Here is a 56,162-nt window from a genome sequence, read left to right on the forward strand (position 1 = left end):
ATCGGCCTGCGCGGGGATCGTTCCTCCGCGCAGACCGATCGTCGCCGGCCGTCCGTCAGCCGTTGTTCACCGTCGGCACGTGCGGCTCGGGCTGGTGGCGGAGCCAGAGCGTCGACAGCGCGGGCAGCGTGATCGACGCCGTGGGGGCGCCGGCGTCCGCGGGCTCGGCGATCACCATCCCGAGGTTGCCCGACCCCCGTCCGCCGTAGGCGACGGCATCGGAGTTCAGGATCTCCTGCCACACGCCCTCTCTGGGCAGCCCGAGACGGTAGCCGGTGCGCTCCACTCCGGCGAAGTTGCTGACGACGACGAGGCGCCCGCCGTGCGCGTCCCGTCGTTCGAAGGCGATGACCGACGGGTCCCAACTCGGTGCGCCGAGGCGGGTGAACCCGGAGCCGTCGTTGTCGCGCTCCCAGAGCGGGGCCTGCGACCGGTACACCCCGTTCATCGCGGCGACGAAGTCCTGCAGCTGGGCGTGGGAGGGCTGGTCACGGAGCCACCAGTCCAGCTCCCGACCCTCCGACCACTCCGCGAGCTGACCGAACTCCTGTCCCATGAACAGCAGCTTCTTCCCGGGATGCCCCCACATGTAGGCGAGGTAGGCACGGACGTTCGCCAGCTTGTGCCAGTGGTCGCCCGGCATCTTGGACAACAGGCTGCCCTTGCCGTGCACCACCTCATCGTGACTGATGGGCAGGACGTAGTTCTCGCCGAACGCGTACACGAACGAGAACGTCATCTCGCCCTCGTGGTGCGCGCGGTACATCGGATCGCGTCCGATGTACTGGAGCGAGTCGTTCATCCAGCCCATGTTCCACTTGAAACCGAACCCGAGGCCGGCGTGATCCGTCGGCGCCGTGACGCCGGGGAAGCTCGTGGACTCCTCGGCGATCATCAGGATGCCGGGGTGGAGCCGGTAGGCAGTGGCGTTGACCTCCTGGAGGAAGCGGATCGCCTCGAGATTCTCGCGTCCGCCGTGGATGTTCGGCTCCCACTCGCCCTCCCGGCGCGAGTAGTCGAGGTAGAGCATCGACGCCACGGCGTCGACCCGCAGGCCGTCGACGTGGAACTCGTCCAGCCAGTAGAGGGCGTTGGCGACGAGGAAGCCGCGTACCTCGGGCCGGCCGTAGTCGAAGATGAGCGTGCCCCAGTCCTGATGCTCGCCGCGTCGAGGATCGGGGTGCTCGTACAGGGGCTGGCCGTCGAAGCGAGCCAGCGCGAAGGCGTCCTTGGGGAAGTGCCCGGGGACCCAGTCCATGATGACGCCGATGCCGGCCTGGTGCAGGCGGTCGATGAGGTAGCGCAGGTCGTCGGGGGAGCCGTACCGGCTCGTCGGTGCGTAGTATCCACTGACCTGGTAGCCCCACGAGCCGCCGAACGGATGCTCGGCCAGCGGCATGAACTCGACGTGGGTGAACCCCGTTTCCTGCACGTGTGCGATCAGCGGATCGGCCATCTCGCGGTAGCCCAGCCCCTCGCGCCAGGAGCCGACGTGCACCTCGTACACCGACAGCGGCTGCGCGACGGCATGGGTGGCGGCGCGACGGGTCATCCACGCGCCGTCCTGCCAGGCGTAGGACGAGGCGGTGACGACCGACGCGGTCTCCGGCGGCACCTGCGCCGCCAGCGCCATCGGGTCGGCCTTGAGGATCCAGGCGCCGCTCCGGGTGCGGATCTGGTACTTGTAGCGGGTGCCGACGGGCAGGTCGGGGATGAAGATCTCCCAGACGCCGCTGGCGCCGAGCGAGCGCATGGCGTGGCTCTCGCCGTTCCAGCCGTTGTGATCGCCCACGACCCGGACGGCCGAGGCATCGGGGGCCCAGACCGCGAAGGACACGCCCTGTTCGTCGCCCTGCGTACGGGGATGCGCCCCCAGCGCCTCCCACAGACGCTCGTGCCGCCCCTCGGCGATGAGGTGCAGGTCGAGTTCGCCCAGTGTCGGTGCATGCCGGTACGGGTCGCCGGAGACGATCTCCTCCTCGCCGCGGTAGCGCGTCGCGATGCGGTAGGGGAGCGGCGGCCCGGGGTGCGTGCCCTCCCAGAGGCCGTGCGCGACGTGGGACAGGGCGAGTCGGCTTCCATCGCTGAACACGGCCTCGACGCTCTCGGCGAGCGGTCGGCGGACGCGGATGGCGGTGACGGTACGGTCGGCGGCATCCTTGGCGGGGTGCGCGCCGAGCAGGGAATGCGGGTCGTGATGCTGACCGGCCGCGACGGCCTCCCACTCGGCGTTCGGGGTGTCCTCGATGCGGCTCATGCGCGCTCCCTCACCTTCAGGATGTGAACGGGCTCGGCGAAGGCGTCGAGCCGGACGTAGTTGTGATCGCTCCAGGTCCAGACAGCGCCGGTCAGGAGATCCTCCACCTCGAAGGTCTCGCCCAGGGGGACTCCCCAGCGCGTGGTGTCGAGGTGGACGGTGGTCTCGCGCACCGAGTGCGGGTCGACGTTCGCGACGACGATGAGGGTGTCCGGTCTCCCGGTACCGGTGAAGGCGGCGTCGAGATGCTTGCTGAACACGAGGATGGCGTCGTCGTCGCTCCAGTGCAGCTCGAGGTTGCGGAGCTGGCGCAGCGCGGGATGCGCCGCACGGATCTCGTTGAGCCGCCGGAGCAGCGGGGCCAGCGACTCCCCGCGTTCCTCGGCTCCCGCCCAGTCGCGGAACTTGTACTCGTACTTCTCGTTGTCGATGTTCTCCTCGGAACCCGGGCGAGCCACGTTCTCGACGAGCTCGTACCCCGCGTAGACCCCGTACACGGGCCCTGCCGTCGCGGCGATGCAGGCGCGGATGCGATACGCCGCGCGTCCGCCGAACTGGAGGTACTCGGTGAGGATGTCGTGGGTGTTCACGAAGAGGTTCGGACGCATGTAGTCGGCCGTCTCGTGGGAGATGGAGGTGAGGAACTCCTCCAGCTCGGATTTGGTGTTGCGCCAGGTGAAGTAGCTGTAGCTCTGCTGGAAGCCCACGGCGGCGAGCGCGCGCATCACGGCGGGCCGGGTGAAGGCCTCGGCGAGGAAGATGACGTCGGGATCCGTCGCGTTGACCGTCGCGATCAGCCACTCCCAGAACTGGAGCGGCTTGGTGTGCGGGTTGTCCACGCGGAAGATCCGCACCCCCTCGGCCACCCAGTGCCGGACGATCCGGAGCATCTCGGCCGCGATGCCTTCCGGGTCATTGTCGAAGTTCAGCGGATAGATGTCCTGATACTTCTTGGGCGGGTTCTCCGCGTACGCGATGCTGCCGTCCGGGAGGGTGGTGAACCACTCGGGGTGTTCGCGGACCCACGGGTGGTCGGGGGATGCCTGCAGCGCGAGATCCAGGGCGACCTCCAGCCCCTCCTTCCGCGCGGCGCGCACGAACGCGCGGAAGTCCTGCGGGGTGCCGAGGTCGGGATGGATGGCGTCGTGCCCTCCTTCAGTGGCGCCGATCGCGTACGGCGAGCCCGGGTCTCCCGCCTCGGCGACGAGCGTGTTGTTGCGCCCCTTGCGATTGGTGCTGCCGATGGGGTGGATCGGGACGAGGTAGATCACATCGAAGCCCATCCCGGCGACCTCGGGCAGGCGCTTCGCCGCCGTGCGGAAGGTGCCGCTGCGCACCGTGCCGTCCTTGAGCCGTCTGGCACCTTCGGAGCGTGGGAAGAACTCGTACCAGGCGCCCACGCCCGCACGGGTGCGCTCGACGCGGAGGACCTGCTCCGCGGAGAGGGAGCGGAGGGTCGCGATCGGGCGGTCGCGGAAGATCGTTGCGAGTTCGGGGTCGACGGCCATCGCCGCAGTGGTGGTGGCGTCGCCGGCCTGGAGCTCATCGGCTCGGACGCGCAGGCGCGTGCGCTGTGCCGCGGGGCGATCCTTCTCCGCCGCGGCCCGCCGCAGCAACTCCGCGCCGAGCGCGGCCATCACGTCCACATCGACGCCTGCGGCGACCTTGACGTGCGCGGCGTGCGCCCAGGTGGCGAAGTCGTCGGAGAACGCCTCGAAGTGGAAGTGCCAGACGCCCTCCGCGTCGAGGGCGATCTCCGCCTCCCAGCGGTCGGTGCCGTCCGCGAGGGCGGTGAGCCGGTGCAGGCTCTCCTCGCCGGTCGGGGACGTCAGCCGCACGTGCACGCCGATGAGGTCGTGACCTTCCCGGAAGGCGACCACGCGGAACGGCACGACCTCGCCGGCGAAGGCCTTGGCCGGGAAGCCACCGGGGACCGCGGGGCTCCCGTCGAGCAGCGGGATCCGCGTCGTGCGCAGCGCTCCGGGGCGGTCCGCGTCGGCGGCGCGCGTCGGGATCTGAACGGGGCTCCGCAGAGCCGTGGGCCGGGTTCCAGCACGAGCAGTCACATGCCGAATCTACCGGTCGGGCGTGCGGGAACCTACCGCTCGACCAGGGCGGCGAACCGTGCTATCACTCGACGCGGAACAGGCGCATCGAGGTGCCGGGGATCGGCAGCACCTCGCCCGGTACGAAGGTCTCCTCGGCGTCCGACGGCCGCTCATCCGCGCTCGACCAGAGCGAGACGAACCGGGTGGCGCCGTCGATGTCCTCCGGGAGCCGGACGTCGATCGGAGCCTCCGTGCCGTGCACGATCAGCAGGATCCGGTTCGCGGCTTCCTTGTCCGGCGTGGACGCGGCGACGTACTGCAGGGTGCGGTTGCCGGGGTCCGTCCACTGGGCCGGCTCCATCGTCGCGCCGTCCTGGTCGTACCAGTCCATGACCGACGCGTTCGGGATGTGCTCGCCGAGGCGCGCGTACCGGCTCGGGCGCAGCGCGGGGTTCTCCTCACGGAGCCGGAGGAGGCGCGCGACGTGGGCGCGGAGGTCCTTCTGCCACGGCTCGAACTCCCAGGAGAGCCAGGACAACGGAGAGTCCTGCGCGTAGGCGTTGTTGTTGCCCCGCTGCGTCCGTCCCACTTCATCCCCGGCGGTGAGCATCGGGATGCCGGCCGAGAGCAGCAGGGTGCCGAGCAGGTTGCGCATCGCCTTCCGCCTGGCGGCGAGGATCATCGGATCGTCGGTGGGGCCCTCCACGCCGTGGTTGAAGGACCGGTTCAGATCCGCGCCGTCGCGGTTCTGCTCGCCGTTGGCCTCGTTGTGCTTCACGTCGTAAGACACGAGGTCGTGGAGTGTGAAGCCGTCGTGCGCGGTGACGAAATTGATGCTCGCGAGCGGTCCCCGATCCTCGCTGAAGGTGTTGGACGAGCCGGCCAGACGTGTCGCGAAACCGCCGATCCCCACCGGTGCCGAGGCCCGCCGGGCGTAGTCGATGTCGCTGAGCCAGAAGTTGCGCACCCGGTCGCGGTAACGGTCGTTCCACTCATGCCAGCCCGAGGGGAAGTTCCCGGTCTGCCAGCCGCCCAGACCGACGTCCCAGGGTTCCGCGATGAGCTTGGTCTCCGCGAGCACGGGGTCGGCGGCGATCGCCTGCAGAAGGGGATGGTCGGGGGTGTAGGTGTGCGCGCCGTCGCGGGCGATCGCCGTGGCCAGATCGAAACGGAATCCGTCGATCTGCATCTCCTCGGCCCAGTACCGGAGGGAGTCCACGACGAGGCGCGCCCCGGCCTCGGTGGCGGTGTTGAGCGTGTTGCCGCATCCGGTGGTGTCGATGTAGACGCCCGCGTCGTCCTGCCGGTAGTACCGGGCGTTGTCGAGGCCGCGGAGGCTGGACCGCGGGCCGCCGATCCCCTCCTCGGATGTGTGGTTGTACACGACGTCGAGGATCACCTCGAGACCCGCTTCGTGCAGCAGCCGCACCATGCCCTTGAACTCGGCGATGATCGCCTCGGGCCCGGCCTTGCGCGCGCCCTCGGTGGCGTACGCGGCGTGCGGTGTGAAGAAGTTCAGGGTGTTGTAGCCCCAGTAGTTCGTCAGACCACGCTCGAGGAGTCGGGGTTCCGGGACGAACGCGTGGACGGGGAGCAGCTCCACCGAGGTCACCCCGAGCGTGCGGAGGTGCGCGATCATGGCGGGATGCGCGAGGCCCGCATACGTCCCGTGCAGCGCCGGCGGGATGTCGGGGTGACGCTTGGTCAGCCCTTTCAGGTGGCCCTCGTAGATCACGGTCCGGTCGGCCGGGACCCGCGGCTTGGTGGAGTCGCCCCAGTCGAAGCCGTCCTCGATGACCACGCCGCGCCACTCCTGGTAGCCGTGGCCCTGGGCGAGACCACGCGCGTACGGGTCGAGGAGCAGCGTCTCGGGGTTGAACGTGTTGCCGGGGCCGTGCGGTCCCTCGACCCGGAGGGCATACCGCACGCCCGGCTGGAGCAACGGCGTCGTGACCTCCCAGACCCCTCCGGGCCGCCTTTCCAGCGCCGCCTGGTCGACCACCCAGTCGAGGTCCGTGGCGTCGAACACGACGAGCTCGACGGCCGAGGCGTTCTGCGACCAGACGCGAAGGGTGCCGACGCCGTCGTGCAGGCGGACGCCGAGATCGTCGAGGGTCGCCCCACCGGGCACGTCGGAGACGGGGGACGAAGGCATGGATACACCCTAAACGTGTTGCATTTCAGTCTCGTGACAGGACGCACCCGGTCTCACGCGCAGACGGACCGTTCGCCGCGCGGATCGGGGAGAATCGAACTATGCGGCACTATCTCGACCACGCGGCGACGACCCCGCTGCGCCCGGAGGCCAGGGAGGCGTGGCTGGAGGCGTCCGTCATCGTCGGCAACGCTTCGTCGACGCACGGGGCAGGGCAGGATGCGCGCCGGGTGCTGGAGGAATCCCGGGAGCGCGTGGCCGCGGTTCTCGGGGCCGACCCGATCGAGGTGGTGCTGACCTCCGGCGGGACCGAGTCCATCAACCTCGCTCTCCAGGGCCTGTGGCGCTCGCGTCGTCCGGGCTCTTCGGCGGTCGTCGTGCCGGACGGTGAGCATCACGCGACGATGGACACGGTCGCCGCCCTCGTCTCCGACGGAGCCGAGGTGCGCGCTGTTCCTCTCTCTGCCCAGGCGCGCATCGACGGGAGCCGCTTCGCGTCGGCCCTGCCCGGTGCGGCGTTCGCGACCGCGCTCGTCGCGAACAACGAGACCGGGACGGTCAACGACGCGGCGGCTCTGACCGCGGCCGCCGCCGATGCCGGAGTGCCGCTGCACCTCGACGCGGTCGCCGCGCTCGGGCACCTCCCGCTGTCGTTCCGGGAGCTGAGGGGCGGTGCGGACGAGGGGACGGGCCTGGTGGCGCTCAGCGTCGCCGGTCACAAGGTCGGCGCGCCCGTGGGTGTCGGTGCGCTGGTGGTCGCTCGGTCCGCCCGACTGACCCCGCTTCTGCGGGGCGGGGGCCAGCAGCGGGGTCTGCGTGCGGGTACGCAGGATGTGCCGGGAGCCGCGGCACTGGCGACCGCGCTCGAGCTCGCCGAACGGGAGCGGGCCGCCGAGACCGTCCGGGTGGGCCGCTTGCGCGACCGTCTCGTCGAGGGGGTCCGTGCGCGGGTGCCGGCGGCGGAGCTCCTGGGCGACCCCGATCACCGTCTTCCCGGGACCGCGCATCTGCTCTTCCCCGGTGCCGTGGGGGAGAGCCTGCTGTTCCTGCTGGACGTGGCCGGGGTCTCGGCCTCCACGGGATCCGCCTGTCAGGCGGGGGTCGCCGAGCCCTCGCACGTCGTGATGGCGATGGGGCGCAGCGAGTCGGACGCCAGGAGCGTGCTGCGATTCTCTCTCGGCCGGACCTCGACGGACGCCGACGTCGACGCGGTGCTCGGGGCGATCGGCGATGCCTATGCCCGGGCATCCGGGGCCCGTGCAGCCGAGCGCTCGTAGACTGGACCCATGCGAATCCTTGCGGCCATGAGCGGCGGTGTGGACTCCGCCGTCGCGGCCGCCAGGGCCGTCGAGGCGGGGCACGATGTGGTGGGCGTGCACCTGGCGCTCTCCCGCGCCGGGGGGACCCTGCGCACCGGCAGTCGAGGCTGCTGCACGATCGAGGACGCGCTGGACGCCCGCCGGGCCGCCGACCTCCTGGGCATCCCCTTCTACGTGTGGGACTTCTCCGAGCGCTTCCGGGATGACGTGATCGACGACTTCGTCGCGGAGTACCGCGCCGGTCGTACTCCGAACCCGTGCATGCGGTGCAACGAGAAGATCAAGTTCGCGGCCCTGCTGGAGCGCGCCCTGGAGCTCGGCTTCGACGCCGTCTGCACCGGACACTACGCGACCCTGGTGGATGGTCCTGAGGGTCTCGAGCTGCACCGGGCCTCGGACAACGCGAAGGACCAGTCCTACGTGCTCGGTGTCCTGACGGCCGACCAGCTCGCGCACACCTATTTCCCGCTCGGGACCACGCCGTCGAAGGCCCTCGTGCGGGCGGAGGCGGAGCAGCGCGGTCTCAGCGTGGCCCAGAAGCCGGACAGCCACGACATCTGCTTCATCCCCGACGGCGACACCCGGGGGTGGCTGGCCGAGAAGGTCGGCACGGCCGCCGGCGAGATCGTCGATCGCACGGGCGCGGTCGTCGGCGCGCACGAGGGCGCGCACGCATTCACCGTCGGCCAGCGGCGCGGGCTCAAGCTCGGTGTCCCGGCGGCGGACGGCAAGCCCCGCTTCGTCCTCGAGGTGCGCCCCGTGTCGAACACGGTGGTCGTCGGCCCCAAGGAGGCCCTGGCGATCGCCGAGGTCGCGGGGGAGCGTTTCAGCTGGGCCGGCACCGCACCTGCCGCGTCGACGTTCGCGTGCGATGTGCAGATCCGCGCGCACGCCGAGCCGGTGCCCGCCACGGCCACCGTGACCGCGGAGGGCGTCCGCGTGGTGCCGGAGACTCCGCTCGACGGCGTCGCTCCGGGGCAGACCGCCGTGCTCTACGTCGGCACACGTGTGCTCGGGCAGTTCACGATCGATACGACCGTCTCCGCCGTTCCGGTCGGCGTCTGATCCGGGTGGATGTCGGTCCCCGCTCCTAGACTGGCGGGGTGCCGGAGAACATCTCACTGGAAGACGCCCGCAGCGAGGCGGAGGAGCTGACCACCCGCATCCTCGAGGCGAAGGACGCGTACTACGGGCGCGACACGTCGCTCGTCGACGACGCGACGTACGACGGCTGGATGCGGCGCCTGGAAGAGCTCGAGCGCCTGCACCCCGAGCTGCAGGGCCAGGACTCGCCCACGCAGATGGTCGGTGCCGCCGAGGCTACCGGGCTCGCGACCATCGAGCATGCCGAGCGCATGCTCAGCCTCGACAACGTCTTCTCGATCGAGGAGCTCCGGGAATGGGCGCAGAAGACGCGGGCGGCAGCCGGGAGGGACGTCGATTGGCTGACCGAGCTCAAGATCGACGGTCTCGCGATCAACCTGCGATATGAGAACGGCGTGCTCACGTCGGCCGCGACCCGCGGCGACGGGCGGGTCGGCGAGCTCGTCACCGAGAACGCGCTCCGGCTCCCCGAGATCCCGGAGCGGCTCGCCGGGGAGGGGCACCCGCCGATCGTCGAGGTCCGCGGAGAGGTCTTCATCCCCGTCGCCGCGTTCGAGCGCCTGAACGCGGCGCAGGCGGCTTTCCGCGACCGCGCGTATGCCGACGCCCTCGCGCGGTGGGAGGCCAGGGGCGGCGCGAAGAGGCCGTTCGATGACGAGAAGGCGCGCACCGCGGCGGCGCGGCGCTTCCCGGCCTTCGCCAATCCCCGCAACGCCGCCAGCGGCGGCCTGCGTCAGCAGATCGACAAGAAGGACGGCCTGGAGCTCGAAGCGGGCCTGCTGCGCATCGAGTCGCTCGCGCTCTACGTGCACGGCATCGGCGCCTGGACGAACCCGCCGGTCGCGGCGCAGAGCCAGGTCTACGAGCTGCTAGCCGCCTGGGGGCTGCCGACGAGCCCGCACACCAAGGTGTGCCGCAGCATCGACGACGTCGTCGCCTTCGTCGAGCACTACGGGGAGCATCGGCACGACATCGAGCATGAACTGGACGGCATCGTGGTCAAGGTCGACGAGCTCGACCTGCACGACGAGCTCGGGGCCACGAGCCGGGCCCCCCGCTGGGCGATCGCCTACAAGTACCCGCCGGAGGAGGTGCAGACGAAGCTCCTCGACATCGTCGTCTCCGTCGGGCGCACCGGTCGCGCCACTCCCTTCGCGGTCATGGCACCGGCTCACGTCGCCGGATCCGTGGTCCGTCAGGCCACGCTCCACAACAAGGACGTGGTCAAGGCCAAGGGCGTGCTCATCGGCGACACCGTGGTGCTCCGGAAGGCGGGCGACGTGATCCCCGAGGTGCTCGGCCCGGTGGTCGAGAAGCGGGACGGGACGGAGCGGGAGTTCGTCATGCCGGCCGACTGCCCCGAGTGCGGCACCCCGTTGCGCGCCATGAAGGAGGGCGACATCGACCTCCGGTGCCCGAACGCGCGGTCGTGCCCTGCGCAGGTGCGCGGACGCGTCGAGCACATCGGTTCCCGCGGCGCCCTCGATGTCGAGGCCCTGGGCGAGGTCACCGCGGCGGCCCTGACCCAGCCCACGACTCCGGCCGAGCCCCCTCTGATCACGGAGGCGGGGCTGTTCGCCCTCACGCTGGAGCAGCTCGTGCCGATCGAGGTCGTCGTACGTGATGCGGAGACGGGTCTGCCGCGCGAGGACGAGGACGGCCTCGTGAAGACGCGCGCGCCGTTCCGACGGAACCCGACCGCCGCCGAGAAGAAGTCGGGTCTGGAAGGTCCGCAGCCGTCCTCGCAGGCGCTGACACTGCTCGCGGAGCTGGAGAAGGCGAAGACCAAAGACCTCTGGCGGCTGCTCGTCGCCCTCAACATCCGCCACGTCGGACCGGTCGCGGCGCGGGCGCTCGCGCAGTGGTTCGGGTCGCTCGACGCGATCCGGGAGGCATCGCGGGAAGAGCTCGCCGCGGTCGAGGGCGTGGGCGGCATCATCGCCGACTCCTTGCTCGCGTGGTTCGACGTCGACTGGCACCAGGACATCGTCCGGCAGTGGACGGATGCGGGCGTGCAGTGGGCGACGCCGGGCCACCCCGGGCCGGGAGCAGCTGTCGCCGCCGGGGGAGTGCTGGAAGGCCTCACGGTGGTCGCGACGGGATCTCTCGACGGCTACACCCGTGAGGGCGCGCAGGAGGCGATCATCAAGGCCGGCGGCAAGGCGGCCTCGAGCGTCTCCAAGAAGACCGACTTCGTGGCCGCGGGTCCCGGCGCCGGCTCCAAGCTCGCGAAGGCGGAGGAGCTCGGCGTCCGCATCCTCGACGCCGCGCAGTTCCACGTGCTGGTCACGGAGGGCCCTGCGGCGCTGGAGTGAGGCTCAGGCGCTCTCCGGGGCCGCCGTGGTGGGCGCGAGGAACTGTCGCAGCCGCGGTGAGTCCGCGAATCCCAGCTTCTGGTAGAGACCCACGGCGGCCTCGCTCGAATGCACGGTGATCCGCTCGGCACCGACCGACACGGCGTGCGCGCAGGCGGCGGCGACGAGGCCGCGGCCCGCTCCGCGCCCTCGATGCTCCGGGAGGACGAAGACGCTCTGGATGTCCGCGGAGATGCGATCGACCGCCCCGGGCCGCGGCACACGCGGCACGAGGGCGACCCAGGCGGCACCGACGATACGGTCATCCTCCTCGGCGCGCGCGACGAAGGCGACGTGGGTGCGGGCGTGCGCCTGCCACCAGTCGCCGAGTTCCGCGGTGTACGTGTCGAGCGATCGACCGGCCGTCAGGTCCCTCGGCACGTCCTGCCACTTGAGCTGGGCGAGCGCGGGGAGATCCTCCCTGCCGGCGCGGTCGATGCGCATCGTCGGTCCGCTCAGGCCTTGTGACGGGGCTTCCGGAAGGGCTTCTCCTCGCGGTCGCCGTGCGCCGGGCGCTCGTCGCGGTCGCGCTTGTCGTAGCGGGTCGGGCGACCACGGCCGTCGCCGTCGCGCGAGGACGACCCGCGTCGCGCCCCGGGGCCACGGTCGGGAGCGATCTCGATCAGTCGTCCCGAGATACGGGTGTCGCGGAGCTTGTCGAGGACGGCGGGGTCGAGGTTCGCCGGAAGCTCGACGATCGAGAAGTCGGGACGGATGTTGATCGCCCCGAAGTCGTCGCGGCCCAGACCGCCCTCGTTCGCGAGCGCGCCCACGATCTGTCGCGGCTCGACGCGGTGCCGGCGACCCACCTCGATGCGGTACGGCGTGTAGTCGCCGCGGCCGCGACGCTCCCGGGGTTCGCGCGGCTCCCGCGTCTGCCGCTCGCGCGGCGGGCGGTTGTCGGCGGCCACCGCCTGCGACAGGGCGTCCTGGGCGGGGTCGAGGAGCAGCGGCGTGGCGCCCTGGGCGACCACGGCGAGAGCGGCCGCGACGTCGCCTTCCGGCACATCGTGATGCCGCACGTAGTGGGCGATGATGTCGCGGAACGCGTCGATGCGCGTCGTCTCCGAGAGCGCGGTCGTGATGGCGTCGTCGAAGCGGGCGAGCCGCGTCGTGTTCACGTCCTCGGTGCTCGGGAGCTGCATCTGCGTGGGCTGCTGACGCGTGGCCTTCTCGATGTGCTTGAGCAGGTAGCGCTCGCGCGGGGTGATGAAGCTGATCGCGTCACCCGTCCGGCCGGCCCGCCCGGTCCGTCCGATGCGGTGGACGTACGACTCGGTGTCGGTGGGGATGTCGAAGTTGACCACGTGGCTGATGCGCTCGACGTCGAGGCCGCGGGCGGCGACGTCCGTGGCGACGAGGATGTCGAGCTTGCCGTCCTTGAGCTGGTTGACGCTGCGCTCGCGCTGCACCTGCGGCACGTCGCCGTTGATCGCGGCGGCGGAGTATCCGCGGGCGCGGAGCTTCTCGGCCAGGGTCTCGGTCTCGTTCTTCGTGCGGACGAAGACGATCATCCCGTCGAAGTTCTCCACCTCGAGGATGCGGGTCAGAGCGTCCACCTTCTGCGCGTAGGAGACGACGAGGTAGCGCTGGGTGATGTTCGTGTTGGTCGCGGTCTTGGACTTGACCGTGATCTCCTCCGGGTCGCGGAGGTACTGCTGCGCGAGGCGGCGGATCTGCGCGGGCATCGTCGCCGAGAACAGGGCGACCTGCTTCTCCTCCGGCGTCTGCGCGAGGATCTGCTCGACGTCTTCGGCGAAGCCCATCTTCAGCATCTCGTCGGCTTCGTCCAGCACGAGGTACTGCAGCTCGGAGAGGTCGAGCGTGCCCTTGGCGAGGTGGTCCATGATGCGGCCGGGGGTTCCCACGACGACGTGCACGCCACGGCGGAGCGCGGACAACTGCACCCCGTAGCCCTGACCGCCGTAGACGGGGAGCACGTGCACGCCCTTCATGCGCGACGCGTAGGACTCGAAGGCCTCGCAGACCTGCAGCGCGAGCTCGCGGGTCGGGGCGAGGACGAGGGCCTGCGGCGTCTTCTGCGTGACGTCGAGCCGCTCCAGCACGGGGAGGGCGAAGGCGGCGGTCTTGCCGGTGCCGGTCTGCGCCATGCCGACCACATCGCGGCCGGCGAGCAGCGTCGGGATGGTCGCGGCCTGGATGGGCGAGGGGGTCTCGTAACCGAGATCCTTGATGGCCTTGAGGACCGGCCCGGTGATGCCGAGGTCCTCGAATCCGGGGGTTGCGGGGGACTCGTCAGGGGCGTCGGTGGGGGTCACTTCTTCAGGGGTCACTTCCCAAGGGTAGCGCGCCCGGCGACCCGCTTCCTGTGCGACCGGGTCAGACGCCCGAGGTGAGGGCGAGCAGCTTCTCCTTCACCTGCCGGCGGAGCACCTTGCCGATCAGCGACGTCGGCAGCTCGTCGACGACGAAGACGCGGCGCGGCACCTTGTACGGCGTGAGGATGCTGCGGGCGTACTCGCGGATCGCCTCGACATCGACATCGGCCCCGGGGTCGACGACGATCGCCGCCACGACCTCCTCGCCCGAGTGGTCGCTGGGCAGTCCGACGACCGCAGCGTCGACGACCGACGGATGCTGGCGCAGCGCGTTCTCGACCTCGGTGGGGGCGACGTTGAAGCCGCCCGTGATGATGAGCTCCTTGATCCGGTCGACGATCCGCACGAATCCGGCGTCGTCGATCGTGACGATGTCGCCCGTCCGGTACCAGCCGTCGACGAACACGGCCTCCGTCTCCTCGGGCTTTCCGTAATACCCGGAGAAGACCTGAGGGCCGCGCACGACGAGCTCGCCGGCGGAACCGGCCGGGACGTCCTCGGTGGGGTTCTCCGGATCGACGACGCGGCACTCCGTCCCGGGGAGCGGGAGGCCCACGGTGCCGGGGACGCGGTTGTCGGCGACCGGGTTCGCCATGAGGACGGGGGAGCACTCGCTCAGGCCGTAGCCCTCGACGAGGTAGCCGTGCGTGGCGGCCTCGAACGGGACGACGAGCTCGTGCGGCAGCGCCATGGCACCCGAGATCGCCACCTCGATGCCGTCGAGCGACACGCCCTTGGCGTTCGCCGCGGCGAGCAGCCGGTCCGCGATGGGCGGCACGAGCGGGAGGAAGGTCGCCGGGTGCTTCTTGACCACGTCCAGCACGAGATCGGGATCGAACTTCGGGAACAGCACGAGGCGCGCGCCCATCGACATCGCGAAGGTGAGGCAGAGGGTCAGGCCGTAGGCGTGGAACATGGGCAGCACGGCGTACACGACGCAGCCCTTGCCGCGCTGGATGGACGGGACCCAGGCCTGGGACTGTGCCGCATTGGCGAGGAGGTTGCGGTGGGTGAGGGCGGCGCCCTTCGGCGTGCCCGTGGTCCCCGACGTGTACTGGATGATCGCCAGGTCGTCCGTGCCGGGCTGCGGATGCGAGGCGGGGATCGGGGCACCAGCGACCACCGACTCCCAGAGGACGGTGCCGCGGACGCGCTCGGTCAGCGCCGCCCGCGATTCCCTCGCCTTCGCTACCGGCAGCCGGAGCGCGAAGCGGGTGAGTGCGGGCATGGCGCGAGTGACGTCAACGGACACGAGCGTCGAGACGGCCAGGTCGCTCGGGAACTCCTGAACCGTCGCCACGACCTTGTTCCAGACGATCGCGTGCTTGGCGCCGTGGTCCTCGAACTGCTTGCGCAGCTCGCGGGGGGTGTAGAGCGGGTTGTGCTCGACCACGACCGCTCCGAGTCGCAGCACGGCGTAGAACGCCACGATGTGCTGGGGGCAGTTCGGCAGGACGATGGCGACCGGGTCGCCGGCGCGCACGCCGAGATCCCGGAGCCCCGCGGCGGCGCGATCGATCGCCTCCTGCAGCTGTGCGTAGGTGGTCTCCCTGCCGAAGAACTGCAGGGCCGGGGCATCGGGATAGTCCCGCGCCGACGCGGCGACGATGTCCACGAGGGAGCCGCTGACGGGGGCGAGGTCCTCCGGGACGCCGTCGGCGTAGCTGGCGATCCACGGGCGAGGGGGCTGGAACGTGCTCACGCGCCCAGCTTAGGCGGGCCGCGCCGCACCGAGCGGCGGGCGGCTCGCCAACTAGACTGGGGAGCGTGTCTGAAATCACCCCTGATCTTGTGCGCCATCTCGGCGTGCTCGCGCGCATCCAGCTGAACGACGACGAGGTGACGCGGCTCACCGGCCAGCTCGACGCCATCGTCGACAACATCGCCAAGGTGTCCGAGGTCGCGACCGCCGATGTCGCCGCGACCAGCCACCCGATCCCGCTGAGTAACGTGTTCCGTCCCGACGTGGTCGGCGAGACGCTGACGCACGAGCAGGTGCTGCAGAACGCCCCGGACCAGGCCGACGGCCGGTTCCGCGTCACCGCGATCCTGGGAGAAGAGCAGTGAGCGACATCATCCGACTGACGGCGGCGGAGCTCGCCGACAAGCTCACGACGCGCGAGGTCTCCAGCGTCGAGGCCACGCAGGCGCACCTCGACCGCATCGCCCAGGTCGACGGCGCCGTGCACGCGTTCCTGCACGTCAACGAGCACGCGCTCGAGGCCGCGGCCGACATCGACGCCCGCCGTGCCGCGGGGGAGGACCTCGGGCCGATCGCCGGTGTCCCGCTCGCGATCAAGGACGTCCTCGTCACGACCGATCAGCCGACCACGAGCGGCTCGCGGATCCTCGAGGGCTACCGCTCGCCGTATGACGCGACGGTCGTGGCCCGCTCCCGTGCCGCCGGACTCATCCCGCTCGGCAAGACGAACATGGACGAGTTCGCGATGGGCTCGTCGACGGAGCACTCCGCCTACGGCCCGACCCGCAACCCCTGGGATCTCGACCGGATCCCCGGGGGCTCGGGTGGGGGCTCTGCCGCCGCCGTCGCCGCCTTCGAGGCCCCGCTCGCCCTCGGCTCCGACACCGGCGGATCGATCCGTCAGCCTGCGCACGTGACCGGCACGGTCGGCGTGAAGCCGACGTACGGCGGTGTCAGCCGATACGGCGCCATCGCGTTGGCGTCGAGCCTCGACCAGGTCGGCCCGGTCACCCGCACGGTGCTCGATGCCGGTCTGCTGCACGACGCGATCGGCGGCCATGACCCGAAGGACTCCACGTCGCTCGACGAGCAGTGGCCGTCCTTCGCGGCGGCCGCACGCGAGGGTGCGCGCGGCGACGGCCTCAAGGGTCTGCGCGTCGGCGTCATCCGCGAGCTCCCCGACAGCGGTTTCCAGCCGGGCGTCGCGGCGTCGTTCCGCAGCGCGCTGGCGCTGCTCGAGGCGCAGGGCGCGGAGATCGTGGAGATCGGTGCGCCGCACTTCGAGTACGGCGTGGCCGCCTACTACCTGATCCTGCCGGCGGAGGCCTCGAGCAACCTGGCCAAGTTCGACTCGGTGCGCTTCGGTCTCCGCGTCACCCCGGCCGGGAACCCCACCGTCGAGGACGTGATGTCCGCCACGCGCGACGCCGGCTTCGGCGACGAGGTCAAGCGCCGCATCATCCTCGGCACCTACGCGCTGTCGGCGGGCTACTACGACGCGTACTACGGCAGCGCGCAGAAGGTCCGCACGCTGATCCAGCAGGACTTCGCCGCGGCCTTCGCCGATGTCGACGTCATCGCGACCCCGTCGGCCCCGACCACCGCGTTCAAGCTCGGTGAGAAGATCGACGACCCGCTGCAGATGTACCTCAACGACATCACGACGATCCCGGCGAACCTCGCCGGTGTCCCCGGCATCTCGATCCCGAGTGGTCTTGCGGACGACGACGGCCTGCCCGTCGGCATCCAGTTCCTCGCCCCGGCGCGGGAGGACGCTCGTCTGTACCGCGTGGGCGCCGCCCTCGAGACGCTGCTCGTGGACTCCTGGGGCGCGCCGCTGCTGTCCCGTGCCCCCCAGCTGGAAGGAGGCGCGCGCTGATGGCCGCTGCCAAGCTCATGGACTTCGACAAGGCGCTCGAGATGTTCGAGCCGGTCCTCGGATTCGAGGTGCACGTCGAGCTCAACACGAACACGAAGATGTTCTCCGACGCGCCCAACCCCGCGAACGAGGCGTACCACGCGGCGGAGCCGAACACCCTGATCGCGCCGGTCGACCTGGGTCTGCCCGGTTCGCTGCCGGTCGTCAACGAGACGGCCATCCGATCCTCGATCAGCCTCGGCCTCGCGCTCGGCTGCTCGATCGCCGAGTCCAGCCGTTTCGCCCGGAAGAACTACTTCTACCCGGACCTCGGCAAGAACTATCAGATCTCCCAGTACGACGAGCCGATCGCCTTCGAGGGCTCGGTGGAGGTGGAGCTCGAGGACGGCACGATGGTGACGATCCCGATCGAGCGCGCGCACATGGAGGAGGACGCCGGCAAGCTCACGCACATGGGCGGCTCGACCGGGCGTATCCAGGGTGCCGAGTACTCGCTCGTCGACTACAACCGTGCCGGTGTCCCGCTCGTCGAGATCGTGACGAAGACCATCTTCGGCACCGATCACCGGGCCCCCGAGGTCGCCAAGGCCTACGTCGCCGCGATCCGCGACATCGTCCGCGGGCTCGGGATCTCCGAGGCTCGCCTCGAGCGCGGCAACCTCCGTTGCGACGCCAATGTGTCTCTCCGTCCTCGTGGCGAGGAGAAGCTCGGCACGCGCACCGAGACGAAGAACGTCAACTCGATGCGCTCGGTGGAGCGTGCGGTGCGGTACGAGATCCAGCGCCAGGCGCAGATCCTCGCCGACGGCGGCACCATCACCCAGGAGACGCGGCACTGGCACGAGGACACCGGGACCACCTCTCCCGGCCGTCCGAAGTCGGACGCCGACGACTACCGGTACTTCCCCGAGCCCGACCTGCTTCCGGTGCAGCCTCCCCGCGAGCTGATCGAGGAGCTGCGTGCGGCGCTGCCCGAGCAGCCCGTCGCCCGCCGTCGCCGGCTCATGGACGAGTGGGGCTTCACCCCGCTGGAGTTCCAGGACGTGCGCAACGGCGGTCTGCTCGACGTCGTCGAGGCCACGATCGCCGCCGGGGCCACGCCCGCCGCGGCACGGAAGTGGTGGACGGGGGAGATCACCCGCCTCGCCAACGCGCAGGAGAAGGACGCGGTCGACCTGGTCAGCCCGGAGAGCGTCGCCGCACTGCAGCAGCTCGTCGATGCCGGCACGCTGACCGATAAGCTCGCGCGCCAGGTGCTGGAGGGCGTGATCGCCGGGGAAGGCACGCCGCAAGAGGTCGTCGACGCCCGTGGTCTCGCCGTGGTCTCGGACGACGGCGCCCTCATCGCGGCGATCGACGAGGCTCTCGCCGCGCAGCCCGACGTGATGGCCAAGATCCAGGACGGCAAGGTCCAGGCGGCCGGTGCCATCATCGGCGCGGTCATGAAGGCCATGAAGGGCCAGGCCGACGCCGCACGCGTCCGCGAACTCATCCTCGAGCGCGCCGCGCAGTGATTCTCGCCCCCGGGCCTCCGTGTCGGAGGCCCGGGGGACAATGGACTCATGGGACACGGTGATGGCAGAGGCCGCATGGTGTCCTCGGCCGACGCCGACGATTCCGGGACGCGGATCCTCCACGTCGACATGGATGCGTTCTACGCCGCCGTCGAGGTGCTGGATGATCCGGGTCTTCGCGGGCTGCCGCTGATCATCGGATCCCCGGACGGACGATCGGTGGTCTCCAGCGCTTCCTACGAAGCACGGCGCTACGGCGTGCGCTCCGCCATGCCCGTATCGCAGGCTCTGCGGTTGTGTCCCACCGCACGTATCGTCCCGCCGCACTTCTCTCGGTATCAAGAGGTCTCGCGGCAGGTGATGGCGATCTTCGAGTCGTTCACGCCGCTCGTGGAACCCTTGTCGGTGGACGAGGCCTTCCTCGACGTGCAGGGTGTGCGCCGGCTCTGGGGGAGTCCGGCCCGGATCGCCGCCCAGATCCGCGAGCGCGTCCTCGCGGAGGTCGGCATCACCTGCAGCGTCGGCGTGGCCGCGACCAAGCACGTCGCGAAGATGGCATCGACCATGGCAAAGCCCGACGGAATGCTCGTGGTCGCCGAGCACGACACTCTCGCGTTCCTCGCGCCGCGCCCGGTACGGGCGCTGTGGGGAGTGGGGCCGAAGGCGGCGGAAGCTCTGGAAGCCCGCGGCCTCCGCACGATCGACGACCTGCGCACGGCGCCGCCGGAGATGCTGGACCGGGCTGTCGGGCCGGCGCTCAGCACGCGGCTCGCGCAGCTCGCCCGGGGAGAGGACCCCCGCGCCGTCGACACCGAGCGCGTGGAGAAGAGCATCGGCCACGAGGAGACGTTCGACCAGGACATCACGGATCGAGCGTTCCTCCGCGCCGAACTGCTCCGGCTCGCCGATCGCGTGGGCGCCCGCCTGCGTCGGGCCGGGTGGGAGACCTCCACGGTCGCGATCAAGATCCGCTTCGACGACTTCCGGACCGTCAACCGATCGCAGACGCTGAGTGAACCCACCGCGGTCGGGCAGCGCATCGGCGAGGCGGCGCAGGGTCTGTTCGCGCTCATCGAGCGTCGCGACCCGATCCGCCTCGTGGGAGTCCGCGCCGAGAACCTCCGGCCTGCGGGAGGCAGCGCGCTGGCGCTCTGGGATGACGACGAGGGCTGGCGCAAGGTCGAGGGGGCGGTCGACGAGGCCATGGCACGGTTCGGTTCGGCGACGATCAGCAGAGCGCGCCACATCGGACGAGGTGAAGGACGAGGTGCCGCTCGCCATCCGAAGGATCACGGCGTCGATTGACCGCGCGCCGGAGGCCGCCGTCGGCTACCGTGGGAACATGCCGAACATTGCACTGGAACTCGGGAATCAGGTCGCGTCCTTCGGCGTGAAGAGCGCATACGGGGAGCCGCAGGAGATCGACGGTGTCACCGTGACTCCGGTGGCGTTCACCTACGCGGGCTTCGGCGGCGCCAGCGGCGACGGAGGAGAAGGCGGCGGGGGCGGCGGCGTGTCGGTCCCGGTCGGTGTCTATGTCCGTCGCGAAGAGGGACTGCGCTTCGAGCCGAACATCGTGACGCTCCTGGTCGTGGCCGTGCCCTTCGTCTGGGTCACAGGTCGGGCACTCACGCGCATCATCCGTGCCCTCAAGAAGTGACGACGCGGTCGCAGCTGCTCTCTCGCGCGCCGCGACACTGATCGTCGAGGACGTCCGCGCACTCGCGGCGTCCAATCCTGTCGTGATCATCGACGGGGGAAGCGGCGCCGGCAAGACCTCTCTGGCTGCGCGTGTGGCACATGCCTGGCCGGTTGCCGGCCGCGTGCAGGTCATCGCGCTGGATTCGCTGTACCCGGGCTGGGACGGACTCGACGGGGGCGCGGAGAAGGCGCTGGAGGGCATCCTCCGCCCGCACGGACGCGGCCTGCTCGGCGCCTGGCGTCGCTGGGATTGGGAGCGCGGCGAGGAGGCGGAGACCCACGCCGTGGATCCCGCACTCGGGGTCATCGTCGAGGGCAGCGGGATCCTGCGTCCGTCCACGGCACGGCTGGCGGATGTCCGCGTCTGGGTGGAGTCCGGGGAACAGTCACGCAAGTCACGGGCGCTCGCCCGGGACGGAGACACCTACCGCCCGCACTGGGACCGCTGGGCGGCGCAGGAGCGCCGTCACGTCGAGCGGGACCACCCCCGCGAACTCGCCACCCGAGTCGTCGAGGTTCCCTGAGCTCACTCAGCGGAGGGCGTCGGCGTCGCTCTCGTCCACGGCTTCGATGAGGAGTTCGAGGCGGTATCCCAGCCAGTCGTACACCGCTTGGCCATCGCCCCCGACGTCGGGCTCGTCGTCGGTGATGCCGAGGCGCGTCGCGATCACGAGGCGGATGGCGGTGAGGGTGCGCAGCCAGGCGTCCACGTGGTCACGGCGCACCACGACATCGCGAGGGATCCGGGCATCGGCATCGGTCACCTCGGCGTCGGGGTCGAACATCTGCAGCGATGCGCGAACCGTGCGGGCGTCGTGCAACCGCCGGTCGAGGAGGTCCGCGCGCGTGGCGGAGGCGAATGCGGCCGACGCATCGTCGTCGTCCGGGTAGGCGTTCGGGGTCAGCCGGGCCACCCCCGGGTCGTCCTGTTCGGAGTCCCGCAGCACCTCCATGAAGTCATCGACGAGTCGGGCCAGGTGCACCCCCTCGATCGTGGCGACGGAGACGGTGATCGGCGTGGTGTTCATGCGGCCTTCCTGACGGTCGCCCAGAGTCCGTAGTCGTGCATCGCCTGAGCGTGCACCTCCATGGTCTCTCGCGGGCCGGTGGCGACGATCGCGTGGCCGTCGTGATGAACGGCGAGCATGAGGCGGGTGGCGTGTTCGGTCGTGTAGCCGAAGTAGGTGCGGAAGACGCGCACGACGTAGCTCATCAGATTCACGGGGTCGTTCCATACGACGACCTCCCATGGCTCCAGCGGAGCAGCGAACAGGTCTGTGGTCTCCTCGACCTCGGGAAGAGCGGTCGACATGATCATGCCCACCCGAGCTCATGCAACTGCGCGTCGTCGATGCCGTGGAAGTGCGCGATCTCATGGACGAGCGTGGTGTGAATCTCGTCACGGAGTTGGTCGATGTCGTCGCACTGTGCGAGGTGCGGCTCCCGGTAGACGATGATGCGGTCGGGCAGCTCGCCCATCCCGTATTGCGTGCGCTCCGTCAGCGCCAGGCCGTCGTAGAGGCCGAGCAGGTCGAGACCGCCGTCCTCCGGACGGTCCTCCACGACGAAGACGACGTTCTCGAGCTGCTCGACCATCTCGTCAGGCAGCTGGTCGAGCTCGTCGATCACGAGGGCCTCGAAGGCCGCGGCGTCCATGTCCATCGCCTCCAGCCTACGGCGACGGCCGGGTGCTCAGTGCAGAAGGACGAGGAGGGCTGCCACGCCGATGAAGAGGGTTCCGAACACCGTATTGAGGATCCGCTGTCCCTGCGGGGAGCGCGTGAGACGCCGGAAGGGACGCGCCGCCGTGGCGAAGAACCCCCACATCACCAGGACGTCGACGACCACGACCGTCGCGACGAGTGCCAGGTACTGGGGGAGCGGTGGCTGGTCCAGTCGGATGAACTGCGGGATGAACGCGAGGAAGAACACGATCGCCTTCGGGTTCAGCAGGTTCACCCAGAACCCGCGGCGCATCATCGACCAGTGGCTCTCCCGGGCGTCCACAGGATCCGGCGCGTCGTCGAGTGCCGGCGCGGGCCGGGTCAGGATCAACCGGATCCCGAGGTAGACGAGGTAGGCGGCGCCGGCGTACCGGATGACGTTGAACAGGAGCTCCGAGCGTGAGACGAGGAGCCCGACTCCGGCGGCGACGATCACCACATGGACGATGAGCGCGATCTGTTGGCCGATGATGCCCCAGATCGAGCGCTTCCAGCCCTGGGTGAGGGAGTTGGACATCGTGTTGATCGCGCCGGCTCCCGGCGTGAAGCTGATCACCACGGATGCGGTGAGAAGGGAGAACCAGACCGCCAGTGACACCAGGACAGTCTAGGGCCGCGCGACCACGGGGCCGGACCGGCCGAAAGGCGAAGAGGCTCGGACCGAACGGTCCGAGCCTCTTCGAGCTGGGGTGAGTAACGGGGCTTGAACCCGCGACCTCCTGGACCACAACCAGGCGCTCTACCAGCTGAGCTATACCCACCATGCGCCCGCCGAAACAGGCAACCCCACGAGTCTATTACATGTTCGAGGTGAACTCCGACACCGTGCGGGCGGCGATCTCCTTCGCATCATCGCTGGAAGGTCCCGGTTCGTCGACGAAGACGGCTTCGCGGTAGTAACGCAGCTCGCGGATCGACTCGAGGATGTCCGCCAGCGCGCGGTGCCCGCCGTCCTTGGCAGGTGCCTGGAAGAACACCCGCGGGTACCAGCGGCGGGAAAGCTCCTTGATGCTGGAGACGTCGACGTTCCGGTAGTGCAGCCACTGGTCGACCTGTGGCATGTACTTCGCGAGGAACATCCGGTCGGTGCCGATCGTGTTGCCGGCGAGGGGCGCGCGGCGCTCCAGCGGGACGAAGCGGCGGATGTAGGCCAACGTCTGTTCCTCCGCCTCCTCGAGGCTGATCCCCTGCGGGATCTCCTCGATGAGCCCGGAGGTCTCGTGCATCGCGGTGACGAAGTCGTTCATGTGCGCGAGGGCGTCCGCGCTCGGACGGATGACGACCTGGAAGCCGGGGTCGAGCGGACGCAGCTCGAAGTCGGTGACCACCACCGCGATCTCGACCAGTTCATCGATGGCGAGATCGAGTCCCGTCATCTCGCAGTCGATCCAGACGAGGCGGTCGTTCTCGGAAGCAGTCACCATGTCGCCATCCTATCGACGGCCCCGACATCCGCCGGGGGAGCGCGGTACGGTAGAGATGTCCGCCTCCGTAGCTCAGGGGATAGAGCAGGAGCCTTCTAATCTCTTGGTCGCAGGTTCGAATCCTGCCGGGGGCGCCAGTGATCGCCGGTCACGTCGACCGGAGGTCAGCAGTGTCGCAGCGCGTCGACGGCGTCGTCCGCGCGCCAGAACTCGCCGATCAGCCGGAAGTCACCCGTCGCCAGATGGAGCCGCTCCGCCCGGTACCGGAGGCCGAGAGGATCGGCCACCACGCGCAGGTGGCCGAGGACGTGCTCGCGGCTGTCCTGTACGCGCCACAGGTGATCGGCGGCACGGACGAGGTGCTCTCGCCGGGACGCGAGCGGCGGGGCCACGAGGGGGTTTCCGGGAGCAGGGATCGAAGCGGTGGTGGTGGCGGTCATGGTCTCTCCTTCCATGGTTCGAACATACGACCGACCACCGACATTGGTCCGCGCATCGATATCCGGCGGTGACCTGGCTTCTTCTGCACGGATGACGGTTGCCTTAGCCCGTCCACAGATCGCGCGATCGTGCCCCTGCAACGTGCTCCGCGAGGTGCACGCTGGAGGGCATCCGGCCACTGAGCCGGCAGCGAGAGGACGAACGCATGATCGACACCGTGACCATCGTGGGGAGAGTCGCGACGGAGCCCACCCCGGGGCGGACGAGTGCGGGGGTGCCCGTCACGAACTTCCGGCTGGCGAGCACGCACCGGCGCTTCGATGCAGCGAGCGGCTCGTGGGTGGACGCGGGGACCAACTGGTTCTCGATCGCCGCCTTCCGCCAGCTCGCGGAGCATGCGCGCGCATCGCTCAGGGTCGGCGACAGCGTCATCGTCTCGGGACGACTGCGCGTACGACCGTGGGAGAGCAATGGCAAGCAGGGGACGAGCGTCGACATCGACGCCGACACGATCGGACACGATCTGCGGTGGGGGACCACCGCGTACCGACCGAGCACCCGTCCGTCTCCCACGGATGCGGAGGAGAGCGGGGACGTCCCGACGACCGATGAGGAAGGGCGCGACGCGTGGGAACAGCCGGCGGAGAGCGAGGCGGCCTAGACTCTGCTCGTGCTCCGATCGGTCCTGAACTCCCGCGCTGTGGCGCTCGTGCTCGTCGCCGGTCTCTCGGCAGCCGTCCTCGCCGGATGCGCCCCGGAGCCGGAGGTGACGCCGACCCCGACCGGGACGGCCAGTGCCACGCCGACACCGCCGGCCGCGCCTGCTCTGGTGCCGGGCGGGAGCGCCGCAGACAACCTTCCCGTGTTCACCGCAGTGGCCGAACAGGTGTGGGGCACGGAGCAGCGTGCGGAGGGGCGGGCATACGTCGACGGTCTCGTCGCGGCGGGATTCGATCGGGACGCCATGCAGCTCACGCCGGACCAGTCCACGGTCGGGAACCCGGCGGAGAGCATCCAGTTCTCGGTCCGCTGGGGCGAGGAGGAGTGCCTGATCGGACAGGTCGGGCCCTCCACCGGCGCCGTCGTGACCACCGTCATGCCACAGCTCGCCGGCGGGCGCTGTCTGGTGGGCGTGACGCGGCCGATCGACTGGTGACCCGCGTACACAGATAAGCCCGCTCACGGCCGGTAGGCTGGAGTGTCGATCTTCGACGCCAACAGAAGGAGCGGTTTTCGGTGGCTGAGTACATCTACTCCATGGTTCGTGCCCGCAAGGCGGTGGGTGAGAAGCTCATCCTGGACGACGTCACGATGGCGTTCCTGCCGGGCGCGAAGATCGGCATGGTCGGCCCCAACGGCGCCGGAAAGTCGACGATCCTCAAGATCATGGCGGGGCTCGACACGCCCTCCAACGGTGAGGCCAAGCTCTCGCCGGGCTACTCCGTAGGCATCCTCATGCAGGAGCCCGAGCTCGACGAGTCGAAGACGGTCCTGGAGAACATCCAGGACGGCATCGCCATCAAGGCCAAGGTCGACCGGTTCAACGAGATCTCCGCGCTGATGGCCGACCCGGACGCCGACTTCGACGCGCTGCTCGCGGAGATGGGCACGCTGCAGGAGGAGATCGACGCGGCGGACGGCTGGGACCTCGATTCCCAGCTCGAGCAGGCGATGGACGCCCTGCGCACCCCGCCCGGCGACGCGGCCATCGCTCCGCTCTCCGGTGGCGAGAAGCGCCGTGTGGCGCTGGCCAAGCTGCTGCTGCAGAAGCCCGACCTGCTGCTCCTCGACGAGCCCACCAACCACCTCGACGCGGAGAGCGTGCTCTGGCTCGAGCAGCACCTCCAGTCGTACAAGGGCGCCGTGATCGCGATCACCCACGACCGGTACTTCCTCGACCACGTGGCCGAGTGGATCGCTGAGGTCGACCGCGGCCGCCTCATCGGCTACGAGGGCAACTACTCGACGTACCTGGAGAAGAAGGCCGAGCGCCTCGACATCCAGGGCAAGAAGGACGCCAAGCTCGCGAAGCGCCTCAAGGACGAGCTCGACTGGGTCCGCTCCAGCGCGAAGGGCCGCCAGACCAAGTCGAAGGCCCGTTTGGCCCGGTACGAGGAGATGGCGGCCGAGGCGGAGCGGACGAGGAAGCTGGACTTCGAGGAGATCCAGATCCCTGCCGGTCCTCGACTCGGCAACGTCGTCATCGAGGCGAAGAACCTCAAGAAGGGCTTCGACGGGCGCTCGCTCATCGACGGCCTGAGCTTCAGCCTCCCGCCGAACGGCATCGTCGGCGTCATCGGTCCGAACGGCGTCGGAAAGACGACCCTGTTCAAGACCATCGTCGGTCTCGAACCGCTGGACGGCGGAGACCTGAAGATCGGCGAGACCGTTAAGATCAGCTACGTCGACCAGTCGCGTTCGTCGATCGACCCGAACAAGACCCTGTGGGAGGTCGTGTCCGACGGTCTGGACTTCATCACGGTCGGCAAGACCGAGATCCCGTCCCGTGCCTACGTGTCCAAGTTCGGGTTCAAGGGTCCGGACCAGCAGAAGAAGGCCGGCGTGCTCTCCGGTGGAGAGCGCAACCGTCTGAACCTCGCGCTCACCCTCAAGGAGGGCGGCAACCTGCTCCTCCTCGACGAGCCGACCAACGACCTCGATGTCGAGACCCTGAGCTCCCTGGAGAACGCGCTGCTCGAGTTCCCCGGCTGCGCCGTGGTCATCACCCACGACCGGTGGTTCCTCGACCGGATCGCGACGCACATCCTCGCCTACGAGGGCACAGACGAGAAGCCCGACCAGTGGTACTGGTTCGAGGGCAACTTCGAGGCTTACGAGCAGAACAAGATCGAGCGCCTCGGGCCGGACGCGGCCAAGCCCCACCGCTCGACCCACCGCAAGCTCACGCGCGACTGAGCCGGTCATGAGCACCGACTCGCCGGGTTCCCGCCTGCACATCCCGATCCAGCTCCGCTGGGGCGATCTGGATGCGTTCAACCACGTCAACAACACCTCGATGCTGAAGCTGCTCGAGGAGGCGCGCGTCCGCGCGTTCTGGCGGGCGGGACCCGGCGAGCAGGCGCCGTCCACGGCCGTCCTCGACTCCGGGATCGAGGAAGGCATCCTGACGCTCATCGCGCGGCAGGAGATCGAGTACCTCGCTCCGGTGCCGTATCAGCGCCGCCCGTTGGAGGTGCAGATGTGGTTCGGGAAGCTCGGTGGCTCGAGCGTCGAGGTCTGCTACGAGGTGCACAATGACCCGGCCGCCGAGCCGCGTGAACTCTACGCGCGGTCCACGGCCGTCATCGTGCTCGTCGACGCGGGGACCGGGCGGCCGACGCGGCTGACCGCGGAGATGCGCGAGGCATGGGAGCCGTACGTCGGCCCCTCCATCGAGTACGCCCACCGCTGAGCGCAGGTCAGTGATCCTCCGGGACGCGAATCATGATCTCCTGCGCGACGCTCGCGACCAGCGCGCCCTCACGGGTGTACACCCGCCCCGTGGCCAGACCGCGACCGCCCCGGGCGCTCGGCGACTCCTGCACGTAGAGGAGCCATTCGTCCACGCGGGCCGGACGATGCCACCACATCGCGTGGTCCAGGCTCGCGACCTTCAACCCGGGCAGCGACCATGACACTCCGTGAGCGCGCAGGATCGACTCCTGGATCGTCATGTCGCTGAGGTAGGCGAGCGCGGCCCGATGCAGCCGCTGGTCGTTAGGGAGCGGGGCACGCAGCCGCATCCACACCGCCTGCCGCGGAACCCTCTCATCATCGTTCGGCAGATAGAGCGGGGAGTCGACGTGGCGGATGTCCGCGGCGCGCTCGCTCAGCATGCGCCGTGCACCGCCGGCGAGGCCCGGCACCCGGTCCTCATCGGGGACGAGGTCCTCGGGGACAGGGATACCGGCGGGCATGGGCTCGGCGTGCTCCACTCCGGGGTCGGCGTCCTGGAACGAGGCGATCATCGAGAAGATCGGGACGCCGTTCTGGTATGCCTGAGTCCGACGGGTGGAGAACGAGCGGCCGTCGTGGATGCGGTCGACGGCGATGGTGATGCCCTGGCTCGCGTCGCCGGGGCGGAGGAAGTACCCGTGCATCGAGTGGACGGCCCGGTCCTCCGGCAGCGTGCGCTCCGCGGCCACGAGGGTCTGCGCGAGCACCTGACCGCCGTAGATGCGGCCGCTCGGCATCGGGTGCGACGAACCGGTGAAGATGTCCTCGGTGGTCCGCGCCTGGGTGGCGTCGAGGTCGAGGACGTCGAGAAGACGCTCCACGGTCTGGATGGCGTGTTCGTCGGCGCTCATGTGTTCCCCTCCGCGGCCCCGGGTCGCCGCTCGTTGGTAGTTTAGAACGCGTGACCCCTCAGCTCCTGCTCGCCGATCCGGACACGGCGAAGGATGTCCTCACGTTCACGGGCCGCGCGGCCCGGGTGTCCGACGAAGGGGTTCGCCTGCAGGCCCATCGCGGCGTCCTGGCGCTCACGACGGCGGTCCTCGCACCCCAGGGGCTCTTCGACCAGACGCCGACGATCCTCGCCATGCGCATCGTCCGTGCCGATCCGGAGCTCGAGTGCGACCTCGTGATCGACGCCCTGAGCCCGACGGACGACCCGCAGCGCCTCGGGCTGCCCGAGACCGCCCTCTCGCCCGCATGGGCCGGCGTCGCGCCCCCGCGGCAGGGCTGGCTCGCGGAGTCCGTCCTGCCCGCCTCCACCATCGCGCAGCGTGCACAGTGGGGCATCTCCGCGGTCGCCCACGGTGCGGGACCGGGGTCGGGTGAGGAGGCCGTGCGCGCGCTTCGTGCGGCCATCTGGGGCGAGCCGGACGACGACCTCGGCGGATTGCCGCGGGGCGTGGCGTTCGCCGCGGACGCGCTGGGCTTCATCTCCGGTGAAGAGGACGTGACCGTCACGCGGTCCGGCCGCTGGACGCGGCTCGCGTTCCGCCGCGGCCACGTCCTCGCACGGGGCCCCGTCGCCACCGGACTGACGGGGGTGCGGGCCACCGGCTCCACCGCCTGACGTGACCGCAGGCAGGACCAGGGGAACAGTGCCGGTTCAGCCGAGGCCAGCCGCCGCGCGTCCCGCCTGACGGCCGGAGAACAGGCACCCGCCGAGGAATGTCCCCTCCAGGGCGCGGTAGCCGTGCGCGCCCCCGCCGCCGAAGCCGCTGGCCTCACCGGCGGCGAAGAGGCCAGGAATCGGTGCGCCGCCTCCGTCCAGGGCACGACCGTCGAGATCCGTGTTGATCCCGCCGAGGGACTTCCTGGTCAGCACGTGCAGCTTGACCGCGATCAGCGGTCCTGCGGAGGGATCCTGCAGCCGGTGCGGCGCCGCGGTGCGGATGAGCTTGTCCCCGCGATAGGCCCGCATCGAGCGCAGCATGCCGATCTGCGCATCCTTGCTGAAGTCGTTCGCCATCTCGCGATCGCGAGCGACCACTTCCCGGCGCACGGCCTCGATGTCCAGGAGCCCGCCCCCGGGGTGGGCCGCCATCTGCTCCAGCAAGGACTCCAGGTCGTTCTCGACGATGAAGTCCTCGCCCTCGTCGAGGAATGACTGCACTGGTCCCGTCGGCCCCTTCGCGAGGCGGGACTTGAGCAGCAGCGCCACATCCTTGCCGGTGAGGTCGGGGTTCTGCTCGCTGCCGGACAGCGCGAACTCCTTCTCCACGATCTGCCGCGAGGTCACGAACCAGGAGTGGTCGTGGCCCGTCCGCCGCAGGTGCTCGAGCGTGCCGAGGGTGTCGAAGCCGGGGAAGAGCGGAACGGGGAGCCGGTGTCCGGTCGCGTCGAGCCACAGCGACGACGGCCCTGGCAGGATGCGGATGCCGTGCTGCGGCCACACCGGGTTCCAGTTCGTGATGCCCTCCACGTAGTGCCACATCCGGTCGCCGTTGATGAGGCGGGCGCCGGCGGTGGCGCTCACGGCCTGCATCGAGCCGTCGACATAGGCGGGCACGCCGGAGAGCATGTGCGCCGGGGGAGTGCCGAGGCGCGGGGGCCAGGCCGCGCGGACGAGGTCATGGTTTCCGCCGATGCCCCCCGAGGCCACGATCGTCGCCGTCGCGTCGATCTCGAAGGCGCCGATGACCTCGCGCGAGGAGGGGATGCCGCGTGCGGCACCATCCGACGCCAGCACGCTCCCGCGCGCGCCGGTCACGCGTCCGTCGGTGAGGATGAGCTCCTCGACGCGGTGTCGGGCGAGGACGGTGAGCCGTCCCTCGCGCTCTCCCTGCTCGACGGCGGCCGCGAACGGGGCGACGATCCCCGGCCCGGTGCCCCAGGTGATGTGGAAGCGAGGGACCGAGTTCCCCGGTCCGAGGGCACCATAGCCGCCGCGCTCGGCCCAGCCGACCACCGGGAAGAAGCCGACGCCGCGGGAGCGGAGCCACGACCGCTTCTCGCCGGCTGCGAACTGCAGGTAGGCCTCGGCCCAGCGCCGAGGCCACTCGTCCTCGGGTCGGTCGAATCCGGCGGTACCGAACCAGTCCTGGGTCGCGAGCTCGAGCGAGTCGCTGATGCCGAGGCGGCGCTGCTCGGGGGAGTCCACGAGGAACAGGCCGCCGAACGACCACCACGCCTGCCCGCCGAGGTTCGTGCGGGGCTCCTGGTCGACGATGACGACGCGACGTCCGGCCTCGAGGGCTTCCGCGGCGGCCACGAGCCCCGCCAACCCCCAACCGATCACCAGGACGTCTGCGGTCGGGGGTGTCGTCGTCATGGGTTCTCCGTTGATTCCTGACGGGATCGGGTCTCCAGGGTCGTGCGGCCCTGGGGTGCCGTACCGATACCGGACGGCTCGAATGTGTTCACCATGGCATAGGCGGCGCGCTCCAGGTAGTCCCAGAGAGTGGTTTCGTGCAACGGGGACAACTGCGCCTCGTCCACGGCGGTGCGCATATGACGAAGCCAACGATCCCGGGCGTCGGGATCGACCCGGAACGGCATATGGCGCATCCGCAGGCGGGGGTGACCGCGGGTCTCGCCGTAGGTGGTCGGGCCGCCCCAGTACTGCTCGAGGAACAGCAGCAGCCGCTCCTCCGCGGGACCGAGGTCTTCCTCCGGGTACATCGGCTTGAGCACGGGATCGAGGGCGACCTCGCGATAGAACACCGAGACGATCTTCGCGAACGTCTCGCGGCCGCCGACCTCGTCGTAGAACGTCACTTGTCTGCACTCCCGTCGCCGCCGGTGTTCTTCTTGCGTCGCCAGATGCCGCGGTCGGGGATGACGGGCACCCCGGTGACGGCGTTGGGGCGCGTCTTCGGCGGGTTGGCGCCCCGGACGCGGCGCGCGCCCTCCAGTCCGGTGGGCACGACGTCCGCGAGACGCGGCACGTCGATCTCCTTCTCCAGCAGAGCGGCCCGGAGGCGGCGTCGGAGCTCCTGTGCCACGTCGTCCCGCGCGTTCGCCCTGGTCTTGATGACGGCCCGGACGACGAGCGCATCCCCGTCGATGGACTCGAGGCCCCACAGCTCCGGCTTTTCCACGATGCGCGTGCGCCACTTCGGGTCCTTCGCCAGTCCCTGCGCGGTCTCCAGAAGGATCTGCTCGACCTGCTCGAGGTCGGAATCCGGGGCGACACCGATGTCGACGATCGCCCGCGCCCAGCCCTGCGACATGTTCCCGATGCGGGTGACCTCGCCGTTGCGGACGTACCAGAGCGTCCCGTTCACGTCCCGCACCTGGGTCACGCGCACGCTGACGTATTCGACGACGCCGCTCGCCAGCCCGAGGTCGACGACGTCTCCGATGCCGATCTGGTCCTCGGCGACGAGGAAGATCCCGTTCAGCACGTCCTTGACGATGTTCTGGGCGCCGAAACCCAGGCCGGCGCCGACCGCTGCCGTGAGGAGGGTGAGCGATCCGAGGAGAGCGTTGTCGATCGCGTTGACGATGAGGATGATCGCGATGATGACGAGCATCACGTTCACGATGTTCTGCAGGATGGTGCCGAGCGTTCGGGTGCGCTGCACGAGGCGCATGTCCGCGAGCGGGGAGCGTTCCAGCGCCTGCGTGTCGTCGACGGCGGCCTTGTTCTTGGCGGTGTCCACGATGCGGTGCACGACGCGGGTGATCACCCGGCGCAGCACGAGCGCGATGAGGACGCAGGCGCCGATGATCATCGCGATCTGGAGGAGCTTGCCGCCGACCGTGGTCAGCACGGCGAGCATGTCCTGCACCCACGGCGGGAGTTCGGCGGGCGTCGGCGCGGGGGTCGTCTCGGCGGAAATCAGCATCGTCTCGATGGTACCGAGCGGGCCTCTGCGCCGGCTGGAAGAGCGGCGGCAGAGGCCCGTGTCGTGTCGGTGGCGGAGGGTCAGTCCTCGGCGTCGCGGGACTGCGCTGCGAGAGCGCGCTCCACGTCCGCGAGGTTCTCCAGAACGAGACGGCGCAGCGCGGGCGGCGCGTCCTGGTGCTCGGAGAGCCATCCGCGCGTCGCGTCGCGCAGGGCGACGTCCGCGAGCGCGGTGGGGAACAGCCCGACGACCAGGTACTGGGCGATCTGGTAGGTCCGCGACTCCCACACTGGCAGGAGCATGTCGAAGTACTGCGACACGAAGGCACCGAGCACCTCGGCACCCGCCGGGTGGACGAAACCGAGGGCTGCGGAGCGGACGATCGTGTTCGGGGCGTCGTCGCGCGCGATCAGCGCGTCCCAGGCCTGCTGCTTCGCTGCGGCGTCCGGAAGAGCCGCGCGCGCCTGCGCAGCGAACTCCGCGCCCTTGGCCGTGTTGTCGGCGGCCAGCGCGGCGTCGATGGCACCGGCGTCGGTCGCACCGATCGTCGCAAGGCCGACGAGGAGCTGCCAGCTCAGGTCGGCGTCCACGTCGAGTCCGGGGAGCGTCTCCTCGCCCGAGCGCAGACGGCCGACGATGCCGGCGTGCTCCGGCGTCACCAGGTTGTTCGCGAAGGCGGTGACGAACTGGAGCTGGCTGTCGCTGCCGGCCTCCGCCGACTCGGCGAGCGCCCAGAGACCGTCGGCCACCTTCAGCCGTGCGGTTTCGCGCTCCGCCGGAGCGACGTAGAGCGTCGCGGCCGTCCGCAGCTGCGCGAGCGTGGTCCGGACCGTGGTGGACTCGGTCTCCCGACCGATGTTGCCGAGGACGAGGTCGATGTAGTCGGATGCGGGCGTCTCCGCGTCGCGGGTCTGGTCCCAGGCCGCACCCCACACGAGCGAGCGGGCGAGGGGGTCGTGGATGTCGGCGAGGTGGGCGATCGCGGTCGCGAGCGACTTCTCGTCGAGACGGATCTTCGCGTACGCGAGGTCGTCGTCGTTGAGGAGGATGAGATCGGGGCGAGCCAGGCCCTGGAGCTCGGGCACCTCGGTGCGGTCACCGTCCACGTCCACCTCGATGTGGTGGGTGCGCGTGAGCGCGCCGTCCTGCAGCGAGTAGAAGCCGATGCCGAGACGGTGCGGACGGATGGTCGGGTAGTCGGCCGGAGCCGTCTGAGTGATGGCGAAGCGCGAGATCTTCCTGTTGTCGTCCTCGGCCACGACCGGCTCGAGAGTGTTGACGCCGGCCGTCTCCAGCCACTTCTTGGACCAGGTGCCGAGGTCGCGACCGCTCGTGGCCTCCAGCTCGGACAGCAGGTCGCTGAGCTCGGTGTTACCCCAGGAGTGCTTCTGGAAGTACTGCGAGACACCGGCGAAGAACGCCTCGATGCCGACCCACGCGGCGAGCTGCTTCAGGACGGAGCCGCCCTTGGCGTAGGTGATCCCATCGAAGTTCACCTGCACGTCCTCGAGGTCGTTGATCTCGGCGACGATCGGGTGGGTCGAGGGGAGCTGGTCCTGGCGGTAGGCCCAGGTCTTCTCCATGGCGTTGAACGTGGTCCAGGCTTCGGTCCACTCGGTCGCCTCGGCGGTCGCGATGGTCGAGGCCCACTCGGCGAACGACTCGTTCAGCCAGAGGTCGTTCCACCACTTCATGGTGACGAGGTCGCCGAACCACATGTGCGCGAGCTCGTGCAGGATCGTGACGACGCGACGCTCCTTGACGGCGTCCGTGACCTTGCTGCGGAAGACGTACGTCTCGGTGAACGTCACGGCGCCCGCGTTCTCCATGGCGCCGGCGTTGAACTCCGGCACGAAGAGCTGGTCGTACTTGGCGAACGGGTACGGCACGCCGAACTTCGACTCGAAGTAGGCGAAGCCCTCTCGGGTCTTGTCGAAGATGTAGTCGGCGTCGAGGTGCTGCCAGAGGCTCTTGCGGCCGTAGACGCCGAGCGGGATCACCCGGCCGGACGCGCTGGTGAGCTCCGAGAAGGTGGCCTCGTACGGTCCTGCGACGAGAGCCGTGATGTAGGAAGAGATCCGGGGCGTGGGCTCGAAGCCCCAGGTGGCCGAGACGCCGTCGTCGTGGACGATCGGCTCGGGCGTGGGGGAGTTGGAGACGACCTTCCACTCCGCGGGAGCGGTCACCGTGAACTGGAAGGTGGCCTTGAGGTCGGGCTGCTCGAAGACGGCGAACACGCGACGGGAGTCGGGCACCTCGAACTGCGAGTAGAGGTACACCTCGCCGTCCACCGGGTCGACGAAGCGGTGCAGGCCCTCGCCGGTGTTCGTGTAGAGGCAGTCGGCGTCGACGACGAGGACGTTCTCCTCCTGCAGACCGGCGAGCGCGATCCGGGAGTCTGCGAAGACCTCGCGCGGGTCGAGCTGCTCTCCGTTGAGCGAGATCTCGCGCACGTCACGGGCGATGAGGTCGATGAAGGTGAAGCTGTCGGGGGACGCGGAGAAGCGCACGACGCTCCGGGAGCCGAAGACCTCGGCGCCCTTGGTCAGATCGAGGGCGACCTCATAGGAGTGCGTGTCGACGACGTCGCGGCGCTCCTGCGCTTCGGTTCGGGTGAGGTTCTCTCCAGGCAAAGCTGTACTCCCAGGGGTGAGGGGATGTAACCGGGGTCGGCGCAGTTGGCGCCGACGGCAACCATGACAGCCTACGCCAGAGCGACGCGCGCGCCGTCGATCCGCACGGACCGGGGATAGTCACGGTCGTGCGGACGCTCGTCGTCCGCGGAGGTGGGAAGATGGAGGGGTGACCGCGATCGAGCCGAATGTCGTTCCCTTTGCCTCGCCCGCCGCTGCCGGCGGCGACCCCTATGTGACCACGCCCGTCGCCTACGACGCCATCCTCTTGGCGAGCTTCGGCGGCCCGGAGGGTCAGGAGGACGTGATCCCCTTCCTCCGGAACGTGACGCGCGGTCGGGGCATCCCGGATGAGCGTCTGGAGGAGGTCGCGCACCACTACCGTCACTTCGGCGGGGTGAGCCCGATCAACGGCCAGAACCGTGTGCTCAAGGACGCGCTGGAGAAGGCGCTCGTGGCCCGGGGGATCGACCTCCCCGTGTACTGGGGCAACCGCAACTGGGGTCCGTACCTGGAGGACGTGCTGCCCGAGGCGTCCGCGAACGGTCACACCACCCTCCTCGCCTTCGCCACGAGCGCGTACAGCTCGTTCTCCAGCTGCCGCCAGTACCGCGAGGACTTCGCTCGCGTACTGACGGACACCGGCCTCGGCGAGACGGTCACCATCGACAAGATCCGTCCCTTCTACGACCACCCCGGCTTCGTCGAGGCCTTCGAGGCGGGCGTGCGGGAGTCGGTGCAGGGCTATCTCGACCAGGGCTTCGCGCCGACCGAGATCCAGGTCCTCTTCTCCACGCACAGCATCCCGACGGCCGACGCCGAGCGCTCCGGCGCCCGCGATATCGACTGGGGCGAGGGTGGGGCTTATGCCGCGCAGCACCTCGCCGTGTCGGAGTGGGCGATGGAGCAGGTGCGGGCGGCCATCCCGGGAGCCGCCGATGTGCCCTGGGAGCTCGTCTACCAGTCCCGTTCGGGCCCCGCGTCGCAGCCCTGGCTGGAGCCCGATGTCTGCGACGTGATCGCGGAGCTCCCGGTGCGCGGTCGTAAGGCGGTCATCGTGGTCCCCGTCGGCTTCATGAGCGACCACATGGAGGTCCTCTGGGATCTCGACACCGAGGCCGCCGAGGCCGCGGAGGAGGCGGGCCTCGCCTTCGTCCGCACGCCGACGCCCGGCGTCCGCGAGGCGTTCGTGGAGGGCATCGTCGATCTCATCGAGGAGCGCCTGCAGGGTCGCCCGAACGCGGAGCGTCCGCACGTCACCGATCTGCCCGGCGCGTTCGACGTCTGCCGTCCCGGGTGCTGCGAGAACGTGCGCGCGGGGTTCAAGCCCGCGGCGGCCGGCATCGCCCCCTGAGTCCCGGACACCGGATCCTAGGATGGAGACCATGCGCATCCACATCGCCACCGATCACGCCGGACTCGAGTTCTCGACGCGGCTGCAGGAGCATCTCCGCGCCGCGGGGCACGAGGTGATCGACCATGGTCCGGTGGAGTACGACGCGCTCGACGACTACCCGGCCTTCTGCATCCGGGCGGCGCAGGCCGTCGTCGTCGATCAGGCGACAGGGGTGCCGGCGCTCGGTATCGTCTTCGGCGGCTCGGGCAACGGCGAGCAGATCGCCGCGAACAAGGTCGCCGGGGTCCGCGCGGCGCTCGTCTGGAACCTCTCCACGGCCGAGCTCGCGCGGGAGCACAACGACGCGAACGTCATCTCCATCGGCGCGCGTCAGCACACCTACGACGAGGTCACGGCGTTCATCGACAGGTTCATCGCCACGCCGTTCTCCGGCGACGAGCGGCACGTCCGGCGCATCGGACAGATCGCCGACTTCGAGCGCGACGGCTCGCTCCTCCCGGACCCCCGGGCCTGACATGCCCGAGGGACATTCCGTCCACCGCATCGCGCGGCAGTTTGATCGCAACTTCGTCGGCAAGACGATGAGCGCGTCCAGCCCGCAGGGCCGTTTCGCCGAGGGCGCCGCCGTGCTCGACGGGCGCCAGGCCGTGAGCGTGCAGGCCGTCGGCAAGCAGATGTTCCTCGAGGCGGAGGGCGACCTCTGGCTGCGTGTGCACCTCGGCCTCTACGGCGCGTGGGACTTCGCGGGGGAGATCCTCGTCGATCCCACCATCGCGTCGGCCAACGGCCGGATGGGACAGACCAATCAGCGCGGCACCACTTTCGACGAGGCGATCCTGGACGACGCGGGTGAGAACTCCCTCGCCTCGATCGGGGCTCCGCGTCGCGCCAGGGTCCACGTGCGGATGTCCGAGCAGACCAAGGGGCTGACCGACGAGGTCGACGAATGGCCCCCGCCCGTGGTGGGTCAGGTGCGTCTCCGTCTCATGACCGACATCACCGTGGCCGACCTGCGCGGTCCCACCGCGTGCGTGCTGCAGACGCCGGAGGAGATGCTGGCGACCGTGGCCAAGCTCGGCCCCGATCCGCTCGTCGGCGATCCGGCGGAGAACGAGGAGCGGTTCGTCCGCGCCGTGCGGAAGAAGCCGACCCCGATCGCGCTGCTGCTGATGGACCAGGCGGTCGTCAGCGGCATCGGCAACGTGTACCGCGCCGAAATGCTCTACCGGCAGCGCCTGAACCCGCACACGCCGGGCCGCGACGTCCCGGAGGATGTCGTCAGGGCGCTCTGGCACGACTGGGTGCGGCTGCTGGCCATCGGTGTGGAGACCGGTCAGATGATGACCATGGACGGACTGTCTCCTGAGCAGTACCGCGCCGCGATGGCCAGCCGCGACGACCGCCACTGGGTCTACCACCGCGCCGGCCTACCGTGCCGGGTGTGCGGGACCGAGATCGCCCTGGAGGAGATCGGCGCCCGCAAGCTGTACTGGTGCCCGCGCTGTCAGGCCTGAGGGCGGGATCCCCGGGGCTTCCGCCGCTCTAGGCTGGGATCCATGCGACAGAATCCGAGCTTCACGCTCGCCGATGTGGCCGAGATCCGCCGCGTCATCGACGCCAACCCGTGGGCGACGGTGGTGAGTGCGCCTGAGGATGGTCTGGTCGCCTCGCACTATGCCGTCCTCCTCGACGACGACCGCGATGATCTGACGGTCGTGGGGCACGTGGGCCGCCCGGACGACGCCATCCACGGTCTGGGGGACCGGGAGATCCTGCTTGCCTTCCAAGGGCCGCACGGGTACGTCTCGCCGGGCTGGTACGGCGACGTCCCCGCGGTCCCCACCTGGAACTACACCGCGGTGCACCTGTCGGGCGTTCCCGAGATCCTCAGCACCGCGGAGAATCTCCGTGTGCTCGATGCCCTCGTCGCGCGGTTCGAGTCGCGCCTGCCCGACCCGCGCCTGATGTGGGAGCGTCCGAACGACGCGGCCTTCATCGAGAGACTCGAATCCGGAACGGTCGGCTTCCGCCTCACCCCGACGAAGGTCGTCGCCAAGCGGAAGCTGAGCCAGAACAAGCCCGCGGAGACCATCGAGGCGGTGATCGCGGCGCTGCACGCCGAAGGGCCGTACGAGAACGCCGCCCTCGCCGCGGAGATGCGTCGTGCACAGGACGCACGGACGGGTGGCGGCGCGTGAGCGCCCTCGGAGTCGAGGTCGGAACGGTCCGTGCCGTCCGCCCCGTGGGTCCGGGGCGGGAGTTCCTGCTGGACGATGAGCCGGTCGACCTCCACCTCGCCGACGGGCACATCGTCGACATCGCACCGACCGGAGCGCTGCCCGCCCGTGGAGAGGTCATCGAAGCGGACGGTGCCTGGGCGGTCCCCGGGCTGTGGGACAACCACGTGCACACCGTGCAGTGGGCTCTGGCGGCGGAGCGCGTGCCCTTGGACGAGGCGGACTCGGCCGCAGCGGCCGCGAGACTGATGCGCGACGCTCCGGTCCTCCCCGATGGAAGACGGATCGGCACGGGGTTCCGGGACGCGCTGTGGCCTGACCGGCCATCCGTGTCCGCGCTCGATGCCGAAACCGGCGTGGTGCCGACCTACCTGATCAACGCGGACGTGCACAGCGTCTGGCTGAACTCGGCGGCCTTGGCGCGCGAGGGCTTCCGCGGGGACGACGGTCTGCTCCGCGAGGAGGACGCGTTCGAGATCTCCCGCCGCCTGAATGCCGTCGACCCTGCCCACAGCGATGAGGCGGTCATCCGTGCGGGGGCGGCGGCCGCAGCGCGTGGCGTGACCGGTCTGGTCGACTTCGACATGGCGTGGAACGCCGATGCCTGGCCGCGACGGATCCTCGCGGGCTTCGCCGCGCACCGTGTCGAGTTCGCGTTCTATCGGGCGGATCTCGATCGGGCGATCACCGCGGGCCTCCGGACGGGGGAGCGCCTCGCGGTGTCGGATCCGACCGGGCTGGTCGGATCCCTCGTGCGGGTCGGGTCGTTGAAGGTCATCAGCGACGGCTCGCTCGGCACCCGTACCGCGGCCTGCTCACATTCCTACCCTGGCGACCCCGCGAACTACGGGGTGCTGACGGTGCCTCCGGACGAACTCACGGCGCTGCTGACCACTGCGGCGGGAGCCGGGATCGAGGTCGCCGTGCACGCGATCGGCGATCGCGCCGTGACGGCGGCCCTCGACGCCTTCGGGGCCTCCGGGGCCACGGGATCGATGGAGCATGCGCAACTGGTGCGGCACGCGGATCTGGCTCGATTCGCCCGGCTCGGGGTGCGCGCGAGCGTCCAACCCCAGCATGCGGTGGACGACCGCGACCTGGTCGAGCACCACTGGGCCGGTCAGACGGCCATCGGCTATCCGCTCGCCTCGCTGCGGGCGGCAGGCGCGGAGGTGCGCTTCGGGTCCGACGCGCCGGTCGCCCCGCTCGACCCCTGGCACGCGATCTCCGCGGCCGTCTGGCGGACTGACGACGACCGTGCTGCCTGGCATCCGGAGGAGCGGCTGACGCTGGAGCAGGCGCTCGAAGCGAGTGTCCGCACATCTCTCCGTCCCGGTCAGAGCGCAGACATCGTGATCCTCGGGACGGATCCTCGCATCGCTGACGCGGCGGGGCTCCGGACGATGCCCGTCACCACGACGCTGCTCGGCGGCCGCCTCACGCACGTCGCCTGAGGCGGCGCGCACACGACGAAGGGCGGCCCCGTATCGGAGCCGCCCTTCGTCGTGAACGTGGTGTCAGGCCGCGATGTGCGACACGAGGAACCAGCGGTCCTTCTCGAGGCCGCGCTGGATCTCGATCGCCACATCCTGGCTCGTGAGGTCGACCTCGTCGAGGCCTTCCACAGCTGCCTTCACATCGACGAGGATCGCGTCGATGTCGGCGATCACGGCGCGGATCAGCTCGTCCGACTGCGCGAAGCCGGCCGGAACGCCGGTGGCGCCGGCCTTCTCGGCGACGGCGTTCACACGCGCGTCGATCGGGAGGCCCAGAGCGACGATGCGCTCGGCGGCGGTGTCGGCGAAGTCACCGGCGTGGGCGACGATCGTGTCGAGCAGCTCGTGCACGCCGACGAAGTTGGCGCCGCGGACGTGCCAGTGCGCCTGCTTGCCGTTGACGGTCAGCGCTTGGAGACCGAGGACGACGGGGGAGAGGAACTGCGCCGCACCGGCGGCGACAGTCGGGTCGATGGCGGTGGTGGAAACGGTCTGGGGCTTGCTCATCTTGTGCTCCTCCGAATGAAGTTCTCTGACTGACGAGTACAACGCTACTCAGCCTCAGACATTCCGCAAGGAAGCTGAGGCTCCACTCACTTCCGCGTGATTCCGGGGGAGTGAGGGTAGTCTCGCCTCATGAGCATCGCTGCCGGAGCTTCCATCCTCGCCCTCCCGGATCGCATCCCCGAGCTCGACGACACGGCCTTCGTCGCGGACGGCGCCCGCATCGTGGGCGCGGTCTCCCTCGGACCCGGTGCGAGCGTCTGGTACAACGCCGTGCTCCGCGGTGACTCGGCGCCCATCATCATCGGTCCGGGCAGCAACGTCCAGGACAACGTGTCGATCCACGTCGACGCCGGGCATCCCGTCGTCGTCGGCTCCCAGGTGTCCATAGGCCATAACGCGGTGGTGCACGGCTGCACGATCGGTGACGGCTCTCTCATCGGCATGGGGGCCGTCGTCCTCAGCGGTGCCGTGATCGGAGAGGGCTGCCTGATCGCCGGCGGAGCCGTGGTGCTCGGCGGGACCGAGGTGCCGCCGGGTTCCCTGGTCGCCGGTGTTCCCGCGAAGGTGCGCAGGGCGCTGTCGGACGACGAGCGTGCCTCTCTGGTGGCGAACGCGGCGATCTACCTGGAGCACGCGGCGACGCACGTCCGCGCAACGGAAGCGTAAGGCCCTGCCCCGCTAGGCTGGGCGGTACGGGGCGGTGGCCAAGCTGGTTAAGGCAGTGGGCTCATAACCCAACGATCGTCGGTTCAAGTCCGACCCGCCCTACTACCCGTCTCGTCCGTCGTAATCGTCGCCGCGTTCTCCCGTCTCTCCTCTGGAGGTCTCGACGCCCGTCAGCCTCCGGATCGGAGCAGGAGCCATGACGACCACGAGTGTGCCGAACGCGGAGACCCGTCGTCGGATCGAGGACGTGGGGCAGATCGCGTTGCGTCTCGCGATCGCGGCGAGTTTCGCCCTCGCCGTCGCCGACCGCTTCGGGCTCCTCGGCGGCCCGGGGGCTGATGGCGTGTCGTGGGGATCGTGGACGATCTTCCGTGCGTACACGGCGCAGCTCGTCCCTGTCCCCGTCGACCTGGTGGTGGACACGGCGGCCGTGCTGGCGACGGCTCTCGAGACCGTCCTCGCTCTGCTGCTGGCCGTCGGGCTGTGGACCCGGCTCGCGGCGGGAGTCGCCGCGCTGCTCACGGTGACGTTCGGCGTGACGATGCTCGTCTTCCTCGGGCCGCTTGCGCCGTTCCGATACCCGGTCTTCGTCTTCACGGCCGCCGCGATCCTGCTCGGTGGGCTGAAGCGCTACCGGTGGAGCATCGATGCGCTGCGAAAGGAGGTGCCGGGAGCGGGGAGAGACAACGATGCTCCCGGCACCAGGTAGACGGCGAATGCCTCTACAGACGGACGGACGCGTCGGAAGGGGAAGCGATCCGTCACAGGAGAGATGACGAGGTGACCGTTTCATGACGCCGTTTTCCGCAGGATCACGGCATATTGCACGTGCCGCGAGAAACCCGTTCGACCGAACCGCGTAACAGAACGCGCCGTTCTGCATCCCTTCCTGGGGACATCACTCGCGCGGAAGAAGCCATCCGCGCGAGTTCATCGATCATCTGGGGAGTCGAAAGTGCCAGTCATTCAGCATGCAATCAGATCGGGCGCGCGGGGAACGCGCCTGACGACGTTCGTGGGTGCTCTGCTCGCGATCTGTCTGGCGGCCCTGGCGGCCGTCATCGCGACGCCGGCCACGGCCCGCGCTGCGGAGGTCGCGGGGATCACCTCGTTGACCATCACCGAACCCACCGACCAGATCAAGGTCTGGGACCGGATCGCGTTCGAAGCGACCTGGGCAGTGCCGGACACGGCGACTGCGGGGGACACCTTCCGCCTCGCCTTCCCGACGAGCCCGAGTCTCACCGGGGTGCGGGGATCCTTCGCCCTGACGGCGCCGGATGGCCAGACCGTCGGAACATGCGAGGTGTCGACCGGTGAGCTCGTGTGCACGCTTACGGACTACGTGGACAGCCACACCGACGTCAGCGGCACCCTGCACTTCCGCGCCAGGGCGGACGAGGAGACCACACTGACGGAGATCCCGTTCACGACGGGCGGCGGAACCGTCGTCCCGGTCGACGTTCCCGGCGGGATCGGGCCGGTCCCGGAGTTCCCGGCGCCGACGACCCCGACCAAGTGGGGCGACGTGACGCTCGACGGTCGGAACATCGCGTGGGGCGTGAACATCCCGTCGTCGGCACTGGCCGGGGAGGCTCCGACGCTCACCGACACGTTCACGGCCGGCCTCGTGCTCGATCCCGCGTCCGTCACCGTGGCGTACGTGCTCGCGAAGGACTGGGCGGGAGGCAAGTACACCGTGTCGACGGCGCTGCAGTCGGGCAGCGACTTCACCGTCACGGAGGTCAGCTCCGAGTCGTTCACGGTGACGGTCGACGCGCCGATCGTCGCCGACGCGATCTACGTGCTCCGCTACAAGACGGCTCTGCCCGCCGACGTCCGTCCCGGTGATGCGTTCCACAACACCGTGACCGGCTCCCGGTGGGTCACCGAGAGCACGCCGGTCATCTACTCCCAGGGCGGGGGAGACGGTGAAGGGGTGCTCCCGGTCGGCGGGTTCACCGTGACCAAGGAGGTCAGCGGTTCCGGCGCGGCTCTGGTGCCCGACGACCGCGAGTTCCGGGTGGCCTACACGTATCAGCGCGCAGGACAGACGGTGGAGGGCGAGCTCGCCCTGCGGTCCGGGCAGACCGATGGCCTGAAGGATCTGCCGGCGGGAACGGTCGTCACCCTGTCTGAGGTCACGCCGGCGGACGTCGACGGCGTGACCTGGCAGGCGCCGGTCTTCTCCGGCACCGATGTGGCGATCACCGATGGCGGCGCGACCGTCACCATCGCACGGGGCGCGACGGTCGCGGTGACGCTCACCAACCCGACGACGGTCACGTCGCCGCCGGTAGGGGGCTTCACGGTGACCAAGAAGGTCACGGGGGCCGGGGCCTCCCTCGTTCCTGCGCACCAGACCTTCACCGTGGAGTACTCGTACGAGCTCGCGGGGCATTCCGTCACCGGTGAACTCGCGCTCCGTGCCGGCGAGAGCGAGGGACTCGCGGATCTGCCGGCGGGAACGGTCGTCACGCTCCGCGAGAAGGCGCCGATCGCCGTGGAGGGCGTCACGTGGAAGAGCCCGCACTTCACCGGCGCAGGAGTCGACGTCGGCGACGACGGCGCGACGCTCACGATCTCCGAAGACGCGACGCTCGGGGTGGTCCTCACCAATGGGACCGCCGTCACTCCGCCGCCCCCTCCGGGTGGTGAGCTCGCCTTGACCGGATCCGAGGGACCCGCCGGCCCGTTCGCCCTGGGAGCGCTGCTGCTGCTTGCGGGACTGACAGCGCTCGGCGTCCGCCGTCGGGTGGCGGGTCGCGCCGGTGATTGAGGACTAGGAGAGGCCAGGCAGATCGATCGCGCGACGACTTCTTCGTCGTCGCGTGATCGATCGTGCCATTCGGCGTCTAGTGGTCGTCGAGGAGTTTCCCTCGACGACCACGCCGACGCCGCAGCGCGTCGGAGAAAGGCATCTCTCATGAACAAGACGCTCATTGCCCGTGCCTCTGCCGCCCTCGGCGTCGCGGCCGCTCTTTCGCTCGGTGGAGCGACGCTCGCTCCCGCCGCTCACGCGGAGGCGACACCTGCGGACCCGGCCGCGTCGAAGCCGCTGAGCACGGGCGTGCTCGCGCAGCGCGTCGGGCCTGCCTGTCTCTTCTTCCAGTACACGTTCAACATGAGCCCGACCGATCCCCAGGTGGGGGACACCGTGACGTACACCATGCAGTTCCTCAACAACGGCGAGGTGGACTCCACGAAGAGCGCGCTCACGTTCCGCCTGGACGGCCTCCTCGACGACTCGACCTGGGCAGCGTCGACGCTGGAAGCGACGTCCGGCCGCCCTTCCGCGGCGGAGAACGCGGTCACGTGGAACGGGCCGCTCGACGCCGGAGACGATGTCGTGCTGCGCTTCACCGGCGTGTGGACGGGCGAAGGCGATGGACTCGCGTTCCCGCGGGTCGAGTCCTACGGCTACGTGAGGTGAAAGCGGGTCGGAGTCCTGTTTTCCACGGTATCCGCGGCGACGTGGCGCGCTCGTCGTCGAGAGGCTGAACGGACACCGACCGAAAGGCAGCCATGCAGCTCTCCACGGATTCCGAAGCCATCGTCCGCGCCACCGCCGGCGTCGTCGCCTCTCACGCCGACGAGATCACCACCCTGTTCTATCGGCGCATGTTCGAGGCGCATCCGGAGCTGTTGAACGTCTTCAACCGCGCGCATCAGGCGCAGGGCGATCAGCCCAAGGCGCTGGCGGCGTCCGTCGTGGCGTTCGCCGTCCACCTCATCGATCCCGACGCGCCGGACTTCTCCCCGGTGATGCGACGTATCGCCCACCGCCACGTCTCGCTGGGGGTGTCGGCACGTCAGTACACGATCGTGGGCCGCTATCTCCTGGCCGCCGTCGATGAGGTCCTCGGCGAGGCGGTCACACCGGCGGTGCACGCCGCGTGGGATGAGGTGTACTGGCTCTTCGGCTGCTCGCTCATCGCGGAGGAGGCGCGGCTCTACGCGGAGGCGGGCACAGACCCGGACCACCCGTGGCGGCCGCACCGCGTCATCGAGCGGGTGGAGGAGGCCCGCGACGTCATCTCCCTCGTCCTGGAGCCGGTGGACGGTCAGCGGGCGCCCCATCGGACCGGGCAGTACGTGGCCGTCGCCGTCGACCTCCCGGACGGCACGCGCCAGCCCCGGCAGTACACGATCTCCTCGTCTGCACCCGGGGCAGCGCTGCGCGTCACCGTGAAGCGTGTGCGTGGTGTGGACGGCGCACCGGACGGTCAGGTGTCGACCTGGCTGCACGAGAACGCGCAGGTCGGTACGGTACTCGATGTCTCCCAGCCCGCCGGCGACCTGCTCCTCGACGACTCCGATGACGCGCTGGTCCTGATCTCGGCGGGAATCGGCATCACTCCCGTCGCGGCGATGGTGGACGACCTCGCACAGCGGCGTCCCGACCGGCCGGTGCACCTGTTCCATGTGGACCGGGAGCCGGACACGCACGCCCTCGTCTCTGCCGTGCGCGGTCGTGCGCAGCATCTGAGCGACGTCCGCGCCCTGACCTGGTACACGGCGGGCGTGGAGGAGGGGCCGTCGGTGCGGTCCGGCCGGATGGATCTCGCCGGCATCGACCTTCCGCCGACGGCACGCGTCTTCCTCTGCGGGCCGCTGTCGTTCATGCAAGCCGTTCGGGGCGCACTGACGGCCCGCGGCATCGAGCCGGACCGTATCGACTACGAGGTCTTCGGCCCTGACCTCTGGGCCCGGCGCCCGGAGTCCGGTGCGGCCTGAGAGTCCCGGAGACCTGAGCGTGGCCGTGTCAAGCCCCTCCTCGACGCCACGAGGCGCTGCCATGCTCCCCGAGAGCGGCACCGCGCCGCGGAACGGGAGAGACAATGAGCATCGGCAGCGGAATCGCGCTCTTCGTCATCGGAGCGATCCTCGTGTTCGCGATCAACGTCGACGTGCCGTGGGTCAACCTGGACATGGTCGGCTACATCCTCATGGGTGCCGGCGTGATCATCTTCCTCATCGGCATCGTGCTGCTCGCCCGCCGACGTCGCACGGAGACCGTGTCGCGCACGTACGTCGACCCGGCGACGGGGGAGCCCACGACCCGGCGTTCGGTCAGCTCCAGTTCGGACGAGGGCCTCTGAGCTGACCCATTCGGAAACGAGAAGGGCCGCGGGGAAACCCGCGGCCCTTCTCGTCAGACGACGTCTGCGCCTTCGAGATGTTCCTCGACGAGGGTGATGCCTCCGCTCGAGTTCGCGGAGTGCGCGAGCTCCTCGATCCAGCGACGGCTCAGCTCGGGCGTCTCGGCCTCGTCGAAGACGAACCGGAGCGGGATGGACGGGTGCAGCCACAGCGTGGAGCGGCCGGGGGCGTCGCCCTCGGGGTGGCGCCAGGAGAGGGTGAAGCTCTCGTTGCGCCGCAGCTTGGTGGCGATGACGACCTTGAGGTGCGCGAGTGCGCGGTCTTCGATCTGGATCGGCGTCTGGGTGTCGCCGTAGTACAGGCTGCCCATCGTCAGCCGACCTTCGCGCGGGAGGCGGGGGTGTTCATGGCGCTCCTTCGGAACGTGCAGGGGGGAGGCGGCAGACCGCTCCCGGGGATACTTGGACTCTACCCAATTTGCGCACGACATCGTGCGCATCGCCGGGACTCGCCGTCGGGCACGAACAGTGTATGCGCGCGGTGTCAGTCCCGGCGTCACAGGGCCCCCAGGACGGGCGGATTCCCGTACGCCTCGCGATAGGCGGTGGCGAACCGGGAGACATTGCTGAAACCCCATCGGCGGGCGACGGCCGACACGGAGGCTCCCTTGCCGTGTCGCAGATCCCGATGCGCGCCGTCGAGCCGAGCACGCCTCAGGGCCTCGTTCGGTGTGATGTCGAGTGCGCGGCGGAACGCATACTGCAGGCCACGCGTGGACATGTACGCGGCCGCGGCGACGTCGTCGACCGTGATCGGCAGATGTGCGTTGTCGTCGATGTACGCCAGGGCACGACGCACCGAGGCCGGTGCCGCAGAGCGCTGCGCGGGACGGTGCAGCGACTCGCTGAACGTGGTGGGGAACGCCGACATCGTCAGCAGGAGGGCGTGGCGTTCGAGTTCTGCGGCGATGAGAGGGGCGGCGCCGTCCGGTCCGAACGAGCCGTCGATATAGGAGAACATCTGCTCCCACCGTGCTCCGTCCTCCCGCGTATGCGGAGCGAGCCCGGTGGCCCGGAGCTCGAGGCGGTCGTCGCCGGTGATCTGCCTGATCGAGTCGCGCGCTGCGGTGCGATCGAACACGAGGGCCCGGACCCGGGCCACCTGATTCCATCTCGCTTCCACGCGGACGCCGTCCGTCAGCCACGGCTGGGCGGCGTCCAGTCCCTGCCGCCCCGACCAGATCCGGGCATCGGCGGCGTCCACGCGGCACACCAACAGCTGATCCTCGGGCTCGGCGCGGGAGTGCACCTGGGCGGCGAGCTGGTAACGGACCAGCGACATCGAGGGTGCCTCCACCGAGCGCCAATCGAAGCGGAACCGGCGCGGATCCACGTCCTGCAGGGTCGCCGAGGGCACGAACTGCTGCCAGGTGGTCTCCACCTGCTCGATGTCCGTGGACGTGAACTGCACCGACACTCCTTGCTGCGCCCTCTTCCGGGCGGCCGGGGCTTCTTGGACAGTAGCCGATGCCACTGACAGCACGGTGGGGATGCCCCGCGGGCCCGCGGGCCGGCTGCGCGGTCGGGGCCTCGTAGACTCGGATCATGAGTGTGCCTTCCCCGTATGCGGAGCGATTGAGCCGGATACCGGTGCAGCGCCATGAGGTGGAGGTCCGTGGCGGATCGACGGCGTACTGGGCATACGGTCCGGACGATGCCGAGACGACCGTCATCGCGGTCCACGGCTTCCGGGGCGAGCACCACGGTCTCGAGTCGGTCCTGGCCTTCCTGCCTGAACTCCGGGTGCTGGCTCCCGACCTCCCCGGATTCGGGGAGTCCGCGCCGTTGCCCGGTCGCCGCCACGATCTGGCGGAGTACGCGGGATGGCTCACCGACTTCACGGCGGCCACGGCACCTGGTGCCGTGATCCTCGGCCATTCGTTCGGTTCCATCGTGACCGCCGCCGCCGTCGCCGGGGGGCTGGAGACCCCGCGGCTGATCCTCGTGAACCCCATCGGCGCGCCCGCGCTGGAGGGACCGAAGGGCATCATGACCCGACTGGCGGTGCTGTACTACGCTCTCGGTGCCAAGCTTCCGCCGCGGATCGGCACCGCGCTCCTGCGCAACCGGGTGATCGTCCGTGTCATGAGCGTGACCATGGCGAAGACGCGGGATCCGGAGCTGCGTCGCTTCATCCACGACCAGCACGACACCTACTTCTCGCGGTTCTCCGACCGGGAGGTCCTGCACGACGCGTTCGTCGCGAGCGTCTCCCACGACGTCAGGGAGTTCGCGCCGTCGATCGACGTTCCCACGCTCCTGATCGCCGCCCAGAAGGACGACATCACCCCGATCGAGGCGGAGCGCGCGCTGGTCACTCTCTTCCCGGACGCGTCCCTCGTCGAGATCGCGCACGTGGGTCACCTGATCCACTACGAGACCCCGGCCGAGGCGGCCGGAGCGGTCCGTCGGTTCCTCAGGATTCCCGTCGCGCGAGGCCGATGAGTCCGGCCACCCGGAACGGGATCACCTCGCCCATCGCGAGCGAGGTCTCCGTGCGCTCCACGCCCTCGATCGAGAGGATCCGGGCGTCCGTGTCGAACAGGTGACGCGCGTCGCGGCATGCCACGCGCGCCAACAGGTCGATGGAGCCGCTCAGGCCGTGCGCCTGGACGACCTCCGGGATGCGCGCGAGCTCGTTGATGATCCGGGGAAGCTCGGTCTGGCGGACGCCGATGCTGACGAACGCCTGCAGCGGGAACCCCAGGACATCGGGGGAGAAGGCGCGCTCGTAGGAGAGGAACACGCCGCTCTGCTCCAACCGCGCCATCCGCGCCTGGATGGTGTTCCGCGACAGACTCATGCGCTCGGCGAGAGCGACGATGGTCACGCGCGGGTCGTCGGCGAGCGCGGCGAGAAGCTCCAGGTCGATCCGGTCCAGTCCAGGCATAGTGCCAAACCCTAGCAGCACGCGGCCCGAGAAAAATGAGCAACATGCTCAATCCAGGTTGAGTTGCTTGAGCGAGGTGTTCACCGGACGTACCCTCAGACCATGCCGGTGATGACGCCGGCACCATTGCGCGTCGCCCCACGAGGGCCGCCAGGGACGAGGAGGACGATGATGTCGCCGCAGACCACCCCCATTGCGGACACCGCCCAGGATCTGGAGCTGTCGGAGCGCATCCTCGCTCCGGACGGGACCCGTGTCGTCAACGACCGCCTCGACCCGTTCGTCACCGATGTCGACGCCGCGCAGCTGCGGGCACTGCACCGCGACATGGTCATCCTCCGCCGCATCGATGCCGAGGGCGTGGCCCTGCAGCGCCAGGGGCAGCTGGGACTCTGGGCGCCGTGCCAGGGCCAGGAAGCCACGCAGATCGGTACGGCCAGAGCGCTCGATCCGCAGGACTACGTCTTCCCGAGCTACCGGGAGACCGGCGTGATCTACGCGCGCGGCGCGCAGCCGGGGGACTACGTGCGGATGTGGCGCGGTGAAGAAGGGGCGGCCTACGATCCCGCCACCCTCCGCGTCGCTCCGTTGCAGATCATCATCGGCGCCCAGACCCTGCACGCGGTCGGGTACGCGCTCGGCATCCAGCATGAGAAGGCATCGGAGGTCGCCGTGACCTACTTCGGTGATGGGGCGACCAGCCAGGGGGATGTGAACGAGGCGATGATCTTCGCAGCGTCGTATCAGGCGCCGGTCGTCTTCGTCTGTCAGAACAACCACTGGGCCATCTCCGAGCCGGTCGCCGTGCAGTCGCAGTATCCGATCGCCGGGCGCGCGCCCGGGTTCGGGATCCCGAGCCTCCGTGTGGACGGGAACGACGTCCTCGCCTGCCTGGCGGCGATGCGCTGGGCGTTGGCCCACGCGCGCTCCGGGAAAGGCCCGGCCTACATCGAGGCCGTGACATATCGGATGGGCCCGCACACCACCGCGGACGACCCCACCCGGTACCGGGACGAGGCCGAGCTGGAGTCCTGGCGCCGCCGCGACCCCATCACGCGACTGGAGGCGTACCTCCGTGCGACCGGGGACCTCACCGAGGAGCATCTCGCCGAGACGCAGGCGGCTGCGGACGCGGTCGCCAAGGAGATGCGCGCGACCTGCCTCGGCATGGTCACCCGTCCGCCGCTGGCGGTGTTCGACGGCGTCTATGCCGAGCCGCACACGGGCCTGGAGCGGCAGCGCGACGAGTACGCGGCATACCTCGCGTCGTTCGAGGGCGAGGCGTGACCATGACCGAACTCACTCTCGGCAAGGCGCTGGGCGCCGGCCTCCGTCAGGCGATGCGCGACGACGAGAAGGTGGTGCTCCTTGGCGAGGACATCGGCAAGCTCGGCGGCGTCTTCCGGATCACCGACGGCCTCCTCGACGAGTTCGGGGCGGCCAGGGTCATCGACACACCGCTCGCGGAGTCCGGGATCGTCGGCACGGCCGTCGGTCTCGCGTTCCGCGGCTACCGCCCGGTCGTCGAGATCCAGTTCGACGGGTTCGTCTACCCCGCCTTCGACCAGATCGTCTCGCAGGTCGCCAAGCTGCACTACCGCACCCAGGGGCGGGTGAAGATGCCGATCACGATCCGGATCCCGTGGGCCGGCGGAATCGGTGCCGCCGAGCATCATTCCGAGTCGCCGGAGGCCTACTTCGCCCACACGGCGGGCCTCCGTGTCGTCGCCGTCTCGAATCCGGAGGACGCCTATCGGAGCCTCCGGCAGGCGATCGCGTCGGACGACCCCGTCGTGTTCTTCGAGCCCAAGCGGCTCTATCACCACAAGGGCGAGGTCGACCTCGAGGCCCCGCTCGCGGATGCGCCGCCGATGGGACTCGCCCGGGTCGTGCGCTCCGGGACGGACGTCACGGTCCTCACCTACGGAGCCATGGTGAGCACCGCGCTGCAGGCGGCGGAGGCCGCGGAAGACGAGGGGATCGCCCTGGAGGTCATCGACCTGCGATCGCTCTCTCCGGTGGACTACGACTCCATCGCCGCCTCGGTGCGGAAGACCGGACGAGTGGTCGTCGCGCACGAGGCCTCCCGGGAAGCCGGCCTCGCCGCGGAGGTCATCGCGAGCGTGACCGAGCTCTGCTTCGAGTACCTCGAATCCCCTCCGCTACGGGTCACCGGGCATGACGTGCCGTACCCGCCTGCCAAGCTCGAGAAGTACCACCTGCCTGATCTCGACCGGATCCTCGATGCGGTCGATCGCGTGATGGATCGCCCGCACAGCCTGACGGGAGCGGACGCATGATCGCCGAATTCCGTCTCCCCGACCTCGGCGAAGGACTCACCGAGGCGGAGGTCGTGCAGTGGCTCGTCGCGCCCGGCGACAGCGTCGCGCTGAATCAGACCCTCGCGGAGGTCGAGACGGCCAAGGCCGTCGTCGAGCTGCCGTCGCCCTATGAAGGCACGGTGTCGACCCTGCACGCGGACGCGGGAGAGACCGTCGCCGTGGGAGCACCGCTGATCGCCTTCGACATCGAGGGGGACGATCCTCCGGCGGCGCCGTCCGGTGGCGAGGAAGAGGCCTCCGCGGAGAAGGCGCAGCCGAACCTCGTGGGCTACGGAGCCGCCCCGACATCGAGTGGACGCCCCGCGCGCCGGGCGCGGCGCCGGAGTGCCGCCCAGGTGGCCTCGGCGGCCGACACCGCCGTTCTCGAGGCAGCGCCGCACGACGCGACGCCATCGGTCGCGGTCGAGCCCGTTCTGGAGCGACCACGGTCCACCCCTCCGGTGCGCGCCTACGCCAAGCGACGGGGCGTCGACCTCGTCCTCGTCGCTGCGGAAGTCGGTGACCGAGTGATCACGAGGGCAGACGTGGATGCGTACGCGGAGCGTATCGGAGCGGAGCCGTCACGGCCCGCCGGGACGCCTGAGCGCGAGACCACCGCGGCCTCCGGCACCCTTCCGCGCGCGGAGGGGAGGCCGCGGGAGACGCGCGTCCCGATCCGCGGGGTCCGCAAGCACACGGCAGCGGCGATGGTGCAGAGCGCGTTCACCGCCCCGCACGTCACGGTCTTCCACACGGTCGATGTGACCGCGACCATGGAGATGCTGGCACGTCTCCGCGAGGACCGAGCGCTTGCGGAGCACCGGATCGGCCCGCTCGCCGTCGTCGCGAAGGCCGTCTGTCTCGCTCTGCGCCGGGCGCCCGGCCTGAATGCGCGCTGGGATGAGGAGTCCGGCGAGATCGTCCACTACAGCTATGTCGACCTGGGGATCGCCGCGGCGACCGATCGGGGTCTCATCGTGCCGATGATCCGGGATGCGGAGCGGATGAACCTGGTGGAGCTGTCGACCGCGGTCAGGCGGCTCGCCGACACCGCTCGCGCAGGGAAGACCTCCCCGGCCGAGCTCGCCGGGGGCACGTTCTCCCTGTCGAACATCGGGGTGTTCGGGGTGGAGGCCGGAACGCCGATCCTCCCGCCAGGGCAGTCCGGGATCCTCGCGGTCGGCGCGGTGCGGCGGCAGCCGTGGGAGTACCGCGGTGAGATCGCACTCCGTCAGCTCATGACGCTGAGTCTGTCCTTCGATCATCGCCTCGTCGACGGGGCCGAGGGCGCGACGTTCCTCAAGGACGTGGCCGACATCCTCGAGGATCCGGGACGGGCGATGCTGCTCAGCTAGCGGCGCGCAGTGCAGCCTCGGCCATCGCGACCAGCACGGTCGCGGTGGCCGTGTGCCTTCTCGTCGCGGCCCGCGTGCTGTGCGGGGTCGAGTTGATGAGACCGAAGCACGCCTGCACGCGGAGCCGGAGTTCGTCCCGGTCGAACGGTTCCGGACGCTCGAGCGCGGCGAGAGCGTCCATCCAGAGCTCGATGTAGGCGCGTTGCAGTCGGCGGACCTCGGCGCGATCGTCCTCGTCGAGGAAGGCGAGATCGCGATCCTGCACCTGGATGACCTCGGCGTTGCCGAGCGCGAACTCCACATGGAAGCGGATGAGCCCGCGCATGCGCTCGTCGGGTGCGCTCGTCTCCTCGGACACGCGTCGTCCGCCCGCGACGAGGTCCTGGCTGACCTTCACCAGGACCGCTCCGAGAAGGGCCTGCTTCCCGGCGAAGTGGCGGTACACCGCGGGCCCGGACACACCGACGGCAGCGCCGATGTCCTCCAGGCTCACCCCGCTGTACCCGCGCGCGGCGAAGAGCCGAGCCGCGGCATGCAGAAGGGCGTCGGAGCGCTCTGCCTTGGCGCGGTCACGGGCGGTGGCGGGGCTTGTCATCTCAGTTAATCCTCGCTAACCTGAATCAACGGGTTAGTGAACACTAACCGAGAATGCATGCAGCGCGCCAGGTTCCCCGCCCGGCGCGACGTGGGTCGAGGAGGACGTCACGATGCCGGCAACCCAGGAAGCGCTCGCCCAGCGGCTCCGTGACCGTCTCGCGACCGCAGCGCAGGGTGGCCCCGCGGCTTCCCGCGAGCGACATGTCGCCCGCGGGAAGCTCCTCCCGCGCGACCGCGTCACCCGTCTCCTCGACGAGGACAGCCCGTTCCTCGAGATCGCCCCGCTCGCGGCCGACGGTCTGTACGGCGGGGAGGCGCCGGGGGCCGGTGTCATCGCCGGCATCGGCCTGGTCCACGGCCGGCACGTCATGGTCGTCTGCAACGACGCCACCGTGAAAGGCGGAACGTACTATCCGCTCACCGTGAAGAAGCACCTGCGGGCGCAGGAGATCGCCCTCGAGAACCGTCTGCCGTGCCTCTACCTCGTGGACTCGGGCGGCGCCTTCCTTCCTCGACAGGACGAGGTCTTCCCGGACCGCGAGCACTTCGGACGCATATTCTTCAACCAGGCCCGGCTGTCCGCGCAGGGAATACCGCAGCTCGCGGCGGTCCTCGGATCGTGTACGGCGGGTGGCGCCTACGTTCCCGCGATGAGCGACGAGACCGTCATCGTCCGCGGACAGGGCACGATCTTCCTCGGCGGGCCTCCTCTGGTGAAGGCTGCCATCGGCGAGATCGTCACGGCGGAGGAGCTCGGCGGAGGGGAGCTGCACGCCCGGCGCAGCGGCGTCGTGGATCACCTCGCCGACGACGACGAGCACGCGCTGGAGATCCTCCGCGACATCGTGGCCACGCTGCCGCCGCCGCTCGCCCCGGCCTGGAACGTCGGGGAGAGTCGCGCCCCGGCGGAGATCGGCTCCCTGTACGACGTGGTTCCCGTGGACGTCAACGCCTCCTACGACGTGCGCGAGGTCATCGCACGCCTTGTCGACGGCGACACCTTCCACGAGTTCAAGGCGGAGTACGGCACCACCCTGGTGACGGGTTTCGCGCGGCTGCACGGCCACCCCGTGGGCATCGTCGCGAACAACGGCGTGCTGTTCAGCGAGTCGGCGCTCAAGGGCGCGCACTTCATCGAGCTCTGCGATCAGCGCGGCATCCCACTGCTCTTCCTGCAGAACATCACCGGGTTCATGGTCGGCTCCGATGCGGAGGCGGGAGGGATCGCGAAGGACGGGGCCAAGATGGTCACGGCGGTGGCGACCACCCGGGTCCCCAAGCTCACCGTCATCATCGGCGGCTCCTTCGGTGCGGGCAACTACTCGATGTGCGGGCGCGCCTACTCGCCGCGATTCCTCTGGACCTGGCCGGCGAGCCGGATCTCGGTGATGGGCGGGCCTCAGGCCGCCTCGGTGCTCGCCACGGTGAAGGACGACCAGCTCGCGGCGCGGGGGGAGTCATGGACCGCCGAGGAGCGTGCGGCGTTCGAGGAGCCGATCCGGGCGCAGTACGAGGAGCAGGGCGAGCCGTACTACGCGACCTCACGGCTGTGGGACGACGGCATCGTCGACCCGGAGCAGACCCGTGACCTCCTCGGTCTCGCCCTGGACGTCGTCGCCCGCAGCCCCCTGCCCGAGCCGCGCTTCGGCGTCTTCCGGATGTGAGCCCCATGACTCCTTCGCCGTCTCTCTCGTTCTCCACGGTCCTCGTCGCGAACCGCGGCGAGATCGCGCGCCGCATCATCCGGACCCTCCGCGACCTCGGCATCCGCAGCATCGCGGTCTACAGCGATGCAGACGTCGACGCGCCGCACGTCCGCGAGGCGGACGCCGCCGTGCGGATCGGGCCCGCGCCGGCGGCGGAGTCCTACCTCGACATCGACGCCGTCATCGCCGCTGCCCGCGCTTCCGGAGCGGAGGCCGTGCATCCCGGCTACGGATTCCTCTCCGAGAGCGTCGGGCTCGCGGAGGCCTGTGCGGAGAGCGGCATCGTGTTCATCGGCCCGACGGTCGAAGCACTCCAGATCATGGGAGACAAGGCGCGAGCCCGTGAGCATGTGAGCCGCAGCGGCGTGCCGGTGGTGCCGGGGTTCGACGCCAGGGGCCTCTCGGATGCGGAGATCCGCGAGGAGGCGGAGGCGGTCGGGTTCCCGCTCCTCGTCAAGCCGAGTGCCGGCGGGGGTGGGAAGGGTATGGAGGTCGTCGTCGACAGCGCGGGTCTTCCCGGCGCGCTCAGCTCAGCCCGACGCGTCGCGGCATCCGCCTTCGGCGACGATGCGCTCATCCTGGAGCGTCTCATCCGCCGACCGCGTCACATCGAGGTGCAGGTGTTCGGCGATGCGCACGGCACCGTCGTGGCGCTCGGCGAGCGCGAGTGCACGCTCCAGCGTCGTCACCAGAAGGTGATCGAGGAGGCGCCGTCCGCCGGGATCCCGCCCGCGACCCGCGACCGGCTGCTCGCGGCAGCCGTGCGCGCCGCGGAGAGCGTCGCCTACGTCGGAGCGGGGACCGTGGAGTTCCTCGTCGACGCCGATGCTCCCGACGACGTCTTCTTCATCGAGATGAACACCCGGCTGCAGGTGGAGCACCCGGTGACCGAGGAGGTCACCGGACTCGACCTCGTCGCACTCCAGCTCCGCATGGCCGACGGACAGCCGCTCGACGTCGCACCCCGGACGACCGGGCATGCCGTCGAGGCCCGTGTGTACGCCGAGTCGCCGGAGCGCGGGTTCCTGCCG

Annotated in this window: 54 protein-coding genes, 3 tRNA genes and 1 pseudogene (2 of these 58 cut by a window edge); 35 read left to right on the plus strand and 23 right to left on the minus strand. The window is 69.9% G+C overall.

Annotated features, from left to right (window positions below; translation table 11 throughout):
• Position 1: a 1-nt sliver of a tetratricopeptide repeat protein gene (locus RI211_RS08105; protein ID WP_396654931.1), read on the plus strand. It extends 926 nt beyond the left edge of the window; a 1-nt sliver of its 927-nt coding sequence is all that appears in the window; its start codon lies beyond the left edge, outside the window; its stop codon straddles the left edge of the window (only 1 of its three bases is visible, at position 1).
• Between the two features lie 54 nt (positions 2-55).
• Here RI211_RS08105 and glgB read toward each other — a convergent pair whose 3' ends face one another.
• The 3 genes from glgB to glgX form a co-directional block, all read right to left on the minus strand.
• On the minus strand, positions 56-2,257 hold the full coding sequence (gene glgB / locus RI211_RS08110; protein WP_187664006.1) for a 1,4-alpha-glucan branching protein GlgB: 2,202 nt from the start codon (positions 2,255-2,257) through the stop codon (positions 56-58).
• Entirely contained in the window at positions 2,254-4,323 is a 2,070-nt protein-coding gene (locus tag RI211_RS08115) for an alpha-1,4-glucan--maltose-1-phosphate maltosyltransferase (protein ID WP_315636911.1), read from the minus strand. Before RI211_RS08115 ends, glgB begins: the two co-directional genes overlap by 4 nt.
• A gap of 64 nt (positions 4,324-4,387) precedes the next feature.
• Positions 4,388-6,460, minus strand: a complete 2,073-nt coding sequence (gene glgX, locus RI211_RS08120) for a glycogen debranching protein GlgX (RefSeq protein ID WP_315636910.1) — start codon at positions 6,458-6,460, stop codon at positions 4,388-4,390.
• 101 nt (positions 6,461-6,561) lie between these two features.
• Here glgX and RI211_RS08125 point away from each other — a divergent pair, with 101 nt between their 5' ends.
• The 3 genes from RI211_RS08125 to ligA are packed head-to-tail and all read left to right on the plus strand — an operon-like array spanning position 6,562 to position 11,198.
• Complete coding sequence (locus RI211_RS08125) at positions 6,562-7,737, plus strand: cysteine desulfurase family protein (protein WP_315636909.1); 1,176 nt, start codon at positions 6,562-6,564, stop codon at positions 7,735-7,737.
• A gap of 9 nt (positions 7,738-7,746) precedes the next feature.
• The gene (gene mnmA, locus RI211_RS08130) at positions 7,747-8,844 is read left to right on the plus strand and encodes a tRNA 2-thiouridine(34) synthase MnmA (RefSeq protein WP_315636908.1); all 1,098 of its coding nucleotides are present in this window, start codon (positions 7,747-7,749) and stop codon (positions 8,842-8,844) included.
• A gap of 38 nt (positions 8,845-8,882) precedes the next feature.
• On the plus strand, positions 8,883-11,198 hold the full coding sequence (gene ligA, locus RI211_RS08135) for an NAD-dependent DNA ligase LigA (RefSeq protein ID WP_315636907.1): 2,316 nt from the start codon (positions 8,883-8,885) through the stop codon (positions 11,196-11,198).
• Positions 11,199-11,201: 3 nt separating this feature from the next.
• On the opposite strand, the gene RI211_RS08140 is transcribed toward ligA, so the two are convergent.
• From RI211_RS08140 to RI211_RS08150, 3 genes are read right to left on the minus strand one after another with little or no spacing between them, the layout of a single operon-like run.
• Positions 11,202-11,681, minus strand: coding sequence for a GNAT family N-acetyltransferase (locus tag RI211_RS08140; RefSeq protein ID WP_187664012.1), 480 nt, complete (start codon positions 11,679-11,681; stop codon positions 11,202-11,204).
• Between the two features lie 11 nt (positions 11,682-11,692).
• Positions 11,693-13,531: a DEAD/DEAH box helicase gene (locus RI211_RS08145; protein WP_396654857.1), complete on the minus strand. Its 1,839-nt coding sequence runs from the start codon at positions 13,529-13,531 to the stop codon at positions 11,693-11,695.
• Positions 13,532-13,577: 46 nt separating this feature from the next.
• Positions 13,578-15,278: a long-chain-fatty-acid--CoA ligase gene (locus tag RI211_RS08150; protein ID WP_187664013.1), complete on the minus strand. Its 1,701-nt coding sequence runs from the start codon at positions 15,276-15,278 to the stop codon at positions 13,578-13,580.
• Between the two features lie 65 nt (positions 15,279-15,343).
• On the opposite strand from RI211_RS08150, the gene gatC reads away from it, so the two are divergent.
• Genes gatC through RI211_RS08180 form a run of 6 tightly spaced genes read left to right on the plus strand, consistent with a single transcriptional unit; the run spans position 15,344 to position 20,896 of the window.
• Positions 15,344-15,643, plus strand: a complete 300-nt coding sequence (gene gatC, locus RI211_RS08155) for an Asp-tRNA(Asn)/Glu-tRNA(Gln) amidotransferase subunit GatC (protein WP_025103377.1) — start codon at positions 15,344-15,346, stop codon at positions 15,641-15,643.
• The gene (gatA, locus tag RI211_RS08160; RefSeq protein WP_259951625.1) at positions 15,640-17,157 is read left to right on the plus strand and encodes an Asp-tRNA(Asn)/Glu-tRNA(Gln) amidotransferase subunit GatA; all 1,518 of its coding nucleotides are present in this window, start codon (positions 15,640-15,642) and stop codon (positions 17,155-17,157) included. The genes gatC and gatA overlap by 4 nt, the downstream gene beginning before the upstream one ends.
• Entirely contained in the window at positions 17,157-18,671 is a 1,515-nt protein-coding gene (gatB, locus tag RI211_RS08165) for an Asp-tRNA(Asn)/Glu-tRNA(Gln) amidotransferase subunit GatB (protein WP_259951623.1), read from the plus strand. The genes gatA and gatB overlap by 1 nt, the downstream gene beginning before the upstream one ends.
• A gap of 48 nt (positions 18,672-18,719) precedes the next feature.
• Positions 18,720-19,976 (plus strand): DNA polymerase IV, encoded by a 1,257-nt coding sequence (gene dinB / locus RI211_RS08170; protein WP_187664016.1) that lies wholly within the window; start codon positions 18,720-18,722, stop codon positions 19,974-19,976.
• A 37-nt stretch (positions 19,977-20,013) separates the two neighbouring features.
• Positions 20,014-20,331 carry a hypothetical protein gene (locus tag RI211_RS08175; RefSeq protein ID WP_071328758.1) on the plus strand — a complete coding sequence of 106 codons (318 nt, stop codon included), beginning with the start codon at positions 20,014-20,016 and terminating at the stop codon, positions 20,329-20,331.
• The gene (locus RI211_RS08180) at positions 20,315-20,896 is read left to right on the plus strand and encodes a nucleoside/nucleotide kinase family protein (protein WP_315636906.1); all 582 of its coding nucleotides are present in this window, start codon (positions 20,315-20,317) and stop codon (positions 20,894-20,896) included. Before RI211_RS08175 ends, RI211_RS08180 begins: the two co-directional genes overlap by 17 nt.
• A gap of 6 nt (positions 20,897-20,902) precedes the next feature.
• Here the strand turns inward: RI211_RS08180 and RI211_RS08185 are convergent, their stop codons facing one another.
• From RI211_RS08185 to orn, 6 genes are all read right to left on the minus strand, one after another.
• On the minus strand, positions 20,903-21,400 hold the full coding sequence (locus RI211_RS08185; protein WP_315636905.1) for a DUF2017 family protein: 498 nt from the start codon (positions 21,398-21,400) through the stop codon (positions 20,903-20,905).
• Positions 21,397-21,684: an ATP-dependent Clp protease adapter ClpS gene (gene clpS / locus RI211_RS08190; RefSeq protein ID WP_232089236.1), complete on the minus strand. Its 288-nt coding sequence runs from the start codon at positions 21,682-21,684 to the stop codon at positions 21,397-21,399. The genes RI211_RS08185 and clpS overlap by 4 nt, the downstream gene beginning before the upstream one ends.
• A gap of 2 nt (positions 21,685-21,686) precedes the next feature.
• Complete coding sequence (locus tag RI211_RS08195; protein WP_187664020.1) at positions 21,687-22,034, minus strand: metallopeptidase family protein; 348 nt, start codon at positions 22,032-22,034, stop codon at positions 21,687-21,689.
• A 30-nt stretch (positions 22,035-22,064) separates the two neighbouring features.
• Complete coding sequence (locus tag RI211_RS08200) at positions 22,065-22,694, minus strand: LysE family transporter (protein ID WP_315636904.1); 630 nt, start codon at positions 22,692-22,694, stop codon at positions 22,065-22,067.
• An 87-nt stretch (positions 22,695-22,781) separates the two neighbouring features.
• A tRNA-His gene (locus tag RI211_RS08205) sits at positions 22,782-22,857 on the minus strand.
• Positions 22,858-22,893: 36 nt separating this feature from the next.
• Positions 22,894-23,520, minus strand: a complete 627-nt coding sequence (orn, locus tag RI211_RS08210; protein ID WP_187664022.1) for an oligoribonuclease — start codon at positions 23,518-23,520, stop codon at positions 22,894-22,896.
• A 61-nt stretch (positions 23,521-23,581) separates the two neighbouring features.
• Here orn and RI211_RS08215 point away from each other — a divergent pair.
• Positions 23,582-23,657, plus strand: a tRNA-Arg gene (locus RI211_RS08215).
• Between the two features lie 27 nt (positions 23,658-23,684).
• Here RI211_RS08215 and RI211_RS08220 read toward each other — a convergent pair.
• Complete coding sequence (locus RI211_RS08220) at positions 23,685-23,960, minus strand: hypothetical protein (protein WP_259951563.1); 276 nt, start codon at positions 23,958-23,960, stop codon at positions 23,685-23,687.
• 206 nt (positions 23,961-24,166) lie between these two features.
• Between RI211_RS08220 and RI211_RS08225 the strand changes: the two genes are divergently transcribed.
• From RI211_RS08225 to RI211_RS08240, 4 genes are all read left to right on the plus strand, one after another.
• Positions 24,167-24,622 carry a single-stranded DNA-binding protein gene (locus RI211_RS08225; protein ID WP_315636903.1) on the plus strand — a complete coding sequence of 152 codons (456 nt, stop codon included), beginning with the start codon at positions 24,167-24,169 and terminating at the stop codon, positions 24,620-24,622.
• 9 nt (positions 24,623-24,631) lie between these two features.
• Entirely contained in the window at positions 24,632-25,117 is a 486-nt protein-coding gene (locus RI211_RS08230) for a DUF6993 domain-containing protein (protein WP_315636902.1), read from the plus strand.
• 80 nt (positions 25,118-25,197) lie between these two features.
• Entirely contained in the window at positions 25,198-26,877 is a 1,680-nt protein-coding gene (ettA, locus tag RI211_RS08235; RefSeq protein WP_025103391.1) for an energy-dependent translational throttle protein EttA, read from the plus strand.
• A 7-nt stretch (positions 26,878-26,884) separates the two neighbouring features.
• Complete coding sequence (locus RI211_RS08240; protein WP_187664025.1) at positions 26,885-27,373, plus strand: acyl-CoA thioesterase; 489 nt, start codon at positions 26,885-26,887, stop codon at positions 27,371-27,373.
• Between the two features lie 7 nt (positions 27,374-27,380).
• On the opposite strand, the gene RI211_RS08245 is transcribed toward RI211_RS08240, so the two are convergent.
• Positions 27,381-28,268, minus strand: coding sequence for an acyl-CoA thioesterase (locus RI211_RS08245; protein ID WP_315636901.1), 888 nt, complete (start codon positions 28,266-28,268; stop codon positions 27,381-27,383).
• Between the two features lie 50 nt (positions 28,269-28,318).
• Between RI211_RS08245 and RI211_RS08250 the strand changes: the two genes are divergently transcribed.
• Positions 28,319-28,984: a DUF8185 domain-containing protein gene (locus RI211_RS08250; protein WP_187664027.1), complete on the plus strand. Its 666-nt coding sequence runs from the start codon at positions 28,319-28,321 to the stop codon at positions 28,982-28,984.
• A gap of 36 nt (positions 28,985-29,020) precedes the next feature.
• Here the strand turns inward: RI211_RS08250 and RI211_RS08255 are convergent, their stop codons facing one another.
• From RI211_RS08255 to pepN, 4 genes are all read right to left on the minus strand, one after another.
• Positions 29,021-30,685 (minus strand): FAD-binding dehydrogenase, encoded by a 1,665-nt coding sequence (locus tag RI211_RS08255; protein WP_315636900.1) that lies wholly within the window; start codon positions 30,683-30,685, stop codon positions 29,021-29,023.
• The gene (locus tag RI211_RS08260) at positions 30,682-31,131 is read right to left on the minus strand and encodes a globin (RefSeq protein WP_187664029.1); all 450 of its coding nucleotides are present in this window, start codon (positions 31,129-31,131) and stop codon (positions 30,682-30,684) included. Before RI211_RS08260 ends, RI211_RS08255 begins: the two co-directional genes overlap by 4 nt.
• Positions 31,128-32,204, minus strand: coding sequence for a mechanosensitive ion channel family protein (locus RI211_RS08265; protein ID WP_187664030.1), 1,077 nt, complete (start codon positions 32,202-32,204; stop codon positions 31,128-31,130). Before RI211_RS08265 ends, RI211_RS08260 begins: the two co-directional genes overlap by 4 nt.
• Before the next feature lie 80 nt (positions 32,205-32,284).
• Complete coding sequence (gene pepN / locus RI211_RS08270) at positions 32,285-34,837, minus strand: aminopeptidase N (protein ID WP_315636899.1); 2,553 nt, start codon at positions 34,835-34,837, stop codon at positions 32,285-32,287.
• Between the two features lie 169 nt (positions 34,838-35,006).
• On the opposite strand from pepN, the gene RI211_RS08275 reads away from it, so the two are divergent.
• Genes RI211_RS08275 through RI211_RS08295 form a run of 5 tightly spaced genes read left to right on the plus strand, consistent with a single transcriptional unit; the run spans position 35,007 to position 39,885 of the window.
• On the plus strand, positions 35,007-36,191 hold the full coding sequence (locus RI211_RS08275; RefSeq protein WP_315636898.1) for a ferrochelatase: 1,185 nt from the start codon (positions 35,007-35,009) through the stop codon (positions 36,189-36,191).
• 31 nt (positions 36,192-36,222) lie between these two features.
• Positions 36,223-36,708, plus strand: a complete 486-nt coding sequence (locus RI211_RS08280; protein WP_136052822.1) for a ribose-5-phosphate isomerase — start codon at positions 36,223-36,225, stop codon at positions 36,706-36,708.
• A 1-nt stretch (position 36,709) separates the two neighbouring features.
• A complete protein-coding gene (locus RI211_RS08285) occupies positions 36,710-37,708 on the plus strand; it encodes an Fpg/Nei family DNA glycosylase (RefSeq protein ID WP_259951554.1) in 999 nt (332 codons plus the stop codon).
• A gap of 42 nt (positions 37,709-37,750) precedes the next feature.
• Positions 37,751-38,392, plus strand: a complete 642-nt coding sequence (locus RI211_RS08290) for an FMN-binding negative transcriptional regulator (RefSeq protein WP_280566285.1) — start codon at positions 37,751-37,753, stop codon at positions 38,390-38,392.
• Complete coding sequence (locus RI211_RS08295) at positions 38,389-39,885, plus strand: amidohydrolase (protein ID WP_315636897.1); 1,497 nt, start codon at positions 38,389-38,391, stop codon at positions 39,883-39,885. The genes RI211_RS08290 and RI211_RS08295 overlap by 4 nt, the downstream gene beginning before the upstream one ends.
• Before the next feature lie 63 nt (positions 39,886-39,948).
• Here RI211_RS08295 and RI211_RS08300 read toward each other — a convergent pair whose 3' ends face one another.
• Positions 39,949-40,434 carry a Dps family protein gene (locus RI211_RS08300; RefSeq protein ID WP_315636896.1) on the minus strand — a complete coding sequence of 162 codons (486 nt, stop codon included), beginning with the start codon at positions 40,432-40,434 and terminating at the stop codon, positions 39,949-39,951.
• Between the two features lie 129 nt (positions 40,435-40,563).
• On the opposite strand from RI211_RS08300, the gene RI211_RS08305 reads away from it, so the two are divergent.
• From RI211_RS08305 to RI211_RS08340, 8 genes and pseudogenes are all read left to right on the plus strand, one after another.
• Positions 40,564-41,100 carry a gamma carbonic anhydrase family protein gene (locus RI211_RS08305; protein ID WP_187664036.1) on the plus strand — a complete coding sequence of 179 codons (537 nt, stop codon included), beginning with the start codon at positions 40,564-40,566 and terminating at the stop codon, positions 41,098-41,100.
• Positions 41,101-41,128: 28 nt separating this feature from the next.
• Positions 41,129-41,202: transfer RNA gene (locus tag RI211_RS08310), tRNA-Ile, on the plus strand.
• A 94-nt stretch (positions 41,203-41,296) separates the two neighbouring features.
• Positions 41,297-41,809 (plus strand): DoxX family membrane protein, encoded by a 513-nt coding sequence (locus RI211_RS08315; protein ID WP_292795194.1) that lies wholly within the window; start codon positions 41,297-41,299, stop codon positions 41,807-41,809.
• A gap of 306 nt (positions 41,810-42,115) precedes the next feature.
• Positions 42,116-43,879, plus strand: coding sequence for a DUF5979 domain-containing protein (locus RI211_RS08320; protein ID WP_315636895.1), 1,764 nt, complete (start codon positions 42,116-42,118; stop codon positions 43,877-43,879).
• Positions 43,880-44,026: 147 nt separating this feature from the next.
• Positions 44,027-44,533: a hypothetical protein gene (locus RI211_RS08325; protein ID WP_315636894.1), complete on the plus strand. Its 507-nt coding sequence runs from the start codon at positions 44,027-44,029 to the stop codon at positions 44,531-44,533.
• 89 nt (positions 44,534-44,622) lie between these two features.
• Positions 44,623-45,000 (plus strand): annotated as a pseudogene (locus RI211_RS08330) (globin domain-containing protein); the annotation flags it as partial.
• A gap of 330 nt (positions 45,001-45,330) precedes the next feature.
• Complete coding sequence (locus RI211_RS08335; RefSeq protein ID WP_311198672.1) at positions 45,331-45,837, plus strand: ferredoxin reductase domain-containing protein; 507 nt, start codon at positions 45,331-45,333, stop codon at positions 45,835-45,837.
• A 104-nt stretch (positions 45,838-45,941) separates the two neighbouring features.
• Positions 45,942-46,202, plus strand: coding sequence for a DUF6458 family protein (locus RI211_RS08340; RefSeq protein WP_187664041.1), 261 nt, complete (start codon positions 45,942-45,944; stop codon positions 46,200-46,202).
• A gap of 53 nt (positions 46,203-46,255) precedes the next feature.
• Here the strand turns inward: RI211_RS08340 and RI211_RS08345 are convergent, their stop codons facing one another.
• Together RI211_RS08345 and RI211_RS08350 are read right to left on the minus strand one after the other, a co-directional pair.
• Complete coding sequence (locus RI211_RS08345) at positions 46,256-46,573, minus strand: DUF7882 family protein (protein WP_060921991.1); 318 nt, start codon at positions 46,571-46,573, stop codon at positions 46,256-46,258.
• Between the two features lie 185 nt (positions 46,574-46,758).
• Entirely contained in the window at positions 46,759-47,673 is a 915-nt protein-coding gene (locus RI211_RS08350; RefSeq protein ID WP_315636893.1) for a helix-turn-helix transcriptional regulator, read from the minus strand.
• A gap of 134 nt (positions 47,674-47,807) precedes the next feature.
• On the opposite strand from RI211_RS08350, the gene RI211_RS08355 reads away from it, so the two are divergent.
• On the plus strand, positions 47,808-48,707 hold the full coding sequence (locus RI211_RS08355) for an alpha/beta fold hydrolase (protein WP_187664043.1): 900 nt from the start codon (positions 47,808-47,810) through the stop codon (positions 48,705-48,707).
• On the opposite strand, the gene RI211_RS08360 is transcribed toward RI211_RS08355, so the two are convergent.
• The gene (locus RI211_RS08360; RefSeq protein WP_025103414.1) at positions 48,679-49,152 is read right to left on the minus strand and encodes an Lrp/AsnC family transcriptional regulator; all 474 of its coding nucleotides are present in this window, start codon (positions 49,150-49,152) and stop codon (positions 48,679-48,681) included. The genes RI211_RS08355 and RI211_RS08360 overlap by 29 nt on opposite strands.
• 171 nt (positions 49,153-49,323) lie before the next feature.
• Here RI211_RS08360 and pdhA point away from each other — a divergent pair, with 171 nt between their 5' ends.
• From pdhA to RI211_RS08375, 3 genes are read left to right on the plus strand one after another with little or no spacing between them, the layout of a single operon-like run.
• Entirely contained in the window at positions 49,324-50,439 is a 1,116-nt protein-coding gene (pdhA, locus tag RI211_RS08365) for a pyruvate dehydrogenase (acetyl-transferring) E1 component subunit alpha (protein ID WP_315637162.1), read from the plus strand.
• A gap of 2 nt (positions 50,440-50,441) precedes the next feature.
• Positions 50,442-51,452, plus strand: coding sequence for an alpha-ketoacid dehydrogenase subunit beta (locus RI211_RS08370; protein WP_315636892.1), 1,011 nt, complete (start codon positions 50,442-50,444; stop codon positions 51,450-51,452).
• A complete protein-coding gene (locus RI211_RS08375; RefSeq protein ID WP_187664045.1) occupies positions 51,449-52,828 on the plus strand; it encodes a dihydrolipoamide acetyltransferase family protein in 1,380 nt (459 codons plus the stop codon). Before RI211_RS08370 ends, RI211_RS08375 begins: the two co-directional genes overlap by 4 nt.
• On the opposite strand, the gene RI211_RS08380 is transcribed toward RI211_RS08375, so the two are convergent.
• Positions 52,821-53,423, minus strand: a complete 603-nt coding sequence (locus RI211_RS08380) for a TetR/AcrR family transcriptional regulator (protein WP_292795182.1) — start codon at positions 53,421-53,423, stop codon at positions 52,821-52,823. The two genes, RI211_RS08375 and RI211_RS08380, sit on opposite strands and share 8 nt — an antisense overlap.
• 112 nt (positions 53,424-53,535) lie before the next feature.
• On the opposite strand from RI211_RS08380, the gene RI211_RS08385 reads away from it, so the two are divergent.
• Both RI211_RS08385 and RI211_RS08390 read left to right on the plus strand, forming a co-directional pair.
• On the plus strand, positions 53,536-55,089 hold the full coding sequence (locus RI211_RS08385; RefSeq protein WP_315636891.1) for a carboxyl transferase domain-containing protein: 1,554 nt from the start codon (positions 53,536-53,538) through the stop codon (positions 55,087-55,089).
• 5 nt (positions 55,090-55,094) lie between these two features.
• Positions 55,095-56,162 carry the 5' portion of an acetyl/propionyl/methylcrotonyl-CoA carboxylase subunit alpha gene (locus tag RI211_RS08390; RefSeq protein ID WP_187664048.1) on the plus strand. Its footprint extends 867 nt past the window's final position, so only the first 1,068 of its 1,935 coding nucleotides appear in the window; its start codon is at positions 55,095-55,097; its stop codon lies beyond the right edge, outside the window.

The organism is Microbacterium meiriae (genome assembly GCF_032364335.1).
Lineage (GTDB): Bacteria > Actinomycetota > Actinomycetes > Actinomycetales > Microbacteriaceae > Microbacterium > Microbacterium meiriae.

What these genes read in the sequence shown, in the direction of transcription:
- RI211_RS08315 (WP_292795194.1), top strand. Translation starts at nt 41,297, where the DNA reads ATGACGACCACGAGTGTGCCGAACGCGGAGACCCGTCGTCGGATCGAG.
- RI211_RS08355 (WP_187664043.1), top strand. Translation starts at nt 47,808, where the DNA reads ATGAGTGTGCCTTCCCCGTATGCGGAGCGATTGAGCCGGATACCGGTG.
- RI211_RS08360 (WP_025103414.1), bottom strand. Translation starts at nt 49,152, where the DNA reads ATGCCTGGACTGGACCGGATCGACCTGGAGCTTCTCGCCGCGCTCGCC.
- RI211_RS08380 (WP_292795182.1), bottom strand. Translation starts at nt 53,423, where the DNA reads ATGACAAGCCCCGCCACCGCCCGTGACCGCGCCAAGGCAGAGCGCTCC.
- RI211_RS08125 (WP_315636909.1), top strand. Translation starts at nt 6,562, where the DNA reads ATGCGGCACTATCTCGACCACGCGGCGACGACCCCGCTGCGCCCGGAG.
- dinB (WP_187664016.1), top strand. Translation starts at nt 18,720, where the DNA reads ATGGGACACGGTGATGGCAGAGGCCGCATGGTGTCCTCGGCCGACGCC.
- clpS (WP_232089236.1), bottom strand. Translation starts at nt 21,684, where the DNA reads ATGTCGACCGCTCTTCCCGAGGTCGAGGAGACCACAGACCTGTTCGCT.
- RI211_RS08340 (WP_187664041.1), top strand. Translation starts at nt 45,942, where the DNA reads ATGAGCATCGGCAGCGGAATCGCGCTCTTCGTCATCGGAGCGATCCTC.
- orn (WP_187664022.1), bottom strand. Translation starts at nt 23,520, where the DNA reads ATGGTGACTGCTTCCGAGAACGACCGCCTCGTCTGGATCGACTGCGAG.
- RI211_RS08285 (WP_259951554.1), top strand. Translation starts at nt 36,710, where the DNA reads ATGCCCGAGGGACATTCCGTCCACCGCATCGCGCGGCAGTTTGATCGC.
- RI211_RS08140 (WP_187664012.1), bottom strand. Translation starts at nt 11,681, where the DNA reads ATGCGCATCGACCGCGCCGGCAGGGAGGATCTCCCCGCGCTCGCCCAG.
- RI211_RS08280 (WP_136052822.1), top strand. Translation starts at nt 36,223, where the DNA reads ATGCGCATCCACATCGCCACCGATCACGCCGGACTCGAGTTCTCGACG.
- RI211_RS08225 (WP_315636903.1), top strand. Translation starts at nt 24,167, where the DNA reads ATGATCGACACCGTGACCATCGTGGGGAGAGTCGCGACGGAGCCCACC.
- RI211_RS08185 (WP_315636905.1), bottom strand. Translation starts at nt 21,400, where the DNA reads ATGAACACCACGCCGATCACCGTCTCCGTCGCCACGATCGAGGGGGTG.
- RI211_RS08345 (WP_060921991.1), bottom strand. Translation starts at nt 46,573, where the DNA reads ATGGGCAGCCTGTACTACGGCGACACCCAGACGCCGATCCAGATCGAA.
- RI211_RS08265 (WP_187664030.1), bottom strand. Translation starts at nt 32,204, where the DNA reads ATGCTGATTTCCGCCGAGACGACCCCCGCGCCGACGCCCGCCGAACTC.
- RI211_RS08245 (WP_315636901.1), bottom strand. Translation starts at nt 28,268, where the DNA reads ATGAGCGCCGACGAACACGCCATCCAGACCGTGGAGCGTCTTCTCGAC.
- RI211_RS08375 (WP_187664045.1), top strand. Translation starts at nt 51,449, where the DNA reads ATGATCGCCGAATTCCGTCTCCCCGACCTCGGCGAAGGACTCACCGAG.
- RI211_RS08385 (WP_315636891.1), top strand. Translation starts at nt 53,536, where the DNA reads ATGCCGGCAACCCAGGAAGCGCTCGCCCAGCGGCTCCGTGACCGTCTC.
- mnmA (WP_315636908.1), top strand. Translation starts at nt 7,747, where the DNA reads ATGCGAATCCTTGCGGCCATGAGCGGCGGTGTGGACTCCGCCGTCGCG.
- gatB (WP_259951623.1), top strand. Translation starts at nt 17,157, where the DNA reads ATGGCCGCTGCCAAGCTCATGGACTTCGACAAGGCGCTCGAGATGTTC.
- RI211_RS08305 (WP_187664036.1), top strand. Translation starts at nt 40,564, where the DNA reads ATGAGCATCGCTGCCGGAGCTTCCATCCTCGCCCTCCCGGATCGCATC.
- RI211_RS08195 (WP_187664020.1), bottom strand. Translation starts at nt 22,034, where the DNA reads ATGGACATGGACGCCGCGGCCTTCGAGGCCCTCGTGATCGACGAGCTC.
- RI211_RS08220 (WP_259951563.1), bottom strand. Translation starts at nt 23,960, where the DNA reads ATGACCGCCACCACCACCGCTTCGATCCCTGCTCCCGGAAACCCCCTC.
- RI211_RS08325 (WP_315636894.1), top strand. Translation starts at nt 44,027, where the DNA reads ATGAACAAGACGCTCATTGCCCGTGCCTCTGCCGCCCTCGGCGTCGCG.
- pdhA (WP_315637162.1), top strand. Translation starts at nt 49,324, where the DNA reads ATGTCGCCGCAGACCACCCCCATTGCGGACACCGCCCAGGATCTGGAG.
- RI211_RS08255 (WP_315636900.1), bottom strand. Translation starts at nt 30,685, where the DNA reads ATGACGACGACACCCCCGACCGCAGACGTCCTGGTGATCGGTTGGGGG.
- glgB (WP_187664006.1), bottom strand. Translation starts at nt 2,257, where the DNA reads ATGAGCCGCATCGAGGACACCCCGAACGCCGAGTGGGAGGCCGTCGCG.
- RI211_RS08370 (WP_315636892.1), top strand. Translation starts at nt 50,442, where the DNA reads ATGACCGAACTCACTCTCGGCAAGGCGCTGGGCGCCGGCCTCCGTCAG.
- RI211_RS08240 (WP_187664025.1), top strand. Translation starts at nt 26,885, where the DNA reads ATGAGCACCGACTCGCCGGGTTCCCGCCTGCACATCCCGATCCAGCTC.
- RI211_RS08290 (WP_280566285.1), top strand. Translation starts at nt 37,751, where the DNA reads ATGCGACAGAATCCGAGCTTCACGCTCGCCGATGTGGCCGAGATCCGC.
- glgX (WP_315636910.1), bottom strand. Translation starts at nt 6,460, where the DNA reads ATGCCTTCGTCCCCCGTCTCCGACGTGCCCGGTGGGGCGACCCTCGAC.
- RI211_RS08300 (WP_315636896.1), bottom strand. Translation starts at nt 40,434, where the DNA reads ATGAGCAAGCCCCAGACCGTTTCCACCACCGCCATCGACCCGACTGTC.
- RI211_RS08175 (WP_071328758.1), top strand. Translation starts at nt 20,014, where the DNA reads ATGCCGAACATTGCACTGGAACTCGGGAATCAGGTCGCGTCCTTCGGC.